We start from the raw sequence: 51,934 nt of genomic DNA on the forward strand, positions 1-51,934 counted from the left end.
AGAGCGCGGCGGCTTCCTGCGCGATGCTGTCGTCGACCAGCGTCCGGTTGTCGCCGTACAGCAGCAAAATGGGGCACTGCACCTGCTGCATGAGCCCTTGCCACACGGGGCGCGGCGACCGCGCCGCAAACACATCGAGATCCAGGCGCTGTTTCGACTCCGCCCACGGTTGCAGCTCGGCGGCGCTCCAGCGGGGTGAACGTCCGTGTTCAGCGGCCATCAGTTCGTCAAGGGATTGCGCCTGCATCCGGCGGACATTCTCCGCCCAATCCTGCATGCCGGTGCTGCGCGCCGCTTCCATTTCGGGCGTCGGCGGCGGCGCAAGCGGCGGGTCTTCCAGCAGCAAACAGCCGACCAGTTCGGGATGGGTCGCGGCGAGGATCAGCGCGGTGAAGCCACCCATCGAATGGCCCAACACCGCGGGTCGATTCAGGTTTAAGCCGGAGATCAACGCGGCTGGCATCTTCAGCCAGCGCTAAGTTGTCGAAGCCCATCCCAGCGATGCGACTCGATTGACCATGTCCCCGCGCGTCGGGCAGAATCACATCGTAGTCCTGTGCCAGCACTTCCGCGACCGGAAACCAGCACGAGCCGTCGTCGGTGAAACCGTGGAGCAGCACGAGCGGTAACTGATCTTCGCCGCTGCGATAGTAATGCTGCGTGAGGCCATTAGCCTGAATTGTATTCGAAGCAAACATGCTGGGTTCTCCTGTAGTGCGGAGAGCATAGCCCGAAGTCAGGCGCCTGTCACCACCGGCACAGGACAGCGCTTACTTCTGATTGATCAGCATCAGCCCGACGATGCACAGCACCACGCCGAGGATGTTGGTCGGTGTCATGTGCTCGCAGAAGGACGAGGCATGAGGGTGTTTAAAAAGCATCCCTTAAAGCCTTTCCTTTCGTCAGCGGACGCAATGAATTGCGTCCCTACGAAGACGGTTTCGGCTTGGCAGGCGCTGTTGGCTCCCCTCCCTGAATTCGGGGAGGGGACGGGGGTGGGGTCGGAATCTGACCTTTTTCAACACCCTCATATCTCGTCTTCTTTTGGCTTTCATAACTTGTCTTACCAAGGAAAACAAACGGGGCGATAACCATGTATCGCCCCGGTAGTGCCAGTGCAAAAGCTGCCCGTGTTACGGGCTGGTGGTCACTTCGACGGTCGTCTCCAGCGTGCTGCTCATGGTCGGCATCTGGGTCGCCATGGAGTCCATCGTCGCCGCCCGCGTCACCAGCGGGGTGAACGTGCCGCTCAGCGTGGGCATCGGCGTCGTGGTGATGAAGTCGAAATCACCATCAAACGTGTCGATGCGAATGTTGCCCGTGCAGCCCGTCCAACCGTAGATGAAGCCCTTGCCATCCGGCAGGAAACCCGTCAGGCGGAATTCGTTATCGCCCACGAGGAACAGCCGCACCGCACCGTTGGTCGCGGTCGCTTGACCGAGCAGGATCGCGGGCTGCATCGTCGACATCATGTCCGGCGTGTTGGTCGCCATCATTGACGGTTCAGCGGTGGTATCCATCATCATGTCCATGTCGCTGTACTGGCGCAGCGCGTCTTCTTCGGCGAAGATATACTGTTCGCCATTCGAGCCATACACGGCGATCCGGCCGCCATTGTCAAACGATCCGGCGGGGTCACCGTTCACGTCTTCGCAGAAAATGCCAAATTCACCGAGGATGATCGCGTTATTGATGCGACCATCGTTGAAGATCACTTCTGGCGTGCCGTCCATCGTCGCTTCCGCCGTCGCTTCGACGGTCGTCTGCGCAAGCCCATCACTCGGATTCTGCGCGCTCAGCGCGGCGCTGGAAAGCACGAAGACTGCCACCAGCAGCACTAACAGATAGCCGATACGTTCTGTTTTCATACGAATTACTCCTCACGTTTCATCTCAACTGTCATTGTAATGTGGAATGTTAGGTTGTGAATAGGAGATGGGGAGTAAATCTGGATGGCCAGCTCCGCTACCGTGAGTCGCGGGAATGGGGGCAACCCCGCTATAATCCCCGGCGCTGAAGGATAGGAAGATGAGCGAACAGGCAGTACTCGAAGGCATTATCTCGATTGAGGCGGCGCTCCGCGCCCACAGCCGCCCGATTCATCGCATTTTGATCCGGCGCGGCGAGCATGATCGTGATCTGGGTCAGTTGGCGCGGCTGGCGGAGCGCGAGCAGATCCCGGTGGAGCGTGTCAGCCCGGATGAGATCGACGCGCAGGCGCAGGGCAAAACGCACGGCGGGGTGATCGCGTTGGTCGGCGACCGGCGCTTTGTGCCGCTGGACGAGTTGATCGCCGGGAACGCCGCGCCGCTGATCGTCATGCTGGATGGCGTAGAAGACCCGTTCAATTTTGGGCAGGCGGTCCGGGCGTTTTACGCGGCGGGCGCAGATGGGCTGGTGGTGCGTCCGCGCAACTGGATGAGCGCGGCGGGCGTGGTCGCGCGCTCGTCGGCGGGCGCGTCGGAATGGATGCCGACGGCGGTCGCGGAGACGACGCAGTCAGCGGCGGATTTTCTGCGCGGGCGTGGGCTGAAGATCGCCGTGGCGGATAAAGAACGCGCCGTGCCGCTCTACAAGGCGGATTTGCGCGGTGGGTTATTTGTGGTAATCGGCGGGGAGAAGCGCGGGATCACACGCTCGTTTGCCGATGCTGCCGACATCCGCCTGAGCATTCCCTACGGGCGGCGCTTCGACCAGTCGCTGGGCACGACGGCGGCTTCCGCGGTGATTGCGTTTGAGTTGATGCGGCAGCGGTTGAACACGGATAAATAAAAACGGACAAGGTTGTCCTTGTCCGTTCATTGTCGGGGCGGCGAGATTTGAACTCACGACCTCAGCGGCCCGATCGCTGCGCGCTACCAAGCTGCGCTACGCCCCGTCGAATGGCACTTAGTCTACTGGACACACGGCAGAATGGCAAGAGTGAGTTGACAGAATGAAGCAAAATCCTGTGACATTGACCGACCGGATTCGCGGTATCACCGGCGGGATGACGAGTTCGGCGGGCATGGCCGTGCATCGCATGGGGATTCACCCCGATGTGATCACGATTGTTGGCTTGATCGTGGTCGCCATGGGCGCGTATTTCATCGCCGTGGGGCAAATGCAGATCGGCGGGGTGCTGCTGGTCATCAGCCTGCCGCTTGACGCGCTGGATGGCGCGGTGGCGCGGGCGATGCAGCGCAAGGATCGGCGCGGAGCCGTGCTCGACTCGACGCTGGATCGCTACGCCGACGGCCTGATTTTCGGCGGGTTGGTCTACTATTTCGCCGTGCAGGATCAGTATGGTTATTTGCTCCTAAGTTTGGCATCCCTTGTCGGCAGTTTTGTGGTAAGCTATGTCCGCGCACGGGCAGGAGAGGCTGACCTGTCGGTCAAAATCGGCTTGTTCTCGCGGTTTGAGCGAGTTGTGGCGCTGCTGTTGATGCTGCTCGTCCCGCCGCTGCTCGTCCCCATGTTGTGGGTGCTGGCGCTGGGGACGAATATCACTGGCGTGCAGCGTCTTTTGTACGTTTATAGACATCTTGACAAAAACTGAGGCTGATCATGGAGTTCCAATCCGAGTACATCGTCCTATTTGATAGGCTGCAAATTCGCTACTACGGCATCATCATCGTCGTGGCGATGCTGGTGGCAGCCACCATAGCCGCGCGCCTCGCCAAGCGCGATGGGCGCGATCCCGATCACGTGTGGGGGGCGCTCACCTGGGCGATCATCCCGGCGATCATCCTGTCGCGTCTGTGGTTCATCTTCACGCCGAGCCGGGAACTCCTCGCTCAGGGTATGGATACCGCGTGGTTCTTCCAGAACTTCTTCAACACGACGAACGGCGCCATCGCCATTTGGAGTGGCGGCCTGAGCATTTTCGGCGCGGTCTTGGGCGGTTTCCTGGGCGCGTATATCTACATGCGCCGCAATAAGCTCCCGGTGGCCGCATGGCTGGATATCGCGGGGGTCGTGCTGCCCCTCGGTCAGGCGATTGGCCGCATTGCCAATTACGTCAATCAGGAACTTTACGGCACGCTGACGACGCTCCCGTGGGGCATCACCATTGACGCCGACAAGCGCGTCGCGCCGTACAAGAGCCTCGTCGATTACCCGGTGGCGGATACGCGCTTCCACCCGCTGTTCCTGTACGAAATGCTGCTGAATATTGTGCTGTTCGTGGTGCTGCTGAACCTGTTCTCGCGCCGCCGCAAGCAGTTCCGCTATGGTGACTTCTTCCTCATCTATCTGATGGCTTACTCGATCATCCGCTTCTTCCTCGAATTCCTGCGCGCGGACATTGCCTATATCGCTGGCACGACGATCAACTCGTCGCAGGCGATGACGGTTGTCGTGTTCGTGATCGCGCTGGCGGCGTATGTGCTGCGCCGCAACCAGCCGACCGCCGCGCAGACTACAGAAGCGGTCAAGCAGCAGTAAAAGCATCTACCCGCTCCAATGCAGTTTATAGGGACGCGATTTATCGCGTCCGCTTGTCTCAAACCAGGCAAGTGGACGCCATGTATAGGGTGTCTAAAAAGCGCACAGTTATCCCGATGAGAGAGGTTTTTGTAGGGACAAGGCATGCCTTGTCCTCTGTATCCTTCTCTAGAAATTAGGACGAGGCATGCCTCGTCCCTACAGGTGATAACCTTATTAGACACCCTCCAAATCGCGTCCCTACGATTCTCCCAATTGCCCACCCATGACAAACGCATAGATTTGAGTTTTTGCCGCGCCTTTGTGCCACGCGCTCTGGTTGTGTGCGATAATCGGTCATGGTGTGGGCTAGCCGAAGATGACATCCATGATCGAATCGCAAAATCTGACCAAGTTCTACGATGATTTCCTCGCCGTCGACGCCGTCAACCTGAACGTCCCGGCGGGGTCGGTGCTGGCGCTGCTCGGGCCGAACGGCGCGGGCAAAACGACGACCGTCCGCATGCTGACATCGATCCTCGCGCCAACGTCCGGTTGGGCGAAGATCGCCGGGTTTGACGTGGTCGAGCAGCCGGAGCAGGTGCGTGCCCATGTCGGCGTGCTGACTGAACAGCACGGCTTGTACGAGCGCATGAAGGCGATTGAGTACCTCGACTTTTTCGGACAGGTGTATCACCTGACGCCGCAGGCGCGCCGCCAGCGGTCCTATGACCTGATGGAGCGCTTTGGGCTGACGTTTGCGCTCGGCAAAACGCTCGGCGAATACTCGAAGGGCATGAAGCAGAAGCTCGCGCTCGTGCGCGCCATGCTGCACGACCCGCCCGTGCTGTTGCTCGATGAGCCGACCTCGGCGATGGATCCGCAGAGCGCCAAACTGGTGCGCGACGCGATTGTCGAACTCCAGCGGGATGAGCGCACGTTCCTCATCACCACGCACAACCTGACCGAGGCGCAGGCGCTCGCCGACCAGATCGGGATCATCCGGCACGGGCGCATCATCGCGCAGGGCAACCTCGAAGAACTGGCGCGGCGCATCGCAGGCGACCCGCTGATGGAACTGCGCGTCGCGGGGCAGGTGAACGGCCTCGCCAAAGATATTGGCGATATGGTCAACGTTGAAGCTACAGGTGAGGGTTGGATCTCATTCCGCGTGCGCGACCCCAACGCGACGAACCCCGCGCTACTGCGCCGTGTATTGGATCTCGGTGTGCAGGTGGTGACGCTCGCGCCGATCTCGCAAAGTCTTGAACAAATCTATCTGCGGGTTGTAGAAGAGGATGAACAGCAGAATGGGCGTGAAAGCCATCAACGTTAACGACATTCAGCCGTATCCGCAGAGCGGGTGGCGCAAGACGCTGGCCAACGCCCTGATCATCACCCGGCGCGAAGTGCGCGACAGTCTGCGTGACTGGCGCATCATCGCGCCCATTGTCATCCTGACGTTTCTGTTCCCATTCCTCGCGCAGTTCGTGGCGGGGCGATTTGCGGGCTTCGTAGAAGGCTTCGGCGCGCAGATCATCGGCGCGCGCATGATTCCGTTCCTGCTGATGATCGTCGGCTTCTTCCCGATTTCGATCTCACTGGTGATCGCGCTGGAGACGTTCGTCGGCGAAAAAGAGCGTCGCAGCCTCGAACCGCTGCTCAGTACGCCGCTCACCAACACCGAGCTGTATATCGGCAAGACGCTCTCCGCCATGCTGCCGCCGCTGATCTCGAGCTACGGCGGGATGACCGTATATCTGGTCAGTCTGTTGTTCGGCGAACTGGAATGGCGACCGCCGGCCATGCTCATCGTGCAGATCATCCTCGTCACGACGGTGCAGGCGTTGGTGATGATCACCGGCGCGGTGGTCGTCAGCAGCCAGACGACGAGCACACGCGCGGCGAATCTGCTGGCGAGCTTCATCATCATCCCCATGACGCTGGTCATTCAGGGCGAAAGCGCCATCATGTTCCTCGCGCCCGACGCCGAATCGCCGAATGGGATTGGCGCGCTGTGGGCGATCATCGCCGGGATGCTGGTCGTCATTGTGCTGCTGCTGCGCGTGGGGAACGCCATTTTCAACCGGGAAGAGCTGCTCGGTCGCACCATTGATTCGCTCAACCTGCGGGCGACGCTGCGCAAGCTTGTGCGCTTCAGCCTCGCCGTTGACGAGGCCGGGACGCCCGCTCGCAATCCGGTGGAGTGGTATCGGAAGGGCGTCACCTTGAGCACGCGGCGCATTGGTTATGCGCTGCCGATCACGATTGGCGTGTTCGTGCTAGCATTTTTGGCAGGCGTAGCGCTCGGCTATCTACCCGAGTGGAATCTGAACCTGCCGCGCAACATGCCACTGAATCTCGTCGCCGGGTCGCTTAACAGCTATTCGGAATTCTTCTTCGGCGAGAATGCCGTGCTGGCGATCGTCTGGCAGAACGCGCGCATCCTGATCGCGGCGACCCTGCTTGGGATGTTCACGTTCGGCGCGGTCGCGCTGATCCTGACGCCGCTGGTCTATGTGGTGATCGGCTATATTCTGAGTCAGGTGATCCTCGCTGGGTATAATCCCTCGTTCATGCTGGCGGCCATTCTGCCGCACGGCATCATCGAAATCCCGGTGATCGTGCTGGCGACGGCGGCGGCGCTGCGGCTCGGCGCGGTCATCACGCGCCCCCCGCGCGGCTATACCGTCGGCCATGCGTGGACGGTGGCCTTCGGCGACACGATCAAGATCGCGCTCGGGCTGATTTTGCCCGGTCTCGTGCTCGCCGCGCTCATCGAAGCGACGATCACCCCGGCAGTGGTGCGCGCCGCGCTCGGGGGAAATCGGGGGCGGGGGGGGTAAAAACCCTCCACCCTAGCAGGGGGGGCGGGACTTGTAGGGGAGGCGCCTTAACAGGCCATGAAGCATTAAAAACCTACCCCTGACCGCCCCCTAGCCCCCTCTACCACGTAAGCGGGGCGAGGGGAAAATCTGTCTCCCCCCTGAATTCGGGGCGGGCCGGGGGTGGGGGCGGAAGCTGACCTTTTTCAACACCCTCTTGTTCCGCCCCGTATTCCCCCATCCTCCGCGACTTTGCGAACTTCAACCTGCCGAAATACCCATGTCTGCCTACTCTGTACTATACTTACAAGTAGACATCATTCGGACGTTGGGGCGAACATGGCGCGTATCATCATTTTGGGATCGGCGGCGGCGGTTTCGGACGCGGAGCACGACAATACCCATTTCATACTTGAAGGTGAATCGGCTCCGATTTTGGTAGATTGTGGTTCGAACCCCCTCGGCAAAATCCATAAACTGGGCATCGGCGATGAAACGCTCCAAGATATGATCCTCACCCACTTTCATCCGGATCATGTGTCCGGTGTACCCAACATGCTCATGCATATGTGGCTGCTCGGACGCAAAGCGCCGCTGCGCATCTACGGGCTGAATCACTGCGTGAACCGCGTCGAAGATATGATGATGTTCTTTGCGTGGGATACCTGGCCGAATTTCTTCCCGGTCACGTTTCACCGCATTCTCGAACGGAACAACGCGCCCGTCCTCGACAACGATGATTTCCGCATTTTCGCCTACCCGACCAAGCATTTCATCCCGACGATTGGCCTGCGCATCGAGAACAAGCGCAACGGCAAAGTGCTCGCCTATTCCTGCGACACCGAGCCGATTCCGCCGATGCTCGACCTCGCGCGGGACGCCGACGTGCTGATCCACGAGGCTGCAGGGAAAGGCTTCGGGCATTCGAGCGCGGCGCAGGCGGGCGAGATCGCCGCGGAAGCGCGTGCCAAGTCGCTGTACCTGATTCACTATCAGGTGTGGAACACCGACCCCACGCCGCTGGTCGCCGAAGCGCGCACCACGTACGACGGCCCGATTCATCTCTGCGAAGACTTCGACGAATACGAGTTCTAGAGCAGGCCGACTGGGTTGGGTAAGTCGTAAGGATTAATTGATTACTTAACTGATCAGAGTTAGAATTTAATTAAAGTGAGTTGAACCTTCGGCAGCGAGCGCGGCGTGAAGAGCGTTAATTTTTGCGCAAACAGTTGTATTACAGTCTTGAAGTTGGTTAAGTTATATTCACTCCTCGTGAGTTGCCCTATACAATAGTAGCAACCATGACCTCCCGAAAGCGCTAACGAGGATCTATGAGACGTTTGTACAGGGTCGTTTCAGACAGCATTCGACACCTGACAGAAGCACCACTGTCCAACACACACGGTACTGCTGAGTACACGCGTCAGGTTTTTGGCGCCATGATGCTCATCGGTGCGCCGGTTCTGGTCGTCTATCTGGCGCTGTGGTCCGTTCTCGCGCCGCAGCGCATGGATCGGCTGGGCTTCGGCCTCGTCTTTGCTCTGTGTTCGGGACTTTGCCTCGTGATAGCGCGGACGCGCTATTTTCACCTCGCTCAATATCTCTTTGTGGGCGTCACTTTCGCGCTGGCGACCGTCACGGTGGCCACGGCGGGCGGGACGCTCGCGCCCTACTACGGCATCTATCTGGTCGTCATCATTCTGGCCGCGTGGTTGAGCGGTTGGCGGCTGGCGGGCATCATCACGGTGCTGACAATTATTGTGGGCTTCGGTATGGCGCTGCTGCTGGAGAATGGCCTGCTCCCGCGCCCGTTTGGAACGCCGCTTACGGCGTGGCTGACCAATACTCTGCTGATCAGCATCATTACGTTGTTCAGCTATACGCTGGGGGTGCGCGTGAATACCGCGCTTAAGCGAGTCACGGACGAACTGGACGAGCGCAAGAAGCTGGAAACCGCGCTGCGCATGAGCGAGGAACGTTATCGCCTCATCACGAGCAGCATGTCCGACTACACCTTCCAGACGGCGGTTGCCGCCGATGGTTCGGTCACGCCGATCCTGATCGGCGGCGCGTTTGCTACGATCACGGGCTATTCGCCCGAAGAATACATCGCGCAAGGTGGCTGGCCGGCGATTGTGCATCCCGAAGATCGCGACCAGGACTCCGGGGATATGGAGCGCCTGCATCATAATCAACGCTCGGTGAGTGAACTCCGCATCGTCGCCAAGAATGGGGACATCCGCTGGGTACGCGTGTACGCCAACCCGGTGTGGGATGAGGAAGCACAGCGTCTGGCTGGCATCAATGGGGCGGTCCAGGATATTACTGAGCGGAAACTGGCCGAAGAAGCGCTGCGCGAGAGTGAACAGCGCTACCGTCGGATCAGCAGCATCATCTCGGATTATGCGTATGCGTATCGCGTCCATCCGGACGGGACTTACGAGCTGGACTGGCTGACCGAGGATTCGTATCGCCGCGTGACCGGCTATGACCGACAGATCGCCAATGTCCCGTATGCCAAATACCTCCCGGAGGATATGCAGCGCGCGCAGCAGGATGTTGAAGAGACGGTGCGCGGCAACGCCACGTCTGGAGAATACCGAATCATCACGCAGGGCGGGGAACAGCGCTGGGTCAGCATCCGCCGTCACGTCGAACGCGACGCCGCGGGCCGCGTGGTGCGTTTCTACGGCGCGTCACAGGACATCACGGATATCAAACATCTTGAAGCTGAACTCCAGCAGTACGCCGCGCATCTGGAACAGTTGGTTGAAGAGCGCACGGCGCAGCTGCGCAGCACCAAAGAGCAGATCGAGATCGTGCTAAACCACTCGACGGACGCCATCGCTCTGATCCAATCGAACGGTGACATCAAGACGATGAACCCGGCGTTTGTTTCGATGTTTGGCAACCAGGTCTCCGACTGCATTGAGCGTATTCTGTGGGTGCTGGCGGATGATTCGCATCGTGTTTTGGTGGGGCAGGCGTTGATCCGCGCGCTGCAAGAACAGGAACCGCTGCGCGTCGAAACGCAAATCCTCGCGCAGGATGGCCGCGAACGTGACTTTGATCTCGCCTTTATCCCCGTGCAGTTGGCCGATGAATCCGGCGCAAACGGCCTGCTCGTCAGCGCGCACGATATTACCAGCCTGAAGGAAATCGAGCGCTTCAAGGCGCGCTTCGTTCAGGATGCGCTGCACGACATGGCGACACCGATCATGGGACTGACGACGCGCCTGTATCTACTGCGCCGCGCGCCTGACCGGGTCGACGAGCACGTGCGCGCGCTGGAAAATCAGGTGCAGCACCTGCGCAACCTGCTGGCGGATCTGCGCATGCTGTCGCAGATGGATCGGGGTGAGCTGCAGCTCGAATTCACGACCGACGATCTGAACCGCGTGGTGCGTCGGGTGTTTGATACGTATGAACCCGTCGCCATCAGCAAGCAGCAAACGCTGACGCTCACCATGGACGATAACCTGCCGCTGCTGACAATCGATGGGCGACAGATCGAACGCGCGCTGGTCAACCTGATTTCGAACGCAGTCAACTACACGCCGGAAGGCAAAACGATCACCATTCGCACGCAATTGGAGGATGGTTTCGCGGTGTTCGCAGTGAGCGATCAGGGGATTGGCGTGCCACCGGACGAACTGCCGCGCATCTTTGAACGGTTCTACCGCACCGACCGCGCGCGCAAAACCCAGACGAGCGGCACCGGGTTGGGCTTGGCCATCGTCAAGGAAATCGTTGAGCTGCACCATGGTTCGGTGGGTGCGACGAGTGAAGTCGGGCAGGGCAGCACGTTCGTCGTGCGTCTGCCGTGTGGCAGCCCGCTATAGCAGTGTTAGCGACTGCCTTTTGTGCCCCGGTTCAAAGCGTTTGCTTCGATTGAGACTGATGAGCAACAGCACTGCGCTGATGCATAGGGTGGCGAGCAGCGGGTTGTAGCCTGAACCATAATTCGGTGTCATGAAGGCTGCTATATTCGATGTGGCGTGCAGTATCACTGCAGCGAAGACACTCCGATCCGTGACTACATATCCCCAGCCAATGAGCATGCGGAAGAGAACGGTGTATATGGACTGCCACAAAATCCACCAGGACGGGTTGCCAGTTTGAATAAAGGGGATGATGTGCCACAGCGCCCAGACGACCCCTAACCTCAGTCCAGCACCCCACAGTCCCCAGCGAGCTTGCAGAGGTTCGAAGGCATAGCCTTGCCAGCCGATTTCCTCAGCGAATGCCGCAATGAAGAAAACGATGCTCATCATGGCTAACGCGCCGAGGGGAAAGTCAGGATTCGGGGTGCCGTAGCCGAGCAGGACGGCCATTGCGTAAGCTAAGCCGAGCAGACCGGGCATGATTAGAAAACTGACCGCGAACCAGCGGCGCGGGCGAAAGCGGTGCACTGCCAAGGCGCGTTGGAGGAACTGCTTGCTCCCTGAAGTGCCGTTCGCTCGCCCTATGAGAATCAGCGCGGCGATGGTGGGGTTGACGGCCATCAACGCGCTGATTGGAAGCTTGATCGGGAGTTTGTCGACTGGCACGAGTGCGCCGGCCACCCAGAAGGGGAGCGAGAGCGCAAGAATCAGCCCAAAGAACACTGGGAGGGAGAACCGGGGTGGCGGATCGGTGATCATAGCGTCCCTGTTGATCGTTCCCGAAATAGCAAAGTGAGTGTAGCTGGTATACGCAGTCGCTGTCAGAAAGTTCTAGGGTGAGCAGGGCAACAAACAGCCCGTCTCTACGGAGACGGGCTGTTTGTTTGGTTGATGGCGAAAACTTAGCTCACTTGCGCCGTGGCGGTGAAGGCGCGCTGCACCTCGGTGACCGCGCCCGAGATCGTCAGGCTCCCGCGCAGTGGCAAATCGGCGGATGATGTGCCCACCATGACATCGACGGTGCCGGGGGCGACGATCAACTGGTGCGCTGCGTCGACGAAGGCCAACAGATTCACCGGGATAGTGAAGGTCACCGTGCGGGTTTGCCCCGGTTCCAGTGTCACACGCTGGAATGCCTTGAGTTCCTTCAAGGGGCGGGTGATGCCGCTCACGAGTTGATGCGTATACACCTGCACGACTTCGTCACCCGCGCGCAGACCGGTGTTGGTCACGTCGACCTGCACGCTGAATGCACCGTTCGCCGCTGCCGTCTCGCTGACGCGCAGGCTGCTGAGTTCGAACGTCGTGTAGCTCAAGCCGTAGCCGAACGGGTAGAGCGGGGAGGTCGGCATTTCGACGTAATCGCTCTTCCAGTTGGAGCGCCCGCCTGACGGACGGTGGCTGTAGAACACCGGGATTTGGCCGACTCCGCGCGGGAAGCTGATCGGCAGCTTGCCGCCGGGGTTGACGTTGCCGAACAGCACATCCTTGATCGCCGCCGCGCCTTCTTCCGACGGGAACCAGCATTCGAGGATCGCCGGGATCTTCTCCGCCATCCAGCCGAGCGTCACCGGACGACCGTTGACGAGCACGAGCACGATCGGCGTTCCCGTATCATAAACCGCCTTGACCAGATCCGCCTGCACGCCGGGGAGATCCAACGTGGCGCGGTCGCGGGCTTCGCCAGACGTGGAATCGTCCGAGAGGCCGCCCTTATCGCCGACCACGAGGATCGCGACATCCGCGCCCGTCGCCGCCGCGACCGCCGCCGCAAAGCCATCGGTCGAGGTGTCGCGCACGCCGCAGCCCTGCGCGTAGACGATTTCGCTGTCGATATCGTCCGCGACCTTGACGGCCGTCAGAATGCTCTCCGTCTTGATGAAGTCATCGCTGACGACGATGCCCTGCGCTTTGGGCTGGTTGAAGACGTTGTCGGTCATCGCTTCGATCAGCGATTCCATGTGCGCGGGGTAGGAATAATCCCCGAACAGGTTGCGGATGCTGTCGGCATTGGGGCCAATGACGGCGATCTTCTTGAGCGTCTTGGCGAGCGGCAGCAGGCTGCCCTCGTTGCGCAGCAGCACAATCGATTGTTCGGCCAGCGTGCGCGCCAACGCCCGCTCATCCGGCGTATCGAAGCGCACTGCCTCGGCGTCGACATACGGCTGCTCGAACAAGCCGAGCGCGAATTTCTGCTGCAGCAGGCGCAGCACTGACTGATCAACCAGTTCAACGGGCACGTGCCCGGCTTCAATCGCTTTGACGAGTTCGTCACTGTAGGCGTCGGTGAAGGGCAGTTCGACGTCGATGCCCGCGTCGAGCGCGAGATGCGCCGCTTCTACGCGCGTCGTCGCGATGCGATGGTAGGTTTGCAGTTGGGTGACGGCGAAGTAGTCCGAGACGACCGTGCCGTCAAAACCCCATTCGCCGCGCAGCACATCGTTGAGCAGCCACTTGTTCGCGCCGCACGGGATGCCGTCGATTTCGTGGTAACCGTTCATGATCGAGGCGATGCCCGCTTCACGGACGGCAGCTTCAAACGGGACGAGGTACGTGTCGCGCAGTTCGCGCAGGGTGAGGTGTGCGGGTGACCAGTTCATGCCGCCTTCGGTCATGCCATAGCCGACGAAGTGCTTACCGGTCGCGATCACACCGTCCGCCAGAGTCTGCCCCTGAATGCCACGCACGTAGGCCATGCCCATCTGCGAGACGAGATACGGGTCTTCGCCGAAGGTCTCTTCGACGCGGCCCCAGCGGGCATCGCGGGTGACGTCGAGCACGGGCGCGAGCGCGTGATGTCCGCCGACCGCGCGCATTTGCTTACGGATGACATCGCCCATCGCTTCGACCAGTTCAGGCTGCCAGGTGCTCGCCACGCCAATCGCCTGCGGGAAGACAGTCGCGCCTTTGGCCATATAGCCGGAACAGCATTCCTCATGCACGATGGCGGGAATGCGCAGCCGTGTATTGTCGAGCAGCCATTTTTGAATGGCGTTGGCGACTTCAGCGCTCTGCCGGGGGTTGACGTTGCTCGCGCCGCCGATGCGCGTGATGTGACCGATACCCAGTTTGAGTTTGGGCGCGCTTTTTTCCGGCGCGAACGTGATGTTGTCGAGCAGTTCGTAGACCCATGCGCTCCCCAACTGCGCGACTTTTTCAGCGAGCGTCATGCGCGCCAGCAAGTCAGCGCTGCGTTCCTCCGCCGAACGGGATGCATCTTGATATGGAAGGGACATGACCTTGTTATCCTTTGAGTTCGCCGCTGGCCAAGCCAGTGACGATCGAGCGCTGTACGAAAATGTAGACTAACACTGCATGCCAAGGGGCAGCGGCCACCCGGAATCGTCGGTGAAGACCAGCCGAGGCAGGAAAAACTCATTCCACGCTTTGATCGTCTGGAGCACAGTAATCGTGCTCAGCGCCGGACGCGCCAGCGGCAGCCGCACGTACCAGAAGAAGTCTAGTGTACCGCATCCGTGTAGATCTGCCGCATCTTCGCGTGTCGCCGGAGCAGGGTAGGCGGCTCAGTATACGCTGTTGACGACCAGCAAGTGGAATTTACAACCGTTCAAGTTTGCTCCTAACAAGTCCTATACTATTTGCAAGCGTTTGCAATCGGCAAATAAAAAATCGCGCGTTGGTTTGCTCCTTTCGATTGGTGGATCAGGCTCTAGGCGGAGCGCACGAATCACGGATGACGAGCTCAGTGCCGAGCGTCACCCGCCGGGCTTCTTTTTCCGGGTTGTCCAGCTTTTCGAGCAGCAGGCGGACGGCCACCTGTCCCATTTGAATGAGGGGCTGCCGAACAGTGGTCAGTTTGGGGTACACAATCGAGGCCTGCGGAATATCATCAAAGCCAACAATCGAAATATCGCCGGGGATATCGAGATTGAATTCGCGCGCGGCGTCCATCGCGCCGAACGCTGAGAGATCGTTCGCCGCGAAGATCGCGGTCGGGCGCTCGGGCAGTCGAAGCAGATTCCGCCCCGCCCGATACCCGCCTCCCGGCGTGTAATCGCCCTCTGCGACTAAGGCGGGATTGTAGGCGACGCGCTGCTGTTTGAGCGCCGCGCGGTACCCATCCAGACGTTCGCTGGCGCTGTTCAACTCGTTCAGCCCGGCGATAAACCCGATGCGGGTGTGCCCGAGGCTGAACAGATAGTTGGTGAGGTCGTAGGCTCCCTGCCAGTTCGTCACGTCGACGGTGGTGCTGGGGCGCTCGTTGTACACCTGATCGACGAGTACATAGGGGAAGTCCTGCGTGGGCAGGGCTTGCAGATAGTTTTCGATGATGAGCGGTACCAACAGAATTAGGCCATCGACCAGCCCATTGGCGATCAGCTTGACGTAGTAAGCTTCTTTGCCTTCGTAGCGGTGGGTAGTGTACAGCATCAGGTCATACTGCGAATGCGCCAGTTCTTGATCGATGCCTTTGACGATTTCGCTGATGTAGCCGTTGTCGATGCCGGGGACGAGCAAACCGATGATATTTGAGCGGCCACCCGCGAGGCTGCGCGCCTGCAAATTCACCACATAGCCGAGGCGTTCAGCCGCGGCGACGACTTTACGCCGTGTCTCTTCGTTGACGAATTCGAAACCGGAGAACACACGCGAAACCGTCGAGTAGGAGACGCCCGCCTCTCGGGCGACATCGACAATAGTGACGCTGCTATGGGCTTTTTTACGCGGATTCTTGGGCACACTCATGAGAAACAAAATCCAGAAGCAATGTACTTCAAGTCAAAAAGGCTAATAGTAGCTGCAAGCGATTGCAGGAACGCGCAGAAACTACGCTAACTTGAACCAGAAACCCGCAGTTTCTAGCGCAGGCCAGCGTGCAAGCGCTTTCAAGCAGAGACTAGCATGGATGAATCCCCTTGTCAAGCAAGTTATGACGATTGTCAGTGTGCGGTTAGGTGACGGGGAAGCTTCCGGTGCGGTGGCCCACGGCGAGGATCAAGCGGTCACCGGGGAGTTGACCGCAAGCGGCAGGGTGATGCGGAAGCGCGTCAGTCCGTTGGGGGTGCTTTGAGCGTCGATGTGCCCATGATGCAGCTCAATGATCCGTTTGACCATTGACAGGCCGAGCCCCAGACTCGGGTGCTGACTGCGCGCCTCATCTGCCTTGTAAAAGCGCTCAAAGATGTGCCGCAGCCGTTCCGCCGGAATCCCCGCGCCGGCGTTGGTGACCTCCAGCAAGCAGTGGCCGTCGCTCAAACATTCATAGCACACATGAATCGCTCCACCGACCGGGGAGAAGCGGATGGCATTCAGCAGCAGTTCGTTGATCGCTTCGCGTATCAGCTCAGCATCAAAGTGCACGCGGAGACGATCCGGCGTGATCGCGGCTACAATCTCAATGGCTTGCTGCGCCGCGTCGCGCTGGCGGTCGTCGACCGCGCGCAAAATGAGGTCATTCAGCGAACCGACTTGCAGTGTCAGCTCATTCAGGCTGTCCAGCCGCACCATGTGCTGCAGTTGTTCGAGCGCGTGGCTTAAGTGGAAGACCTGCTCCTCAATTTCTGCGAACTTCTCGTGGCGGCGCTGCTCATCGGCTGTCCGCTGGACGATGTAGAGGCTGGTGATGATGGTGGCGAGCGGCGTGCGCAGATCGTGTGACAGGTTGCGCATGACGTCAGTGAGGAGTTTGGCGCGCTGTTTTTCGACCTCAAGCTCGACTGTCTGCTGTTCAAGCAGCTTCCGCTGCCGCAGATCGATGACAACGAGATAAATCAGCCGCGTCTGTTCGATCAGAATAGTGTTGCCGAGGACATAGGTCGGGAGCATCAGCTCATTGTGATGCCGAAACGCAAATTCCTCTGCCAGACTCGTCTGCGTGGCGAGCCCGGCCAAAAACTGACGCAGCCGCAGTTGTTCGCTAGGCGCCACATAGTCTTCGATGCAGTGCGCGATGAGTTCGGTTGGGGCATAGCCGAGAAATTCGCAGAAGAAGTGATTGGTGTAGAGAATGATGCCGCTCGGCGCGATTGTGACCGCTCCCTGCTGCATCTCTTCAATCAGCAGGCGATAGGGTTGATCGGCGCCTTCGAGCGTGTAGACCTGCCGCCCATGCTCGGTGGAGACGACGAGCGCATCGACTTCACCGCGGCGAATCGCTTCCAGCGTCGCTTCCGTTTCTTTTAAACGAGCTTGCAGCGCGGCATTTTCGTCCAGCAGTTGTTGATAGGTGTTTGGGATAGACATCTGACTGGTGCTACCCTATATCATCTCGCTAGGTCGGGTTGGTCGTGAAGTGTTCCATATCTATGGCGCTGCCAATGGTTCGGATCATCGGCATGGGCTGGTGTTTGATGAGCGTGGGTGTCGCGATCACATCGGCACCTTCTGCCGCCTGCGGATACTGAAACACATCGACCACGCGCAGTTCGTAGTTTCCGGAAAAATGCTCCTCACACTGACGTTGAACCAGGGCTATCGTCCAGAGTGAGCGGACAGTGTGACCAGCAACGTATAGGGTAAACACGTGCTGCTGGCCAAGTGGGGGGCAATGCTGGAAGTCGGTCTCGCGGTTCATCGTCTTTTCACATCAAGTTGGCATTTGCAGCCCGATCAAGACTTTTTCAGTATTCGACAGATCGCCATAGACTTTGCGCACCGGACTGGGGAACAACCGCACCAGCGTTGGGATGACGATGATCTGGTCGCGTTCCGCCAACTGCGGGTTGTCGATCAAGTCGACGATCTGGATTTCATAAGTTTTGTCCGCCAGATACGCGTCACACAAGCGGCGAAGATTGGCCGACGCCATTACGGAACGGGGGGTTTGCCCCGCGACATACAGGCGAAATGTCCAAACATCTCTATTGGGGGCCGCACACTGTTCGGCGTCACTCATTGGGCTCTGCTTCCTCTTGCACATGCTCGGCAGGCAGATGGTCGCGCCCGCGCAGGCCGCGGCGCTGGGCTAGGGTATCCGCATAAAAATCGGACGTGGTCTTGCGATCTTCTTCCTGATCAGCCAGAAGACGCATCTCTGCCTCTTCGACATCCAGCCGCGCCTGTAAGGCGGCAATTCGCGCCTTGAGCGTGGTGCGGACGCCATCTAACTGGATGCGGCGCATTTCAGCTTTTTGCAGCTGACGCAGGGTCTCTTCGGAGTCATGCGCTTCCTGAGCGATGCGAGCAGCGCCAGTCAACACGCCGGATGTCCCCGTGTACGCATCGAGGATGTTGATCCCGTGTTCGGAGATCTCGAACTCGCAGATTTGGTTGGAGTGCGCCATGCCGCGCGACTTGAGAATGTAGAGAATCCGATTCCGTTCCCCGTTCGCTTCGAGATTGTTCACCAAAATCCACGTGTCGATCATGGACGAGATGTGCACCTGCGTTTGTTCATCCGGATCGCCCGCGCGGGTCAAACTCGTGAGCATGGCGGTGATGCCGTGCGTTTTCAGGAAATCAATCATGCGGGTCAGCAGCAGGCGGCTTTCCATCGAGCTGCCAATAACATCAAAGCTGGTCACCGGGTCGAGAATCACCACCTGCGGCGCGAATTCCTGAATGTGACGGTAGAGAACGGTGAGGTGCATTTCGAGGCTGTACATCGTCGGGCGCGTCGACTTGAAGCGCAGCAGCCCGGAGTCGACCCACTCCCGCAAGTTGATGCCGACCGAGCGCACATTGCGGATGATCTGCGCGGCTGGTTCCTCAAATGAGAAGAACAGGCAGCGTTCCCCACGCCGGCACGCCGCATCGACAAACTGCGCCGCCATGCTGGTCTTGCCGGATCCGCTCTCGCCTGAAATCAAAATTGTGCTGCTGCGGAAGAAACCGCGACCTGCCAACATGCTGTCTAGGCGTTCAATGCCACTGGAAACCGTCTCCTCCGACACAGGGTATTCCAGCCCGACCGAGGTGATCGGCAGGACACTCAGCCCCGTGGTGTCGACGAGAAACGGGTATTCGTCCGTTCCATGATGCGAACCGCGATACTTGATGATGCGCATCCAGCGGCGCGCAATCTTATTGTCGATACGCTGTTCCAGAAGGATCACGCAGTCCGAGATATAGGCTTCGATGCCGCGCCGCGTGAGGTGATTGTCGCCGCTTTCGCCCGTGATCACCACGGTGACGCCGCGCTCCTTGAGCCAGCGAAAGACGCGCCGCAGTTCGGAACGCAGCATATCGGTGTCGCCGAGCACGTCGAACAGCACTTCGACCGTATCCAGCACCACCCGCTTCGCCTGCACCTTCTGAATCGCATGATCCAGTCGAATCAGCAGGGCATCGAGGTCAAACTCTCCGGTTTGATCCATGCGATCCCAATCGGTGTGGATGTGGTCGATCAGCAGTTTGTTCTGGGCGCTCAGGTTTTCCAGATCAAACCCGAGTGAGGAGAAATTCTGCGTGAGTTCCTCGCGCGTTTCCTCAAAGGCGATGAACACGCCCGGTTCATCAAACTCGGTGATGCCGCGGATGAGGAATTCCATCGCAAACAGGGTTTTGCCGCAGCCAGTGCCGCCGCAGACCAGCGTGGTTCGCCCTTCGGGTAATCCGCCGCCCGTAACTTGGTCAAATCCAGTGATGCCGGTGGGAGCTTTCGTGAGTGTAGGGTACATGGGAGCTGCTGCCATTGTGATGGATTCGGTTTGAGCGAGCGCGAAGGTCGAAACGAGATATGCGTGCGGATGTAACCGATGATCAACCGCGTCGGGTTGATACGAATTACTATAACCCAAATCACATGGACGTTGCAACAACCCATGCCCGGTTATGTGTTCAGTGGGCAGGCCGCCAAACCCCTTTTTCCAGTGACGGTTGGTGCCCGTTTATATCTTGAAAGCCATATTCCGCGCCGAGATCCCGTGTGACGAGGATCTGGCCGCTTTTCGCCATGAGGTCCGCGTCGAGCGCAAGGCCGACGACCGCGCGCCCGACATACACGGGTGACTCCATATACGGCTGTAAGCGTTGATCTTTCCGCCGCGCCATGATCATTTCCGTCGCCACGATGCCCGGCCACAGCGAAACCACCGCCACTCCGGTTTCCTGCAGCTCATGCGCCATGTCTGCCGCCATGCGATCCACTGACGCTTTGCTGACCCCGTAAGCGACGTTCTCACTATAGCCGCCGCCTGCCGGAGCGGAAACATGCACAATCAGGCCGTGCCCCTGAGCCACCATCAGCCGCGCGCCATACACGCTCGCCACATAATGGGAACGCACCCCGACTGTGTGCATGGTATCCCAGAATTCCGGCGGTGATTTCCAGAAGGGGGTATGGAACCCGCTCGTCCGGCTCTGCTGTTTGCGCTGATACCCGCTCCAAGCGTTGTTCACCAGAATGTCGAGCCGTCCCTGCTCAGCGGCGATCCGTTCGATCACCTGCTGCACCTGCCGATCATCGGCGTGATCGCAGCGCAGCGCGATCCCTTGCCCGCCCGTCTCATGGACTAAGGCGGCGGTCTCGTGGATCGTGCCGGGCAGCGGTACCGTCGCCTCCGCCGCGCTCTCCGTACGCCCGGTCAGGTAGACCGTGGCACCCGCTGCGCCCAACGCCAGCGCAATCCCTTTGCCAATCCCGCGACTGGCGCCCGTCACCAAAGCCACCTTACCTGCAAGTGGTGTCATGTTCTCATCTCGTAGGCTGAGAATGTTGTTTTGATCACGTCCTCACGCTGCCTCATCCCGATGCAGATTAACCCTGCTGGGCAAGCCACGCCTGATATTCCGCTTCGATAGGCGCTGGCCACGTCGGCACGTCGATTTCGCCGGGCGTGTATTTGCCGATGCTCAGGCAGTATTTGCCAAAGCGATCCCGCGACTGAATATCTGCCGCCGTCTCCGCCACTTCCTGAGCCAGGTGCGGCGGGATGAAGATCACGCCGGAGGGCGTCCCCAACACGATATCGCCGGGAAGCACGGTCGCTTCACCCACGCGAATCGGCAGATTGATGCCAGCGAGCGTCACATCGGCAATTGCCGTCGGGTCGACGCCGCGACAGAAGAACGCCGACTCGGTCAGTTCGCGAATGCCCTGATAGTCGCGAATGCCGCAGTCGAGCACCGCGCCGCGCTTGGTGCGGGACTGGATCGCGGTCGACAGGTTATCGCCGACGAACGTCCCATTCTTGATTTTGCCGAACAGGTCGACCACGAGCACATCGCCTTCGACCAGCGTGTCAATCACCCACGAGTTTTGCCCGCCGATGCGCCCCTGCGCTGTGCCCGTCTCCTGCACAAGCGTATGAAAATCCGGGCGGTGCGGCAGCATCATCGCCGTGACAGCGCGCCCCACCAGAATCTTGTCGGGGTGGGTTTGCAGCCAGTTCCCCTCAAACTGCAGATGATAACCGTGACTGCGCAGCACGCCCCACGCTTGTTCAGTGGTAGCTGTGCCGATGCGTTCAACCAGATGATCGGGCACGCGTGGGCGTCCATCCGCGAACCGCTCAAACGGATTGAGGCGCGTCAGCTCGATCAGGATCTCTTTGGGCGTAATCAGGTGCATTGGTTATTCCATTCTCGAATTAATCGTCAAATCTCTACTCGGTGGTGCTTAAAACCGCTTCTCGGAAATTATGGTGTAGGGGCAGACCTGTGTGTCTGCCCGGCTTCGGGCGCTGACTTTAGTCGGCGTACACCGCTTGCTGCAATCCCTTCAAATAACCGATGGCGAACAACCGCCCGACGGCGGAATAGCCCGCCTGATCATTGCTGTCGCTCAACATGGTCGGCACATGATCGGGGCGGCACAGCCCGTCAAAGCCAATGGCGCGATAGGCTTTCATACATTCCAGCATATTCGTCTGCCCATCGTCGTGGAACGTCTCCATGAACTTTTCGGGCGTGCCGCGCACGTCGCGCATGTGGACGAAAAAGATCTTCTGCTGCGCGCCAAACCGCCGAATCACGCCGGGCAAGTCGGGCGTCATCAGCGCGAAATTTCCCTGACATAGGGTGATGCCATTCATGGGACTCGGATACAGATCGAGCAGACGCTGGAAATTCTCGACGCTCCGCATGATGCGCCCCAACCCACGAATCGGTGAAAGCGGCGGATCGTCCGGGTGCATGGCGAGTTTGACGTTGGCGGCTTCGGCGACGGGAATGATGCACTGCAGAAAGTACTCCAGCGTGTCCCACAGGTGTTCTTCGCTGACCTCACCATATTCGGTCAGCGGCGCAGCCTGCATGAGCGCATGGTCATAGCCGGTGACCAGGGCGCCACCCCGCGTGGGAATCGTCGTCGAGGTGCGCATCCAGTTCATGACCGGCATCCATTCATAGCACCACACCGGAATGCCGAGCTTACCCATGTTGGTGATCAGGTCGATCACCGTTTCGATCTCCTCATCGCGCCCCGGTAAGCCGAGTTTCGCCTTGGTGAGCGGTGGGCGGTTCTCGATCACTTCGAGCGCGAAACCGTCGTTCGCGTACGCCGTTTTCAGGCGCACCAACGACATATAGCTCCACGGCAGCTCATCTTTCGGCACGTCGAGCCCGCGGCTCCAGTCGAATGTGCCCACGACGTGATCAACGCCGCACTGTTTAGCCAGCGTCCATAAAACCGACTGCTGCGGTGGCAGTACTTCAGCGAGTTTCAGCATGTTGATCTCCAGATCGGGAATAATGGGGTGTAAAGCCGAGCAGGTCCTGCGCGCGCTGTAGGCTGACCAGCGCTTGCGCTCCGATCAGCGGTTGCCTCCGCGTTAGCACTTCCGGGAAGAATAAGCGCAGCAGGGTTTCTGATTCATAGCCGAGCGAATTCTGCGAGTCGTTGATGAACAGGGGGTGACTGCCCGTATACGCTGCCGTCAGCGCCAGTTCGATGGCGACTGCCGCATCGCGGACATCGAGCGATGCCCACAGGTTGAAGCGGTCGACCATGTAGGCGCGCCACAGCAGTTCCGCCCAGTCGAGCGTCTCGCCGACGGGCCAGCTCGTCGCGGGGTATTCAAGGGCGCGCGCGGCGCGGGCTTCCAGCGTCCGGGCGCGGACCTCCGCCAACTGGCGTTCGCGTTCCGCGTCGGGCAGGCTGATCAACTCGTCGAGGAATTGGCACATGAGCGTGCGGCGCTCGCTGTAAGCTGCATTCCGCTGCTCAGGCGCGTAAATGCCCGGCAAACGCAGGGCCACGCTCGTGATCTCCGCGCGCCGCCAGTAGTACGCGCCGAGTGTTTCGCTTTGCTCTTTGGAGAGCGAATAAGGGTCGGAGGTAGCCAGTGGATGGTCTTCGTCGATGGGGAAGTACTGCGGTTCAAAGTCGCGGATGTTCCACGCGCAGCCAATGGCATTGATGGAGCTCGCCTGCACGACGCGGTGAATCCCTTCCAGCGCCGCCGCTTCGAACACGTTGAACGTGCCCACCGTGTTGACGCGATACACATCGGGGCCGGGGGCATACAACGGGTTGCGCAGCGCTGCCAGATGCACGATGGCATCACAGCCGCGCACCTGAGCGCGCACCGCGGCGAAATCGGTGATATCACACTGGGCGTAAGAGGTGTGCGGTGTATCCGTTTCCGGCACCAGATCCGTGAGATGCACGGTGAAACCGCGTTCCAGCAGGTGGGCAGCGAGTGCCCGACCGATCAAGCCAGCCCCACCCGTGATCATGACGCGCATAGTCGGCTCTATCCTTTCACCCACCGGGCGATCAGCCTGTCGTGCGGATCGCGATTTGCCTGATATTTTGCTTGCGTGGATATCCCACGGTTCAGTCCTGCCAACGCTGGGCGTGTCCACGATGCGTTGCTTACCGCAGGGCAGACGCGCTGGGTTGATCGTTAAAGCCGGGTGCCGCTCAGCGCCATGTACAGCTTGTCCAACCTGTCGACGATGAGTATACAGATGATCGGGCAAGGACAAAATTCAGCTTAACGGTGTGGTGAATTCACTCACTGCCGATGAGACACATCAATGCCGCAAGATGAAATTGCTTCGGTACGAGTGTACGGAAACTTCAAACGGAGCTGCCGGGAATAGGTTTTGTCTGCTCTAGCATCTGCGCGGACTTGAAAATCACTATATGCTTGATGGGGCATTAGCCTTTCACTGTAGTGACAACCTAGAGGAGCCTTCCGAAATATGCGTTTTGCACGTATGCCTCATCTCAGCCTCACGATCACGCTGGTACTGTTATGGATATGCACGGGAACTCTAGCGGCACAAGACGTGCCCGAACTGGAAGCGGTTGCGACCATCAGCGATGCTGTGGGGACGCTCAGCATCAACTACCCTGAAGACTGGGTGACATTCAGCAGTGAAGAAGCTTTGTATGTTGCCAACGCGCCGGCCATGCTGGATGCCAGCTTGGAGCGGTCAGGCAGCGTAAAACGCGGCGCGACGGGAGTCATCCTGTTTGCTCCGGGGACGGCAGCGACGCTTGATCTGCCGGAAGCCAGTTCAGCGGCGGACGCGCTTGCCGCGTTCCTTGAGCGTCAAGGGCTGCGCTCGCCCAGCGGCGAGGTCTACGACGGTGATCCGGCAATCAGTTTTGGCCTGTTTCCCGTGCAAGCCAATGGCGAGCTTGATTTCGGAATTCCGTTCATTGAAGGTGCGAGCGTCGATGCATTTGCCTTCGAGCGGGAGGGAACATTCATTTTTGTGCTGCTCATCAGCACCGATGATGTGTTTGCGCTCAGCGAAGCCATGTGGGACACGCTCACCCTGACGAGCGGGGATGCTGTGCCGGAAAGTGAAGAAACCGTCGCGGAGGGTGATTTCGTCCTGCCGGTAGACGATAACGGTAGACAGTTTGCCTTCAGCGCGACGCTGCCGGAAGGTTGGGAAGCGCTCTGGGATGAAGAAACCGGGGTGCTGGTTCTGGCGAGCAGCGGCGCGGCCCTGGATGTGGCGACCGGGGCAAGCGACGACTACGAACGCGGCGACTCGGCGCTGATCGTCACGCTGCCGCCCGGTCTGCGCGCATTGGAGATTAACCCGTTCGATTCGGCTGATCTGGTGTTCACGGCGTATGCCGCCACCCTCGAAATCGAGGCGTATCCCGCATTCGTCGAAGGCTTTGAGGTGTTTACGGCACAAGCGTATATTGCCGGGGAAAGCCTGCCCGGTGGGCAAGCAAGCCTGTACGCTTTTGGCTTCCCTGCCGGGGTGGTCACGGTGATGGTGCAGGATGTGTTGGGTGCGTCCAACCCGGATGTGAATGATGTGCTGCATTCGCTTCAATACGATCTGCCGGAATAAGAGAACCCTGACATGCTCAAACGACTGACTTTGATCTTCGCGTGCGTTTTCCTGATAGGTGGGGCGCTGCACGCACAAACCGACGCGGCACACCCGCATTTATGGATCACTGCGCAAGACCTGCCGCGCCTACAAGCGTGGGCAGCGCAAAACAACCCGCTGTACACGGATGGCTTATGGGTGCTGGCAAACGAAGCAGCGGAGTGGATGGATGAAGGCATCATTCCGGCGCAGGATACCGGAAGCAATGCCTACGAAGAATATCCGACCGAATCGTATGCGCTGCTGTTCGCGTTCATGTCGCTGATCGAATCGAACGAGACGGCGCGCCAGGAATATGCACAGCGATCCCGCGACCTGCTGATGTACGTTATGGATCAGGCGGTGTTGGGTGTGGCCGACGATCAACCGTTTCGGCATACCGAATTTGCCACCAGCGACCGGTCGCGCTGGTACGGGGTGAGTTTCCCGCTCATCGTCGACTGGATTTACCCGACGCTCTCAGCGGAGGACAAAGCCACGATCCGCACTGTGTTTTTGCGCTGGTGCGCTGAAAACCTGAACGCTTATACCACCAACAACAATCATCCTGAGCCTATCGGCGTGGTCAACGATCCGGTGTTGGTGAGTGACCCGTCGCTGGTGCGGTGGGCAGGCAACAACTATTACGTCGCGCACATGCGCAACATGGGCCTAATGGCGCTGGCCTTCGATGCGGCAGATGATCCGGGTGGTGAACTCGGCGCATATCTCGAAAATGCGACTGGGGCATGGCTGTACGTGATCGATCATCTGTTCCGCACCGATGCGCGCGGCGGGTTTGGCACGGAAGGGTTTGAGTACAGCCCGCAGTCGCTCGGATATGCCGCGCAGTTCATGTTGGCGCTGCAAACTTCCGGGGCGAATGATCCGACGGTGTGGGGGCAGCAGGTCAGTTTCGAGGCGAACCCGTTCTGGAACGATGCGATTGCCGCGTTCGTCCATTCGATGAGTCCGGCGACCGCCGTCAGCGATGATGCGGGCGTGGTGTATCTGCCCGCGTGGTACGGCTCGGGTCAAAACTACTGGCTGCCCGACTATATCGAGTTATTCGGTTCATTGGGCGCGTATGACGTATTCACGGGCGCGAATCCTGAACGGCTTGACGCGCTGCGCTGGTTGCAGAGTTTCACGCCGCCCGGCGGTGAATTCGGCTTGGTCGAGCGGGTACAGGATGTCGATTCGGTTCACAAGGCGATTCTCTATTTTCTGCTGTTCGACCCGAACGCTGCCGCCCCCGCCGACCCGCGCCCGACCTATGGTACGTCGTGGTATGCGCCGGGGATGCGCCGTTTACTCGCCCGCACCGATTGGAGCGAAAACGCGGCCTGGTTTACGTACAACCTCAGTTGGGATGAAGTCGATCATCAGAGTGGCAACGGCAATGCGATTGAGTTCTATCGCGCGGGCGAATGGCTGACCAAAATCCGTGTGGGCTACGATTTCGATTACCATACGTCGGACAATTTCAACACGCTGACTGTGCAGAATACGCTGCCGGATCGCGACGACTTTCGCCTGATGATCGGGCAGCGCGGCTCCCAATGGCTGCTTTCGGCTGGTGATCCGCCGCCGCCCCTCATCAGTGTGACCGATGATTATGTCTACGCGTTCGGCGACTCAACGGCCTTGTACAACTCGGAATACGAGGGCGTGACGGCGGTCGAGCATGTCAGCCGTTCGGTGATCTGGCTCAAGCCGGATGTGATCGTGGTCTATGATCGCTCCGCTACTCGTGCAGAGAACCCGGTCAGCCGGTTCTGGCTCAATTTCCCGGCAGATGCCACCGTGAGCGGCTCCGTCACGAGCATGACGACCGAGCGTGGACAAACGCTCACCGTCGATACGCTGCTGCCCGCCGATCCGGTCATCGCGGTGTCGCCGTTGGTCGATGAGGTGAGCAGCGCGCCCGCCAACAACGAGATGATGCGCTATCGCCTGATGGTCGAAGCCGCCGCGCCAGAAGTCCGCTTCTTGCATGTATTGCAAGGTGCAGACGCAGGCGCTGTCCCGCTCACCAGCACGTTGATCGAGAGCAACGGCGGCACAGCGTTTCAGGGCGCGCTGGTAGGCACTGTGGCGGTGCTGTTCCCGGTTGATGCCCTGGCGGCCTTCGAGTCGCTGGATTTCAGCACGACGGCAGCGACCAGTTACATCACCGGACTCACACCCAACGCGGGCTATGCTGTGACGATCAACGGCGACGCGATTCAGATCGCGCCGGGGACACAGCTCACCGCCGACGCGGGCGGCGTGCTCGTCGTGCGCCGCTAGTTCAGCAGTTGAGGGGGTGAGGTGAAATTCACCCCCTCGACAAGGTTACTGCCGCTGCATTTCAAATCCGCCTGTACCGTCGGCAGTTTCCCACGACAGAGTGTCACCACTGCATTCGACTGTCCCATCGGGCGACCACAGATCGATCCCTCCCGTCTCGTAAAACTGGTCAGTGAAGTCTGTCTGAGTGCCGTCTCGATAGGTCGCGGTATAGCTGCCTCCCGCTTCAAACGTCCAGTTCCATGAACGCACCGCAAGCTGCGTCGAACTGCCCTCAAGCGGACGAAGGGCGTATGTTCCGTTGAAAGGGAAGTGCAGGTCAAGCGTGATGCCGTCAGCGCGCGCAATGATGTCATAGGCTCCACTCATGCTGCCGTCAGCGCCAAACGAGAAGAGGAACTCGCTCGTGTCTACCTCGACTCCATCAACGCGGGCAATCGACGCCGGGTAGTTGATCACCTGCCAAGTGCCGACGATGCAAGAGGCATCGCCTTCGGGTTCATCGGGTTCATCGGTGCAGGGGTTTGCGCTGGGCTGCTGCGTCCATGTGATGGTGAGCGGGGCGGTGGTGTTGCGCGCACCTTCTCCCCGGCTCAGGATGAGCATCACGCCGTCGTCGGGCGGGCAGAATTCGAGCGGCATATTCTCTTGCAAGCGCTGCGTTGCGCCACCTAAGCGCGCGCTGACCGCAAAGTGACCGGCGTCGATTCCACTGACCGTCAGCACGGCGATGTTGCCCGGTTTCAGATCGAAGCTGATCAGATTGCGATAATCGACCGAGAACGGCGGCATGGTGCTCTGAATCGATCCGCCTTTCCCCGCTGTCAGATCGACCGCCGTCAAATCGACAATCGGCGGTTCGGGAAGCTGGCGATCCAGCAGCACTTGCGCCCAGTTATGGAACAAGTCGACCGAGTCTAGGTTGAATACGAACGGGAAAACACCATCCTCGCGCAGCATATTCATCTGCGTGATGACATTGCGATCGCTGCCAAAGCCGCGCGCCGACGAGGCAAACTCCCAGAAAAAATATGCGTCATAGCGGGCGCGGCGTACATCCTGACGCGGGTCAAAAAAGCCGATGTGAATATCCTGCGGGTATAACTCCGGGTAGACGCGCGAGGCTGCCCATTCCGCTGTGCCTTGCAGCCACCAGAAATTGAACACCACATCAGAGAAGTCGCTGAACTGCGCCGCCCCGGTCTCCATCTGAAAGCAGTGGAAGAACTGCCGCGCGACCACCGCCTCGAAGTTCGGGATGGTGTCCCACCCGGCAGAAATACGGATATGACAGTTCATGGGGTCAGCGGCGAACAGCGCAGCAGGTTCACGGCGCGTCACATACGCTTCGCGGCTGTCCAGAATCCGACCGATTACGGTCGCGCCGCCGCTGCCGGTATAAACGATGACGACGCGCCGCGACCAAGTGATGCCGGTCAGCTGCTCATAGACCGGGATCGCCCGGTTCAACACGGCGATCACGCGGTTAAAGTCGGGTTGGTCGGGCGTGTAGTACACCCAGTTATCATCGCGCGTGCCAATCGTCACCCGCACCGCTGGTCGATTATCTTCGCGGTTGGGAACGTCTTGGGCGATGGCGCTGGTGCTGTTCATCAGCAGTAAGCAGAGTAACCATAATATCCAGTATAGGGATTGCTTTGAACGCAAGATAAGCTCCAAGAGGTTATATGTGAAGAAATGCTCAGTTTATTATATATGTTTCGACAGACTGCACTTGATCATGTTCGGGCGATGTGCGCTTGCAACGTGTAAACCTGCCGTGCGCCCGTGACAAATTTACTGTCCACTAGACGCGGGTCAGTCCAGCACTGGCTTTATCAGACGCTGCCAGCACCTAGTTGGCCAGACCGCCCCCATGTCGTAACGGTGCGCCCAATTTCGACACTGAAGGTCGCTGAAGCTTACTATCTGTTCAGTACAGGTCAGATGGGACGAGGGCAGATTGTCCTTTAGCGGCAACCGCGCTCCTTGTGCGTTTGGGGATAGTGGCAGGGGCAGAGCACAGATCTGCCCCTGCAGCAATGTAAACTTCTCGACTGCTAACGCTTCGTGATGCGCAGCGCCATGCGGATCTTCCCCGGCATATCGACTTCATAGGTCGGCTCGGGGCGACCGGGGGCAGGGTAGGCATAGCTGGGCGGCGCAGCGAGTTTGCGCACGACTGCCGGGGTGATGGTCATCTCCCACGTGTCGATCAATTCGAACTGATAGCTGTCATCCTGCGGGAGCCACAACATCAATGTGCGCGGCTGGTATTCCGCGGTATAGAGCAAGTGATAGTCGCCGCTGAAGCCGCCAGCATAGCGATTCCACAGCCATTGGCTCACCGGTCGGGGGAAGACGCCGCTATCCGCGTCGATCTCCGGCGACAAACCGCCCGGGGCGGCTTCGACGAGCTGGCGCAGAAACGCGATCCGCTTCCAGCTTTCGCCGTGCAGGACGCCGCCCTTCGACCACCACAACACATCGTCGGGATGCATGTAGGTTTCGCCGTGACCCGCATAGCCGCCGTTCAGCACCATCAACCAGAAGCGATGCACTTCTTCTTCAGCGCTGATGCCGCCCCACGGGTAGAAGATGTTGCCCTCATATTCCAGTTCATCGTCGACGATGGGTTTGCCATACTGTTTACGCCATTGCACGACCTGCCGTACCTGCGGGTGTTGGATGCACACGTGCGTGACGCCCGGTTTGTTGTGATCGTACATGTCTTCCGGGTGACCCTGATGGATCGCGCGCAGATGGTTATACGGGTCTTCCGCCATCAGAATCTGAAAGAAGCGATCCCAACGTTCCATCGGCTTGTATTCGAGCATGAAGTCGTACTCGTTCGCCAGCGACCACCACACATTGCGATATGCCGCCAACCGGGCAATGAGATAGCTCAGATAGCGGAAGTCGGTGTCGGCGTCCATGCGCGCGTAGCCCCAGCGATCGTAGGGGTGGAAAATGATGATATCCGCCTCGATTCCGAGCATGAGCAAGTCGCCGACGCGCTGCTCAAAGTGCTGGAAGAAGGCCGGGTTGAAGCGGGTGAAATCGTGATTGCCGTCGGCGTCCCGTTCATAGGCGTACAGCGGCGGTTCATTCTTGTTCCACGGGTAATCTTTGGGGAACACACACATGCGCATTTTGTTGAACGATGCCTCTTTGAGAGTCGCGAGTGTTTGTTCCTCCATGGCGTCGCCCTGATGCGTCCACGCATAGCAGGTCGTGCCGAACGGATAATACGGTGTCCCGTCAGCGTGGGCGAAATGGAAGGTGTTGTGGACGTAGACGGGACCATGATTCCCGGCGGACGGCGCGGTGCACTCGAACGACCCGGTCAAGCCGTTCAGGGCGCTGGCGTTGCTGTGGGTGGTGTAGTTCCAGGTGCCGAGCGCGGTCGGCATGAGGCGGATGCAGTACGTACCGCTGCCGTCATAAAAGCCATTGACCTTCAGGGTCTGGTCGCCGTTGGTGAAGTGGGCGGAGAAGGTGACATCCAGGAAGGGATTGCCTTCAGCCGGTCCGGTAAAACGGGTTTCGAAAAGTCCCCATTGTTCAATATTGAGAGTGGTCATGTGCAAACCTTATCTGATTGCGTAATGTGAGTCGTTCTTGCAGATGTGACTGGCGTAGGGGCCGCATGAGCGCTGCGCCTAGAGCAAGAATTCCGCTGTGAAGCGGTCGGTGATGATGACATTGACCCAACCGCCCAGCAGCGCAGCGCGAATCGCTTCGCGTTTCCGTTTGCCGCCAGCGATGCCGACAATCCGCCGCACGCGGCGAAGCTGGTCACGCTGAATTGACATAATGCGTTTGTCGAGCGCCGTGGTGATCGACTGCCCATCGCTTCCGAAAAAGCGGAGACAAACATCGCCAACTGCGCCGTTCTGCCGCAAAGTTTCGAGCTCTTCCGCTGAAAACACGTTGCCACTGCGTGACAGCAATACGGACGGTTCCAGAGAACCAATGCCGACGAGCGCCAGCGTAATTTGGTCGAAGTGAGCTGCAGCTTGTCCAATGTACGGATCCTGCAGCAGGCTGTCCCGCGTTTCCTTGGAAGGTACAACCCCCGGCGCGGGCAAATAGATCGCTGTCCCGCGTACCAGATTCGTAAAACGTTCGGTGAGGCGAGCCGCATAGATCGAGGCCGATGGATTGCCTAACCCGCCGAGGATCTGGACAACAGGCGTCCCAGGCTGCCGGTTGAGCGGATGCATCGCGTCGACCATGGCCAGGAGGGTGGCGCTCCACGAGGATAGCCCGATCACTTCGTCGCGCCCCAGGGAGGCTTCGACATAATAGGCAGCAGCCATACCGAGTCGCTGCTGAATTTGTTCATCATCGTCGTCAGGATCACAGTCCACGACGATGGCGGACTTCAACTTATACCGCTTGGTGAGCGCATCTTCGAGCTCGGTAAACACATCGGGCGGCGTCGCCAGGGAGATGCGGACGATCCCGGTTTCATGGGCGCGGCGCAGCAGGCGGGAGACCGTCGCTTGCGACAGATCGAGTTGGTCGGCAATTTCCGACTGTTTCATTCCACTCATGTAGTACAAAAAAGCGACTCGCGCCAACAAGCGTGTTTCTTCAAGCGGCATCATCGTAAGCATCCGATAACATGACAGACTAGAGAGTTGATCCAGCCTGTAATCATAGCTTAACTCCCCCGGATTGTGCGGTTCCCTCCCTTCTGCGACTCGACAGACTTCCTGTTTGCTCATGCGAAGTGACAGTAGATCTCCCGCCCATCGTCCTTGCGCATGGCTTGCGGCCGTTCGCGTGTACACACCTCCTGCGCCAGTGGGCAGCGGTTGCGGAATTTGCACCCACCAAAGCGATACTCTTTTGTCTCGATGTCCGACATGGTGAACGTACCGCGCGTCCACTTATGGTTCGTATGCGGGATCGAGTCGAGCAGCAGTTGGGTGTAGGGATGCTTGGGCGACGTTAAAATCTCGCGGGCACTACCAAATTCGACAATCGCGCCGCGATACATCACGGCGAGGTAATCACTGATGTAGTACGCGGTCGCCAGATCGTGCGTGATATACAGGAAGCTGGTGTTGTACTGTTCTTTGAGCGAGAGAAACAGATTGACGATGTTCATGCGCAGCGAGGCGTCGATCATGCTGACCGGCTCATCCGCCACAATAATCTTGGGGCGCGGGATCAGCGCACGGGCAATCGAAACGCGCTGGAGTTCGCCACCAGAGAACTGATTAGGGTATTTGCCGCGCACGTCTTCGTACTTCAAACCTACCGACGTGAGCGCTTGCGCCATGGCTTCAGTGGTTGCGTCCCCTTGCAGGTTCTGCACGCGCACCGCAGTAGTGCGCAGATAGGCATCCACTGTACGGTATGCGCTGAACGCCTCGAAGGGGTTCTGGAAGATCGGCTGCACCGCCGCGAGGAATTCGGACTTCGACTGCTTCGCGCCCGCTCCGGCGACCACGCGATCATACACGACCGCACTCCCCGAAGTTGGTTCGACGAGGCGCAGGATCACTTTCGCCAGCGTCGTTTTGCCGCTGCCCGATTCACCCACCAGACTGATAATTACCGGGCGGTCACTTTTGATGTCAAGGTTGACATCATCCAGAGCGTTGATGCGCGTGCGTGTAACGATACCGCCGAGCGTGTAGACCTTGTTCAAACCTTCCGTCTTGAGGACGGTGGTCATGGTGTTTGCGTTTGACATGCTCAACTCCCGGCGTAATGACACGCGGCAAACTGCCCCGGATTAACTTCTTTCAACGGCGGTTCTTCAGCGCGACAGAGCGCCGTCGCCAGCGGACAGCGCGCGGCAAAGCGACAGCCTTGCAGGTTGTCCCACAGACTCGGCGGTCGCCCGCTCACGCCAGCACGCTGCTTCACACTGCCCACCGTCGGCAGCGATTCGATCAGCATGCGCGTGTAGGGGTGTTGGGGACGCTCAAAAATATCGTTGGTATCGCCGTATTCCACCACTTTTGCCGCGTACATGATCATCATCTTGTGCGTGATCTGGTAGTGCACCCCTATGTCATGCGACACAAAGAAGATGGTATTCTGCATCTTCTTCTGGAGCTCCATCAGCAGCAGCAAAATGCCTTTCTGCACCACGACGTCGAGCGCGGTTGTCGGCTCATCGGCGAGGATGATCTCTGGCTGGAAGAAGGTTGCCATCGCCACCATGACGCGCTGACGCATACCGCCCGAAAGCTGATGCGGATACGCATCGAGTGCTTCCGGCGGCAGTCCAAGCTGCTGGATGTACGTCCGCACTTCGGCGAGGATGTCCGCCTTCGACTGCTTGGTGGACTGAAAATCGACAAACTGCTTACGGATGCGCACGACGGGATTCAGCGAGTTCATGGAGCTCTGTGGAATGTAGGAGATGCGCTTGAACCAGTAGTCGCGGATGTCCGCCGTCGTAATCTCCTTACCGTCGTCCCGACAGATGCCGTAGTCGATGCTGCCTTCTTGGAGTGTGAGCGGATAGCGGAGATCGCCATACAGCACCTTCATGAGCGTTGTTTTGCCGCACCCGGACTCGCCCGCTATGCCGAGGATAATTCCGTTGGGAATCTCCACGTTGATGCCTTCGACCGCTTTCACCTGACCACGGACGGTGGTATAGATGGCGACCAGATTCTTGAGCTTAATCATGCGGCGTGCCCCCGTCTGGTCGCGAACATCTGGTTATACCCGGTGGAGGTCAAGAACAAGCCGAGGAACAGCAGCACCGTAGCGACTACGGGTGCTACGACCCATTGATACTGTCCGGTGAACATGGCGTTGTAGTTGAGCGCCCAAAAGATAATCGACCCGAGAGTTGGGATTTCGACTTTGGACAAGCCGATCACCGCCAGCGCCGCTTCGGTGTTGATGGCGAACAGAATGGTGTTGATGAAGCCCACGACCATATAGGCGTAGACGTAGGGGAAGACTTCGCGCAGGATGATCCCCATAGTGCTCGTGCCGGAGAAGCGCGCCATATTGATGAATTCGCGTTCCCGGATCGAAAGCGCCATCGAGCGAGTCGTGCGTGCGCCCCACGCCCAACCGAACGTGATCAGAATGACGGCGACGATGGCGAACGAGGTTTGACCGCGCACCAGCGCGCCGAGGATGATCAAAATGGGAAAGACGGGAATGGTGATGAACGCATCGACAAACAGCATGACAATGCGGTCAAACCACCCGCCGATGTAACCGGCGCTCAGGCCGACCAGCGTCGAGATGATCGTAATGCCGATGCTGACGCTGACGCCGAGCAGCAGCGAATTGCGGATGGAGAAGATCAGAAACCACAGGATGTCCTGACCGAGCGCGTTCGTCCCCAACAGATGATCCGCGGACATGGGCAAGTTGCGAAAATAGGTGCTTTGCGTCGACGGATCAACATCGGTGAAGAAGGGCAGAATGAAACTGCCGAGCGTGAACACCAACAAAATCGCGATACCGATTTTGAGACGGAGATTCAGTTTCATGGCGCTCACCTGTACCGGATACGCGGATCGAACAACGGGTAAGCCAGATCGATGACCAGCGCGGCGGTTGCGACGGCGATGATCGTGACCGAGATTGTCCCGTAGAGCAGGTTGTAGTCGGCGTTGGCGACCGCTGAGCGCATCAGCGCCCCCAAACCGGGATAGGAAAACAGCATTTCTGTGAGCAGCGCGCCATTGAAAATCATTCCGACGGAGAGAGCGAGCGCGGTGATCTGCGGCAGCAGCGCGTTGCGGAACACATAGCTCGTCATGATGGTGCGCGGACGGGTGCCTTTCAGGCGCGCAAAGTTGACGTAGGGTTCTTCTTTTGTCGCGAAGGACAGTGCCTTCATGCCGAGGATGTTCCAGCCGAACCCAGCGAAGATGAGCGTGAGCGCGGGCAGCGTCGAATTGCGGAGGATATCACCGATTTTTTCGAGGGTGAGCGGCCCGGGGCGGAAGGTGGTCGTGATGGGGAAGATCGGCCAGATGTAGGCGAACAGCAGGATCATCACCAGCGCGAGGATATAGTAAGGGATAGGGTACAGGACGACGCCAAACACTTCCAGCGCGGTGGCGAGGCGGGTATTGTGAAAAAAGCCGGCAATGAGGCCGATGGAGTTCCCGATCAGCCACGAGATCACCGTCGTCGTCATGAGCAGACCGAGCGTATACGGTAGAGCCAAACCGATAAACTCCGAGACGGGGCGGGGATAGGCCGAGAGCGAGGGGCCAAAATCGAATTCGATAAGCAGTCTGCGCACGAAATTGAGATACTGCGTGCCGAGATCGCCTTCCAACCCGTACAGTTGGCGCAGCGAACTGCGCACCTGTTCGACGGCTTCCGGAGTCATTGTTTGCCCAGCTTGGTTTTGCAGCCGCGCGATGTAATTTTCAATCGGGTCGCTGGGCATCAAGCGCGGTAGAACAAACACAATCGTGATCCCAATGAACAGCACAATCAGATAGACGCCGACGCGCTGCAGGATGTATTGAAGTAAACCCATATTAGTCTCCACGCTGCTGGCGGGGAGCCGCCGAAACGACTGGCGACTCCCCACACAACAAACGGTTGCTAATTACCGGTCGGTTGAACGTTCAGCACGATTTCTTTAGCCGAGCTCCACCACGAGTAGGGTACGGCGTAGTAGTTGTCCAGCTTCGGGAAACCCGTCCAGTAGTATTCGTTCGTCGGGATGGTAGTCGGAATGTCCATGATGTTGATGTAGGCCATATCCGTGACGAACTGCTGGATGATCTGGCGACCGATTTCGTAGAATTCTTCTGTGTTGGTTTCCAGCGACATACTGTCGAGCACCAGTTGATCGACCGTTTCATTGTTCCAGCGGTACATATTGCCGGTGATGGTGTCGCTGGAATCCGGTTCGAGCAGGAACTGGGTCCGGACGCCGTTCCAGGCATTCAGGTAGTTGGGCGTGAAGATGCAGTTCGTCCAGTTGAGCATGGTTGTGAGCAGGCTGTTGGTGTTCTGAACCGAACCGAACTCGGCATTGTCCACCTGACGCACGTTGACGGGAATCCCGAACTGCTGCCAGCTGTCGGCAATCGAGAAGCCGACGCGTTGCATAACCTTGTTCCAGTCACCGGGGATGACGAATTCGAGATTCCACGGCGTGCCATCGGGTTGCAGCCATTGGCCGCCGCTGTCGCGGCTGAAGCCTGCGGAGATCAGCAGCGATTCGGCTTCGGCGACATCATAGTTCCACCAACCAGCACCGATATCCCGACGAAGTGCTTCAGCATCCTGCGGCAGTTGATCAGCGGGGACGCCCATCTGGGTGAGCTGTTCGGCGAGCTGGAGCGACCAGTCTTCGTTGAACGGCTGATACCCATCGGCCAGCGCGAAGTCACGCAGCCACGGCAGGAGCGGCTCAAAGTAGATCGGGCGGAGAATCTGGCTGTATACCATGGGCAGCGGCGAAACGCGGAGTTGACCGCTCACCGAGTTGATGCCCACGTTTTGCAGGTTCAACGAGAGCGCCAGCGCCCAGCGGACGTTAACATTATCCAGCGGCGCTTGTTGCAGGTTCATCAACACACCGTAGCTGCACGCATCGTCCATGTTGTGATAGGGCAGCGTGGGGGAGAAGGTGGTGATGGCAGCATTGCGCGCCTGCGCCGCAGTGATGCTGTCGGGGCTCATGAAGGTGTCGACATCATACTGGTTCTGCACGAAGGCGAGCACGCGGGTTTCTTCCGGGCCAAAGTCCTTGTAGAGGATGTAACGCGGACGCGGTTCACCCATCCAACCCCACGCCGAGCGTTCCCAGTCTTCGCGGCGTTCCCAGAGCGCCCAGAAACCATTCGGATCGAATTCTTTGAGGATATAGGGGCCGAGCACTACCGGATAGGAGTTGCGGAATTCCGCGACGTTCGCCTGCTGTTCGAAGATGTGTTTCGGCACAATATTGAAGGCCGAGCCCCATGTGTATACGCCCATGACCGTGCTCAGGTCGTATGACGGATTGAGGGTCGTGAGTTCAAACGTGTAGTTATCGATCTTGGTGTAGCTGGCGATGTAATTGGTGATGCGCGCCACGCCCCAGTAGGTGAGGCTGTCGGTGTGCTGGAAGTACTGATCGAGCGTATAGATCACGTCATCTGCCGTGAATTCCACACCGTCGCTCCAGTAGATGCCTTCCTTGAGCGTGACACGGAACTGGGTGTGTTCGTCGTTCAAGACTTCCGGCATGGCAGCGGCCAGTTCGGGGTAGGATTCGCCCGTGCCAGTGTCCGTTTCCCACAGATAGCCTTGTCCGAATTCGCGGAAACCGCGCCAAATATCGTAGTTCATCAGCGGGTTGTGCTGATCCGGGTTCGAGGACTGGCGGTCAAAGGTCTGGAAAATCAGCGTTTCGTTGCGCGGAGTGCCGACATCGGTCATCTCCTGCGCCATGACGACACCGCCCAATGCCAAGGTAATAAACACGACTGAAAGAACCAAGAAGAGAGTACGCTTCATGTTGCATTGCTCCTACTTCAATAGATTTATTGCCGCTTGAATTTCTGTGAGAGCTAACCGATATGTGTCTGCCGTGTCAACACTGCCTTTCACTAATGAAAAGTACAGTTCTAAGCATCGTCACCCGTCAAGTAAACGATTACTTATCGTAGGGGGCGTAGATCCTCTACGCCAGCACACCTGCCCTCTGTGGGACAGAGATGGGAAGCACCGTGAGGCTGGGGATGCATAGGCAATTCGATGTGCAAACCAATCGGAAATCCACTGTTGCCCTGAGCGGTGCAATTGTGACGCGGTGAAACCGACTTTGAGCTGGTGATGGGAATTGAAAAGAGTCCAATTTTGAGTCGTCACAAGCATCTTTTAGACCTTAACCTGCACAGCTCACAACATCATGTCGACGCTGCTTGAATATTTATTCATGGTAAAATTTTATTCACCCGTTTTTCAAACATATACCGTCTCTAAAAGTTTGTCAAGTAGGTTCAGCTATTTAAAACAATAGCGCTTACTCTGGATCCACCTAGGCTGAGAGAATGTAATGTGATGAGGCTAATGAGGAATGTAGGGATTACTGGGTCGCCAGTTTCTGCTAGTTGGCCTTGATCGTAGCGTTGGATACCACGTAATTCCATTCACAAATGCCTAACTGGAGGATTCCAGCCTAGATTGTACGATTCCGGTTTTCGATATGAGACGTTCAGCTATGCTAAGGTGCATATAGAGATGTAGCTGGGAGTATGCCGTTGGAATTTGCAGTACCTACTGACGCAATGTTCGAAGAAGATCCGATGTGGGGACGGCTGCATCCTTCGCTACGAGCTACATTCGTAAGCCTGCCGGGTGGAGACTCGATGCTCACACCAGAGCAGCTTGATGCAGTTTTCGGCGGGGATCGGCGGGCACTTCGCGACATGGCCAAGTTAGTTTTCCAAACGTCTACAACAGAACCGAATTAGTCTGAGCAGTTGCCGACTGAGGGCGGCTATGATGTACTGTAGTTAACCGCGCGCGAGGAAGTGCAGCACATCTTTGATGAGGAAATCGGGAAACTCAGCGATCAATTGAAGGTGATGCGCGAAGCGCGGAGCAGTTTGCACGGAGAGGCGCTTGCCACACAGCATAAGACGACTGTGCAGCAAGCAACCCTCGAAGAGTTAGCAAGCTTGACGCTGGAGCGGTTCTGGAAATAGGAGAGCCGCGTCATCAATCAAACCCTGCACCGGTTGATGGGTAAACGCCGCCTTGTCCTCCTCGGCGGCGAAATCCAGGGTGCAGTCGAAGTAAAACGGCGGCAAGTCCGTCCGCTACGCTTAAGCGACCTTACCAGCCGCGCTGCGCGATCTTCTGACTGTCAGCGAGACCGCTGACATTGATGCCGACCATGGCTTCGCCGAGACCACGGCTGACGTTCGCCAGCACATCGGGTTGTCGAAGTGGGTGACTGCTTCGACAATCGCTGGCAATGCGGCGCAGCGCCTCGCCGAGGTTGCGGCAGCCGCATACGAACGGCACTTTGAAGCCGTGCTTGTTGATGTGGTTTTCTTCGTCAGCCGGGGTGAGGACTTCGCTCTCGTCGATGTAGTCAATGCCAATCGATTGGAGGATTTGCGCTTCGACGAAATGGCCGATGCGCACCTTCGCCATGACCGGGATGGTGACGGCTTTCATGATGCCTTCGATCGTGCCAGGGTCGCTCATGCGCGACACACCGCCGTGCGCGCGAATATCCGCCGGAATGCGTTCCAGCGCCATAACCGCCGCCGCGCCCGCATCTTCCGCGATCTTCGCCTGCTCAGGGTGACCACGTCCATGATCACGCCGCCCTTGAGCATTTGCGCCAGACCGCGCTTGAGGGCTTCCGTGCCCGTTTCGCCACTGCCATTCTGATGACCGTTGGTTTGCATAACTCTACCTCTGTCCATTTGTTCCAGCGTATGGGATATAGTGCTAGGTAGCCGCTGCCAATCCCTGTAAATAGTGCCACTTAAGACCATTAGAGCCATGCTGGCTGCGGATGCCCCGACTTTTCGCTGATTGATGTTAAATCAAACGTCAGGTTAAATACATGTGTTTGGGAATCATCAAAGGATGACGTCATGGCTCAACTGCCGATATTGATTGTACTGGCGGGTGGTGCGTCGTCGCGCATGTGGCCCCTGCGCGAAAATCACTTTACGCTTTGGCACCGAACCGCTGCTCGTGAGTCCGGCTCCGGCGTTATGAGTCGCTGGGTTTGCAGGAAGCGGTCATCGTCGCGAATCCCGGTAACCTCGAAGACATCAAACCCTGACCGCGGCGATTCCGGTCGATGAATATTCGGGTGGTGGTTCAGGGGACGCCAAGGGCATGGGCGATGCGCTGCTGCAGGCGGCGCCGGCCCCCTGCTTTAACCAACCGGAAACGCCGATCTATGTCGTGCAGGTGCATGATGTCGTGGATGATCAACCGCACGCCGACATGCTCAAGGCGTACGCCGCCGATCCTACGGGCACGTATATTGCTGGCTATGAGCGCGAAGACTATTTCCCCGGCGGTTATCTGATCGTCAGCCCGAGCGGATGCATCACTGGGATCGTCGAGAAGCCGGGCGCGGAGAATCGACCGAGCAATCTGGTCAACATCGTGGCGCACATCCACCGGATAGCGCGCGCCTGTTCAACGCGATTCAAGAGGAGTACGCCAAGCCCATTGCCAGCGATGATCACTATGAACGGGCGATGGATCGGCTGATGACGCAGCACGTCTTTAAGGTTGTGCCGTACCGCGGCCCGTGGAACGCGCTCAAGTTCCCGTGGCACACCCTTGATGTGATGAATTACTACCTGTCGAAGATTTCTGGCAAGATCGTCGCGGAAAGCGCGTTCGTGGCTCCGTCGGCCACGCTGATCGGCGACGTGTTTATTGGTGAACGCGCGAAGGTGTTCCCCGGCGCGGCGATTGTGGGCCCGGCCTACATCGGCGCGGATACGATTGTCGGCAACAATGCGTTGGTGCGTCAGTCGATGGTGCTCAACCACTGCAATGTCGGCTACACAACGGAGGTCGCGCGCAGCTATGTGGCGGATCATTGCGATATGCACGCCTGCCGCGTGCTCGACAGCGCATGTTCGCGCCGAGGTGAACTTCTCGGCGGGCTGCACGACTGCCAATCTGCGCATTGACCGCAAGAATGTCAAGAGCACGGTCAGGGGACGCGCTTGACAGCGGGCGCGACAAGTTCGGCGCGATTGTGGGACAAGGCGCTTTCCTCGGCGTCGACGTGATGACGATGCCCGGCGTCAAGATCGGCGAGGCGGTTGAAGTGGGGCCGGGGACGTACGTCCATGAAGATGTTCCGGATCGCCGCCGCTGTACGTAAAACAAGAGATCATCATAGTAGAAAGGTGAAAGGTAAAAGTTAAAAGTAGGAGGGCGAGTGTGGGACTTAACTTTCAACTTTTAACTTTCAACTCCGTCTATGGCCACTGTTAATCCGAAGCTGTTCAAAAGTACGATATTCGCGGCACTGCAATGGGCAAGGATGCGCCGCTCACGCCGGAAGTCGCCCGCTTGATTGGGCAGGCGTTTGGGACGTATCTGCGCAATGTTGAGGAGCGGCGCACAGTCGTTGTTGGGCGGGATAACCGCCATTCGTCGACCGCGCTGATGGATGCGGCCATGCACGGCTTGAGTCAGGCGGGCTGCCACGTTGTGGACATCGCGCTGACTTCCACGCCGCTCGTCTATTGGAACGCCGTGAAGCGCAACAACGCGGGCGGCATGATGGTCACGGGCAGTCACCTTCCGCCGGATCAGATGGCTTCAAGCTGAGCGTGGGCGCGCGGAACCTGTATGGAGATGGCATTCAGGAGATTCTGCGCCTCATCCAGACGGGCGAGTTGACGACGGGAGTGGGCGAGATTGACTGTATCGAATCGGTAGAGGACTACTACAGCGACATTGTGCCGAAGCTGCGCATCAAAACGCATCCACTCAAGATTGTGGTAGATGCGGGCAACGGAACTGGCGGCATCTTCGCGCCGAAGCTGTTCCGGACGCTTGGGCACACCGTGATCGAGCTGTTCTGCGAGCCGGACGGGAGCTACCCGAATCACCAGCCCGACCCGCAGGTGCCGGAGAATTTGCGCGCGCTGGGCGACAAAGTGCGCGAAGTTGGCGCGGACCTCGGCATCGCGTTTGACGGGGACGCCGACCGCATGGGCGCAGTCGATGAGCAGGGGAATGGCATCGCGGCGGATCGTTTGCTGGCGCTGCTGGCGCGGGGACATGCTGACCCGGCATCCCGGCTCAACGGTGGTCGGTGATATCTTGAGCAGTCAGGTGCTGTTTGATGCGGTCGCGCAAGCGGGCGGCACGCCGATAGCGTGGGCGAGTGGACACTCGCTGGTCAAGGCCAAGATGGTCGAGACGGGCGCGCTGCTCGGCGGTGAGATGAGCGGGACATCTTCCTCGGCGAAGACTACTACGGCTTTGACGATGCGTATGTCGCGGCGGGACGCCTGCTGCAATGACTGGCCACCGCGAAGCAATCGCTGGCCGCGCTCAACGCCAGCCTGCCGACGCTCTACAGCACGCCGGAATATCGCCCGCACTGCCCGGATGAAGCGAAAGCCCGCGTGATCGATGGTGTGCGCGCCGCCTTGGAAGGCAAGGGCGAAATCGTCGCCGTGGATGGCATCCGCGTTCAGTTCGAACACGGATGGGGGACTGCTGCGCGCCAGCAACACCGAACCCGTGCTGAGCCTGCGCTTTGAGGCGACCAGTGAAGCCGGACGCGCTGGCCTACCGCGATCTGTTCGTCGGCCGCGCTTAAGAACTATCCGGAAGTCGAAGCTATCATCTAAATGTGGCGCTCGCCATTCACGGGCAGCGGGCGCAGCAATCCAGCGTGCGCCCCGCTGCCCACCCCTGATCAACTCCCATGCCAAGGTGACTCACCAGCAGCTTGAAGTACAGGATCGGTAGAAACCATTCCAGACCTGTTGGCGCGTTGAACAGCAGTGCTACCCCAGCGCGCCGATATAGCTTAGATAACTCACCGGGCGCTGGAGCTCAGTGGGCGCGGCCAAGATCGCCAGCGCGGACAGCAGTGCAGGCATACGCCCCGATCACCGTGAGCCAGTTGGCGCTGGGAAAGGCGAGCGCGAATACGACAAGCTGTGCGAGATGCACGGCGACGAATAGGAAATGGTCGCGGCGCGTCTGACCGGGGCGGTGATACCCAGCGGCGCGCCGCGCCCGCAATTCGCGACCACGCCGCCGAACAGATCGAGTGCGAGGACGACGAGGATCATCCACTGCCAGATCGTCCAATCCACCTTGCGTAGATAGGCGTGCGCTGCGACGCCAATCGTCCCGCGACGGCTGCGCCGAGGATGAGCGCCTGTTCCGCCCTCGATGCGCCCGGCCCGATCAACGTATCCCAATGGCGCAGCAGACCGGATCGAGGTGGTGGTAAGTCCATCACCGCTTCCCCCTGACACCGCATAAGATAAAGTAGTAGTGTTCTACACAATGACCTGAGGATAACTGTATGGAACTCGAAAAAACCGATCGTCGCGCCGTTCAAAATTCTGGTGATTGTGGCGCATCCGGACGACATTGAATTTGGTTCAGCGGGCAGCGTGGCCGTGTGGACGGGGGGCGGGCGCGGAGGTGACCTACTGCATCGTCACCGATGGCGCGGCGGGCAGCAACGACAAAGACGTGGTTTACAATCAACTGGTGGAGCGCCGTCAAGCGGAGCAGCCTGGAAGCGGCGGAACTCGTCGGCGTCAAAGAGGCGGTTTTCCTCGGCTATGCCGATGGCGCGCTCACGCCTTCGCTGGAACTGCGCCGCGATCCGACCCGCCTGATCCGCCGTTTGCGCCCGGATCGCGTGCCGATCATGGATCCGACACAGGTGTTGATCTCCGGCGAGGGCTTCGACTATATCAATCACCCGGATCACCGGGCGACGGGTGAAGCGTCGTTGTACGCTATCTTTCCCTCGGCGGAAACGCGCCCGATCTTCCCCGAACTGCTCGACGAGGGCTTAGAACCGCATCACGTTAACGAGGTGTACCTGATGATGAGCGATAAGCCGAACATCGCCATCGACGTGACCGCCGTGTGGGACAAGAAGATCCAGTCGCTGCTGGCGCACCGGTCGCAGGTGGGCGAGGATGTGGCTGATATGATCCGGCAGGTGGGACGAGGCGACCGGAAAAGAGGTCGGCGTGCCGCTGGCCGAGAATTACCGCGTGATGCGTTTCATCAACGCCACGCCTGAGAAGGACACCCCGGCGGAGTAACTGCGAAGGACGCGAGATTATCGCGTCCGACGTTTCTGACCTATACGTCCCCTCCCCTGAATTCAGGGGGGGGAGCCAACGTCCGCCACGGAAGCGGGAGAGGACGCGAGATCCGCCGATCAGGCTTTTGGCGGGAGACTTCTTAAACCTCTTGACTCACCCGCCAGCGGGAGGGGCAAGCCCTCCCCTACAGTGCTTGGCCTCGTAGGCGAACGATCACCCTTAACCCACGTACAAGCGGGGAGAGGTGTTTACATCAGCCGATACACCTGCGTTTCGCCGTCGATACCGCGGAGCAGCACCGGAGTCCGTCTTCGAAGTGAGTTTAGCTTCAACGATGAGCTCTTCGCGCCGGGGTAGCTGTACACCGGGTCCGTGATGACGAGTTCGCTTGCTTCGGCGACCGCTTGTACGCGCGCCGCTAAATTCACTGTTTGCCCGGAAATAATCGAGGCGTTCGCTGTTCTCGACGGCGATGCACGGCCCCATGTGAATCCCAACCTTGATGATCAGGCACTCGTGATCGTCGCCGATCTTCCTGATCTGCTGGTTGATCACGAAGGCGGCTTGCAGCGCGGTGAGCGGTTCAGAGAAGGTCGCCATGACCGCGTCACCCATCGTCTTTGACGACTGCACCGCCGCACTCGGCGATGATGTCGCGCAGCAGGGTGAAATGCTTGCGCACGATCTCATAAGGCGGATATCGCCCACCCGCTGATACAGGGCGGTCGAGCCTTTGAGGTCAGTGAACAGGAAGGTCACGCTCTTGAAGGCGAGGCCGAGATCGGACGGGATACTCTCCGCGCGGAACAATCCGCGGAACACCTGTGAGGTCGCGACCTGCTTGCCCGTCAGAAACTCCATCGGTTGGCTGAAATGCGCGGTCAACTGCGCGGATCTCTTCGTCGTTGAGGTTAGGGATGCCGTGGCGTGGGTCGTAGATCACGCCGTACACGCTCTCTTTGCCAATGCGGTTGCGGAAGGTGATTTTGACCTTGCCCGGTTTGACATACGCGCCTTCTGGGCACGATGCGCCCATCAAACAGATCAAACGTGATGTCGCTCGCCGCGTTGGGATCCGTGCCGAGGTTAGCGAAGGCGTGAATATCCGGCGTCGTCACGAAATAGTTCGCGCCGTCCACCAGATCGACTTCGACGGTGCGCCGCGCATCCACGCCGATTTTGTCCGAGGTGACCATCAGCTTCACAGCGATCTGGCGGATTTCTGGCGCGTGGTACATGCTGTGCGTATAGAACCACAGCAGCCAATCGCGCTGAAAGTCGAGCAGTTCCATGTCGTGAAAGCGGATGCTGCGCGTCGACGGCGACCGTGAACGCGACTTTCGATATTATCGTCTACGGACACATCAAAGCCGATCATGCAGTGGTTGCAATATTCCTGATTCTGATGGCACGCAGCCCGCCCGGCGATGTGACGAAGGCATGGCACGAGGGGCAAGAGCACCCCAGTTGAATTCCAGAATGCCGAAGTGCGTCGCGTACAGGAAGAGATCGGTCGCTTCGCGCACGGACGTACCCGTGCGCCGCGCGTAGTAGTAGGACTGACGCGGAAGAGATCCTCATCCGGCGCGGTGGTGAGGTAGCTGGCGAAGTCATTCATCACCTGCGCGCTGAATTTGCCGAGGTCTTTGACCGGCGAGGCGCGCGGCGAGGGTGGTGGTTTGAAGCTGCGTAGTCATGACTTTACCTGCCTAAAATATAGTTTGTCGACAGTTTTCTAGACGATTCCAACCACTTAATTGTTACTCCTGATGCGTTATCGGGCAACTTAATCGCCATCACGCTGGAGCGCGTCGATGGTCTGTTGTTCGAGCTCCCATACGTCCATCGCGCGGCGGCTCGTTGAGCAGGTTGCGCAGGCGCGGGTAATCGGCGTTGAACTCCTCTGACCACTCCTGCGCGAATTTGCTGCCGCGAATCTCTTCCAGCGTGATCTCCATCAGGCGTTCCAGCTTCAAATCATTGAAGCGTTCGTAAAGGCCGAGGATACCGGGTATTGCGCCGTCAGCGACTGCGAATCGAGCGCTTTGAGCAGCCCCTGACCTGCTGCCGCCCGCAGATATCTCGGACGTTTCGCCCGAGAGATACAGCGCCGGTGAACACGGCTTCGGGCGGGTAGCCGAGTTTCATGAGCAGTTCCGCCGCGGTGATCACGACCTGCAGTACGGGCAGCACGGCCCGCTGCAAGAACAGGTCGAGTTCGGTCTCGTTCCAAAGCGCGTTTCAATCGCGCTGACTTTGAAAGCGCTGCCCGCCGCTTTCGCCACCGCGAGGATCGTCGGCCACGCGCTGCGGCTGGCATCCTGCGCGACGGCGACGAACGAGGCGTAGCCTTCGCCGACAGGTAGCGGTCGCGGACGGCGGCACCATGTGTGCGCGGCGACCAGCCCCACGTCGACGAACGGTGGCGCTTCGATAAACCGAAGGTGAGGTTGTAGGCGCTGCTGAAGATCAGCGCTTGGTCACGGCGCAAATGCGGCGATACGCCTTCAAGGTAGATTTTGGGCATGGCCTGGTCGCGCAGCAGGGGCATAATGATGTCCGCGGCGACCACCAGTTCGGCGATAGCCACGGGCGTGAAACCGTCCGCGAGTGCCTGTTCGCGATAAGCCCGCGCGGGGCTCACGGAGATCACGCCGACGCCGCTGTCCCGTAGATTGAGCGCCATCGGACTGCCCATGCTGCCGTGTAGCCAATAACGCCGACGCGCTTGCCTCTTTAAATAATCTACGTTACCATCTTTCGTCATGATAAACATATCGTCATGGTTGATCTTTTCGCTAGAGCGGATGCATGTCCAAACGATACCTTTGTCCCGCTGATCGCAACACTGCTTTTGCCGCCCCTGCTGCTGACGGGCTGAGGCGGCGTGAGTCCGTTTGGGCCGCCAACGGCGACGCCGCCGCCGTTCAACCTGTTCACCCCGCATGATGTGTTCAACGCCTTCACGGCGGCGGGACTAGAAACGGCGATTGCGCCGGACGACGAACAGATCGTCGCCGAGCGGGATGACCCCGCAGACTATGACGAGCGTCGTTTTCCTATTATCGCCAGCATTGCCCCGCTTGGCGGGCAGGATCACATTTGCTGAGACAGCGGAGCAGCTCGCCGCATGGCAGGCGTACATGGAGAGCCTGCGCAACAATCACTCGTCGACGCGGCGCGGGTGATTTATGTACTTTCGCAATAACGTAATGGTAGCCAACAGTTCGCTGACGAACGCGCAGGCCGAAGCGCTCCGCGAAGCGTTAGAGGATATGACGTTCTGAAACCTCACCCTCTGGTGCCAGCCGTCCCCCTCCAGAGAGGGAAAAACAGGTGGCGAGGGGGTGGGTACAGATTAACATCCACACGGGGAAAGATCGTAGCCGTTGCGCTGAAAGCCGTAGCGCGTTCGTAGAGGTGTTGCGAGCGCGTAGGTTGCTCAACTGCGTGCTGACCGTCACGGTGGTGATGGCCCGCCGCGCGAAGCCGCAGCAGATCATTGACCAGCGCCGATCCGACGCCTGTTCCCGCACATCGGCAGCACGGCCAGCCGCGCCAGACGTCCCCCCGTCGAAGTACATCGTGCTCGCCTGATAGCCGAAGATCCGTTCGTTGCTCACGGCGACCGTGCAGTAGGCGGCGGCGCGTACAGCCTCGCGCACATCCACATCCGAAAGCGCCACGGCGGCGCAAAGGGGCTGGCTTGATCGACGCGGGCGATGATCGGGACATCGCCGTCGCGCGTCGGGTGAATGGTGAGGTTCCGCCGGCATCTCCCGGGCGGGCGGCAAATCTGCCCGGCGCAGGGTGACGACTTCCTCGGCGGGCGCGAACCCGCGCGGTTGCACGAACGGGAGTTAGCCATTGCGGATGAGGAGCACCGCGACCCGGAGCGTTACTCCCGAGCAATCGACACCACCGAGTCCCACAGCGCGTTAAACGTGCGGGCAGCATCGGCGTTATCGGCCAGCGCGGCGATGCGAATCCACGTGGTGTTGTCGAGCGGCGCGGGCAGTCGCCAGGATGCCCATCAGCCGCCCGGTGCCGCCACGCCAGTCGCGTGACACCCCTGCTGGGCTTCCAGCCACTTATCGGTCTCCTGCCAGTCGAGGCGCGTGTGGACGTTGTGGTGGAAGTTGCGGAACAACAGGTCAGAGACGATGTGGCGGTCGCGGCGGCTGTAGGTGAAACGGTGACGGGTTCCAGTGATCGAAGTGGCCATAGGTCAGTAGGTTCTGGGCATCCGGTCGACATACGGGCGTCCCGTGAGGACATAGACAGCCGAACGGCGGCGGTCGAGAATGCGCGTGCGCACGCGGGCGTCCATTTCCCTCAATAGATCGTATGCGGGTGATGATCGTCTTCATGCGGCGCAGATAGCGGTAATCCAATACCTGAAACACCTTTTCACGCGCCCACGCCGACATTGACCCGAAGTTTAGATCGTCAAGCACGAGCACGGATACGTTGCGTAGAATCGAGAGGCGGCGCTCCAGCTTCAACTGCACGCGGCCGTCCACACCGGAGCGGAGATAGTCGAGCAGTTCGGTGTTTGTGACCATGATCACGCCGACGCCCGCCTTATCCTGCTTCTCATTGGCGATGCCCGCCGCGAGATGCGTTTTGCCCGTCCCAGATGGGCCAATCAGCACCAGCCACATCGATTTGAGTCCGACAACTACGCGCGATTTTGCACCCGCGTTCCAGATTCGGAGCGCGTCCTTCGACGGTGGTGCGAGTGCGCGTATCGAAGTTTTCCAGCGTCATCTCGCGTACAGGCCGAGATCCGGCACTTCATCGACCGACGTGTTTTTGTTGGTGCGGAAATCCGGCGCTTTGATTCGCACGTGCTGCACCAGCTTGTTATCGGCGAGACGGATGGCGAGGCGCGGATCAACCGTTTCAATATCGGCATTGGTGGTGACGACGGTCGGCAGGCGGTACACATAGCGATGGTTGAGCAGTTGGAACAGCTTTTCGCCCGCCCATTCGCTCGGGCTTTCCACGCCGAGATCGTCGAGAATCAGCACGCCCGCTTCACGCAGGCGATCAAACGTTTCGTCATAGCCGGATCCAGCGTTTGGGGCGCCGCGCCGCGCAGATAGTCGAGCAGGTCGGGCACAGTGACGAAGATCACGCGCCCTCGTGGTCGAGCAGCGAATTGCCGATCGCGGCGGCGAGATGCGTTTTGCCCGTGCCGTATGTACCTTCAAACAGAATCCATCCGGTCGGCTGACCGGCGTACGCCTGCGATAGTGCAGCGCTTCGCGCAGGAGTCGCGCTGCTTGGGACTCAGGTTCGAAACGTTTTCCGTGTCAAAGCTCTCAAACGTTTTGTCTTTTGTAGGCTTCGAGAGCTTGCCAAGCTTGCGCAGCTCTCTTGCGCTCGGCGTTGGTGCGGTAGTTGGGGCAGCGGAACAACTGCCCGAACTGCGGATGCCCTACCGGGAGATCGGCGCACATAGCCGAGTCCGTCGCACAGCGACTCGCGTCCACAGGGGCACAAGCCCATCATCGTCACCACTCAGGAAGTCGCGCTATTCCCGGAGATGTATCGTTTTCCATCCCGTTCATCAGGTCTTTGATCGACCGCATTGCCTTTACCTTCGCTGCCAGCGATCTAAGATCCCCGCACGAACCGCCAGTTACGCGCATTCTGGCGACGGCGATCCGCATGGCTTCGATAATCCAATTGAGCGGAAAATCTTCTCCGCATCCTTGAAAGCATGTCCGCGATCATCGGCGTTAACTGCTCCCGAAGTGATCTTCGTATAGGCGATAGATGTTGGGTCGTTCCGGCAAAATCTCGATTCAAACCTTCGTGACCGGGCCGCCATAAGCCGAGGCGGACTTGCTCCATTGCGGTCCGACCCAGCCGTATTGATAAAATACAGGCGCTCTGGCGATCCGCCCAGTTCCACTTCGGTACTGAGCAGCGTTCTGCGCGCACACGCCCGCGCCAATCCGTCATCTGCATTGCTTGGCCGCCGATGCCGGCCATAAAGGCCGCGTTCATTAGTGAAGTCGCCGCAGCAGGTAGCGAAATGTGCCTTCACGCTGCTGAACGTTTTCATGGCGTACAACGTGACCTTGGTTTCGACGACATGGTCGATGAGCGGCAGCAGTTCGCTGATGAACTGCGTGTAGACCGCGAAGGTCGGTTGTTGTCGGGGAGGAAGCCGTTGAATCCTCGTCAGGCTCTGTGATCGATCTCTTTGTCTTGGCGTCGGAGAACTTGGTCAGCGACCGCTCGAAGTGCAGGTCGATACTCCCGGTCGGGCCGTTGCGGTGCTTGCCCACGATGATCTCCGCTTTGTTCGGGAACTCGGTCGCCTCGTTGTAGACCACACATCGCGTTACAGGAACATCACGATATCAGCGTCCTGCTCCAAGCTATGAGCGATGATGTCGTTGGCGAAAGTTGTGATCTGTCGGCACGGTGAGGTCGAACACTCCCGCTTTCGCCATCCGGTTCAATGGAGACAATTGCATCCCAGTAAACATCGCTTTGCGCCAATGCGGCAATCGGTTCGGATTGTACGACTTATGGCGAGACGTGCCGCCTGTTCCCGGCTGATGTTCTGTTTGGTACAAGCCGGTCCCACAGTGGGCGTTGCCGAGTTCTGACTGCATTTGCCGAGCCGTGAGCCTGGAGATGCGGCCATCGCCGGGACAGCATAGGTGCGCCAGACCTGTCGCGGGATGATATCGCGGTTCGTGCCAGCAATATGCGTACAAACCACGCTGACCGCATACAGCGACTCAGCGCGTCAAATAATCAACAGCGCCAATCGATTGAACGAAGCGGTGGAAGTCGTCTTCGGTCCTGATGGGGCAACATGGAACCGGATCGCGTCCTTTGCCTGTTTGCGGAACGCGCGTCAATCGAGCATTGATACCGATGAGCGCGGCAGCAGCGATTCAACCGCGCTGGCGAGTTCTCCCAGGCTGCTCGACGCGTAGTAGATGTTCCTCGGATAATGGCCTTTAGTCGTTTTCAAGACCAATATGTCCATCGGTCGCCCACAGGTGACGAGGATCAGCGCGCGCGTCAGCGGGCTGCTGGAAACCCTGCTGGGTACGCTTTGGGCGAGAACGCAGGCCGAACACAGCAAGCTTCGTCAACCAGATTTCCATCGGACTTTGCACGCCGTGCGTCAAATGTTAGCTCGATGTGAGGAACACCCGATACCAGTTGCGGCCTCGGTTCGCGGTAGATGCGTGGACGCACCCGGATCACCGAACACTTCCGTCGCTAGGTTTGCGACAATCTGCGCAATATCGTCCTCCCGCGTGCAATGGATCGCGGGTCTGGGGTGCGTGCAGCCATCCCCGATCAAATGCCCGAGCAAGGCCAGTTCAGCATTGCTCATCGTCTGCTCTGCGGACTCGACAAAATGCGGGGCAGGGCAAGGCAATCCTCGGGTTGTGAGCCTCGTCCAACCGCTTCCACCCGTTGATCGTCGGGAACTTGGGATTGCCCGTCGCGCGGATGGCGCCCAAGCTGCGTTGTCAGCTTGTAGACGGATTTTGATCCCCGTACACCATGCGCGGTTAACTTCGGCAGGTTC

General features: G+C 59.1%; 53 protein-coding genes, 1 tRNA gene and 6 pseudogenes. 22 read left to right on the forward strand and 38 right to left on the reverse strand.

What is annotated here, in order from left to right:
* The 3 genes and pseudogenes from IPK17_RS30625 to IPK17_RS30630 all read right to left on the reverse strand — a co-directional run.
* A partial coding sequence (locus tag IPK17_RS30625) for an alpha/beta fold hydrolase (protein ID WP_343421534.1) occupies positions 1-463 on the reverse strand: 463 nt, incomplete at its 3' end.
* A 28-nt stretch (positions 464-491) separates the two neighbouring features.
* Positions 492-698 (reverse strand): annotated as a pseudogene (locus IPK17_RS40750) (alpha/beta fold hydrolase); the annotation flags it as partial.
* 435 nt (positions 699-1,133) lie between these two features.
* Positions 1,134-1,868 carry a hypothetical protein gene (locus tag IPK17_RS30630; RefSeq protein WP_343421535.1) on the reverse strand — a complete coding sequence of 245 codons (735 nt, stop codon included), beginning with the start codon at positions 1,866-1,868 and terminating at the stop codon, positions 1,134-1,136.
* A 160-nt stretch (positions 1,869-2,028) separates the two neighbouring features.
* Between IPK17_RS30630 and IPK17_RS30635 the strand changes: the two genes are divergently transcribed.
* Complete coding sequence (locus IPK17_RS30635; protein WP_343421536.1) at positions 2,029-2,772, forward strand: TrmH family RNA methyltransferase; 744 nt, start codon at positions 2,029-2,031, stop codon at positions 2,770-2,772.
* 32 nt (positions 2,773-2,804) lie between these two features.
* Here IPK17_RS30635 and IPK17_RS30640 read toward each other — a convergent pair.
* Positions 2,805-2,878 (reverse strand) — tRNA-Pro (locus IPK17_RS30640).
* A 57-nt stretch (positions 2,879-2,935) separates the two neighbouring features.
* Between IPK17_RS30640 and IPK17_RS30645 the strand changes: the two genes are divergently transcribed.
* The 6 genes from IPK17_RS30645 (at position 2,936) to IPK17_RS30670 (ending at position 11,071) form a co-directional block, all read left to right on the forward strand.
* The gene (locus IPK17_RS30645) at positions 2,936-3,538 is read left to right on the forward strand and encodes a CDP-alcohol phosphatidyltransferase family protein (protein WP_343421537.1); all 603 of its coding nucleotides are present in this window, start codon (positions 2,936-2,938) and stop codon (positions 3,536-3,538) included.
* Between the two features lie 8 nt (positions 3,539-3,546).
* The gene (gene lgt / locus IPK17_RS30650) at positions 3,547-4,425 is read left to right on the forward strand and encodes a prolipoprotein diacylglyceryl transferase (protein WP_343421538.1); all 879 of its coding nucleotides are present in this window, start codon (positions 3,547-3,549) and stop codon (positions 4,423-4,425) included.
* A gap of 367 nt (positions 4,426-4,792) precedes the next feature.
* A complete protein-coding gene (locus tag IPK17_RS30655; protein WP_343421539.1) occupies positions 4,793-5,740 on the forward strand; it encodes an ABC transporter ATP-binding protein in 948 nt (315 codons plus the stop codon).
* Positions 5,715-7,250 carry a stage II sporulation protein M gene (locus IPK17_RS30660; RefSeq protein ID WP_343421540.1) on the forward strand — a complete coding sequence of 512 codons (1,536 nt, stop codon included), beginning with the start codon at positions 5,715-5,717 and terminating at the stop codon, positions 7,248-7,250. The genes IPK17_RS30655 and IPK17_RS30660 overlap by 26 nt, the downstream gene beginning before the upstream one ends.
* A gap of 318 nt (positions 7,251-7,568) precedes the next feature.
* Entirely contained in the window at positions 7,569-8,324 is a 756-nt protein-coding gene (locus IPK17_RS30665) for an MBL fold metallo-hydrolase (protein ID WP_343421541.1), read from the forward strand.
* Between the two features lie 344 nt (positions 8,325-8,668).
* A complete protein-coding gene (locus tag IPK17_RS30670; RefSeq protein ID WP_343421542.1) occupies positions 8,669-11,071 on the forward strand; it encodes a PAS domain S-box protein in 2,403 nt (800 codons plus the stop codon).
* Here the strand turns inward: IPK17_RS30670 and IPK17_RS30675 are convergent.
* The 12 genes and pseudogenes from IPK17_RS30675 to IPK17_RS30730 all read right to left on the reverse strand — a co-directional run bounded on the left by IPK17_RS30675 (position 11,066) and on the right by IPK17_RS30730 (position 23,701).
* Entirely contained in the window at positions 11,066-11,872 is an 807-nt protein-coding gene (locus IPK17_RS30675; protein WP_343421543.1) for a CPBP family intramembrane glutamic endopeptidase, read from the reverse strand. The two genes, IPK17_RS30670 and IPK17_RS30675, sit on opposite strands and share 6 nt — an antisense overlap.
* A gap of 143 nt (positions 11,873-12,015) precedes the next feature.
* Complete coding sequence (locus IPK17_RS30680) at positions 12,016-14,349, reverse strand: glycoside hydrolase family 3 N-terminal domain-containing protein (protein ID WP_343421544.1); 2,334 nt, start codon at positions 14,347-14,349, stop codon at positions 12,016-12,018.
* Between the two features lie 69 nt (positions 14,350-14,418).
* Positions 14,419-14,595 (reverse strand): annotated as a pseudogene (locus tag IPK17_RS30685) (ABC transporter permease subunit); the annotation flags it as partial.
* Between the two features lie 181 nt (positions 14,596-14,776).
* Positions 14,777-15,820 (reverse strand): LacI family DNA-binding transcriptional regulator, encoded by a 1,044-nt coding sequence (locus tag IPK17_RS30690; RefSeq protein ID WP_343421545.1) that lies wholly within the window; start codon positions 15,818-15,820, stop codon positions 14,777-14,779.
* 249 nt (positions 15,821-16,069) lie between these two features.
* Complete coding sequence (locus IPK17_RS30695; protein ID WP_343421546.1) at positions 16,070-17,317, reverse strand: PAS domain-containing sensor histidine kinase; 1,248 nt, start codon at positions 17,315-17,317, stop codon at positions 16,070-16,072.
* A 28-nt stretch (positions 17,318-17,345) separates the two neighbouring features.
* Positions 17,346-17,648: a circadian clock KaiB family protein gene (locus tag IPK17_RS30700; protein ID WP_343421547.1), complete on the reverse strand. Its 303-nt coding sequence runs from the start codon at positions 17,646-17,648 to the stop codon at positions 17,346-17,348.
* Positions 17,649-17,660: 12 nt separating this feature from the next.
* The gene (locus tag IPK17_RS30705; protein ID WP_343421548.1) at positions 17,661-17,969 is read right to left on the reverse strand and encodes a circadian clock KaiB family protein; all 309 of its coding nucleotides are present in this window, start codon (positions 17,967-17,969) and stop codon (positions 17,661-17,663) included.
* Positions 17,962-19,692 carry a circadian clock protein KaiC gene (gene kaiC, locus IPK17_RS30710; protein WP_343421549.1) on the reverse strand — a complete coding sequence of 577 codons (1,731 nt, stop codon included), beginning with the start codon at positions 19,690-19,692 and terminating at the stop codon, positions 17,962-17,964. Before kaiC ends, IPK17_RS30705 begins: the two co-directional genes overlap by 8 nt.
* A gap of 160 nt (positions 19,693-19,852) precedes the next feature.
* Positions 19,853-20,704: an SDR family NAD(P)-dependent oxidoreductase gene (locus IPK17_RS30715; protein WP_343421550.1), complete on the reverse strand. Its 852-nt coding sequence runs from the start codon at positions 20,702-20,704 to the stop codon at positions 19,853-19,855.
* Positions 20,705-20,771: 67 nt separating this feature from the next.
* The gene (locus IPK17_RS30720) at positions 20,772-21,584 is read right to left on the reverse strand and encodes an RraA family protein (protein WP_343421551.1); all 813 of its coding nucleotides are present in this window, start codon (positions 21,582-21,584) and stop codon (positions 20,772-20,774) included.
* A 118-nt stretch (positions 21,585-21,702) separates the two neighbouring features.
* Complete coding sequence (locus IPK17_RS30725; protein WP_343421552.1) at positions 21,703-22,683, reverse strand: mannonate dehydratase; 981 nt, start codon at positions 22,681-22,683, stop codon at positions 21,703-21,705.
* The gene (locus tag IPK17_RS30730; protein ID WP_343421553.1) at positions 22,667-23,701 is read right to left on the reverse strand and encodes an NAD-dependent epimerase/dehydratase family protein; all 1,035 of its coding nucleotides are present in this window, start codon (positions 23,699-23,701) and stop codon (positions 22,667-22,669) included. Before IPK17_RS30730 ends, IPK17_RS30725 begins: the two co-directional genes overlap by 17 nt.
* Before the next feature lie 462 nt (positions 23,702-24,163).
* Here IPK17_RS30730 and IPK17_RS30735 point away from each other — a divergent pair, with 462 nt between their 5' ends.
* Together IPK17_RS30735 and IPK17_RS30740 are read left to right on the forward strand one after the other, a co-directional pair.
* On the forward strand, positions 24,164-25,282 hold the full coding sequence (locus tag IPK17_RS30735; RefSeq protein WP_343421554.1) for a hypothetical protein: 1,119 nt from the start codon (positions 24,164-24,166) through the stop codon (positions 25,280-25,282).
* Positions 25,283-25,294: 12 nt separating this feature from the next.
* Positions 25,295-27,595: a hypothetical protein gene (locus IPK17_RS30740; protein ID WP_343421555.1), complete on the forward strand. Its 2,301-nt coding sequence runs from the start codon at positions 25,295-25,297 to the stop codon at positions 27,593-27,595.
* 45 nt (positions 27,596-27,640) lie between these two features.
* Here the strand turns inward: IPK17_RS30740 and IPK17_RS30745 are convergent, their stop codons facing one another.
* The 8 genes from IPK17_RS30745 to IPK17_RS30780 form a co-directional block, all read right to left on the reverse strand.
* Positions 27,641-29,263, reverse strand: a complete 1,623-nt coding sequence (locus IPK17_RS30745; RefSeq protein ID WP_343421556.1) for a hypothetical protein — start codon at positions 29,261-29,263, stop codon at positions 27,641-27,643.
* A gap of 392 nt (positions 29,264-29,655) precedes the next feature.
* Positions 29,656-31,179: a DUF5060 domain-containing protein gene (locus tag IPK17_RS30750; protein ID WP_343421557.1), complete on the reverse strand. Its 1,524-nt coding sequence runs from the start codon at positions 31,177-31,179 to the stop codon at positions 29,656-29,658.
* Positions 31,180-31,257: 78 nt separating this feature from the next.
* Entirely contained in the window at positions 31,258-32,217 is a 960-nt protein-coding gene (locus IPK17_RS30755) for a sugar-binding transcriptional regulator (RefSeq protein ID WP_343421558.1), read from the reverse strand.
* A 107-nt stretch (positions 32,218-32,324) separates the two neighbouring features.
* On the reverse strand, positions 32,325-33,305 hold the full coding sequence (locus IPK17_RS30760; protein WP_343421559.1) for an ABC transporter ATP-binding protein: 981 nt from the start codon (positions 33,303-33,305) through the stop codon (positions 32,325-32,327).
* Positions 33,306-33,307: 2 nt separating this feature from the next.
* Positions 33,308-34,255, reverse strand: a complete 948-nt coding sequence (locus tag IPK17_RS30765) for an ABC transporter ATP-binding protein (RefSeq protein WP_343421560.1) — start codon at positions 34,253-34,255, stop codon at positions 33,308-33,310.
* Complete coding sequence (locus IPK17_RS30770) at positions 34,252-35,079, reverse strand: ABC transporter permease (RefSeq protein WP_343421561.1); 828 nt, start codon at positions 35,077-35,079, stop codon at positions 34,252-34,254. Before IPK17_RS30770 ends, IPK17_RS30765 begins: the two co-directional genes overlap by 4 nt.
* Positions 35,080-35,084: 5 nt before the next feature.
* Entirely contained in the window at positions 35,085-36,086 is a 1,002-nt protein-coding gene (locus tag IPK17_RS30775) for an ABC transporter permease (protein ID WP_343421562.1), read from the reverse strand.
* Positions 36,087-36,154: 68 nt separating this feature from the next.
* Positions 36,155-38,062: an ABC transporter substrate-binding protein gene (locus IPK17_RS30780; protein WP_343421563.1), complete on the reverse strand. Its 1,908-nt coding sequence runs from the start codon at positions 38,060-38,062 to the stop codon at positions 36,155-36,157.
* A 1,019-nt stretch (positions 38,063-39,081) separates the two neighbouring features.
* Between IPK17_RS30780 and IPK17_RS30785 the strand changes: the two genes are divergently transcribed.
* The gene (locus tag IPK17_RS30785) at positions 39,082-39,255 is read left to right on the forward strand and encodes a hypothetical protein (protein WP_343421564.1); all 174 of its coding nucleotides are present in this window, start codon (positions 39,082-39,084) and stop codon (positions 39,253-39,255) included.
* Between the two features lie 130 nt (positions 39,256-39,385).
* Here the strand turns inward: IPK17_RS30785 and IPK17_RS41165 are convergent.
* Together IPK17_RS41165 and IPK17_RS30790 are read right to left on the reverse strand one after the other, a co-directional pair.
* Positions 39,386-39,490 (reverse strand): annotated as a pseudogene (locus IPK17_RS41165) (pyridoxal 5'-phosphate synthase lyase subunit PdxS); the annotation flags it as partial.
* 33 nt (positions 39,491-39,523) lie between these two features.
* A pseudogene (locus tag IPK17_RS30790) lies at positions 39,524-39,969 on the reverse strand (beta/alpha barrel domain-containing protein); the annotation flags it as partial.
* A gap of 442 nt (positions 39,970-40,411) precedes the next feature.
* On the opposite strand from IPK17_RS30790, the gene IPK17_RS30795 reads away from it, so the two are divergent.
* From IPK17_RS30795 to IPK17_RS40760, 7 genes and pseudogenes are all read left to right on the forward strand, one after another.
* Entirely contained in the window at positions 40,412-40,795 is a 384-nt protein-coding gene (locus IPK17_RS30795) for a hypothetical protein (RefSeq protein WP_343421565.1), read from the forward strand.
* Entirely contained in the window at positions 40,795-41,226 is a 432-nt protein-coding gene (locus tag IPK17_RS30800; RefSeq protein WP_343421566.1) for a hypothetical protein, read from the forward strand. Before IPK17_RS30795 ends, IPK17_RS30800 begins: the two co-directional genes overlap by 1 nt.
* An 8-nt stretch (positions 41,227-41,234) precedes the next feature.
* A complete protein-coding gene (locus IPK17_RS30805; RefSeq protein ID WP_343421567.1) occupies positions 41,235-41,423 on the forward strand; it encodes an LbetaH domain-containing protein in 189 nt (62 codons plus the stop codon).
* A gap of 134 nt (positions 41,424-41,557) precedes the next feature.
* Positions 41,558-41,875, forward strand: a pseudogene (locus tag IPK17_RS30810) (phosphomannomutase); the annotation flags it as partial.
* Positions 41,876-41,877: 2 nt separating this feature from the next.
* On the forward strand, positions 41,878-42,369 hold the full coding sequence (locus tag IPK17_RS30815; RefSeq protein ID WP_343421568.1) for a phosphohexomutase domain-containing protein: 492 nt from the start codon (positions 41,878-41,880) through the stop codon (positions 42,367-42,369).
* Positions 42,332-42,685 (forward strand): hypothetical protein, encoded by a 354-nt coding sequence (locus IPK17_RS40755; protein WP_350341663.1) that lies wholly within the window; start codon positions 42,332-42,334, stop codon positions 42,683-42,685. The genes IPK17_RS30815 and IPK17_RS40755 overlap by 38 nt, the downstream gene beginning before the upstream one ends.
* A 51-nt stretch (positions 42,686-42,736) precedes the next feature.
* Complete coding sequence (locus IPK17_RS40760; RefSeq protein WP_350341664.1) at positions 42,737-43,030, forward strand: hypothetical protein; 294 nt, start codon at positions 42,737-42,739, stop codon at positions 43,028-43,030.
* Positions 43,031-43,117: 87 nt separating this feature from the next.
* Here the strand turns inward: IPK17_RS40760 and IPK17_RS30825 are convergent, their stop codons facing one another.
* Positions 43,118-43,378: a hypothetical protein gene (locus tag IPK17_RS30825; RefSeq protein WP_343421570.1), complete on the reverse strand. Its 261-nt coding sequence runs from the start codon at positions 43,376-43,378 to the stop codon at positions 43,118-43,120.
* On the reverse strand, positions 43,356-43,529 hold the full coding sequence (locus IPK17_RS30830; protein WP_343421571.1) for a hypothetical protein: 174 nt from the start codon (positions 43,527-43,529) through the stop codon (positions 43,356-43,358). The genes IPK17_RS30825 and IPK17_RS30830 overlap by 23 nt, the downstream gene beginning before the upstream one ends.
* Before the next feature lie 213 nt (positions 43,530-43,742).
* On the opposite strand from IPK17_RS30830, the gene IPK17_RS30835 reads away from it, so the two are divergent.
* Positions 43,743-44,336: a PIG-L deacetylase family protein gene (locus IPK17_RS30835; protein WP_343421572.1), complete on the forward strand. Its 594-nt coding sequence runs from the start codon at positions 43,743-43,745 to the stop codon at positions 44,334-44,336.
* Positions 44,337-44,580: 244 nt separating this feature from the next.
* Here IPK17_RS30835 and IPK17_RS30840 read toward each other — a convergent pair whose 3' ends face one another.
* The 4 genes from IPK17_RS30840 to IPK17_RS41170 form a co-directional block, all read right to left on the reverse strand.
* Positions 44,581-45,246 (reverse strand): adenylate/guanylate cyclase domain-containing protein, encoded by a 666-nt coding sequence (locus tag IPK17_RS30840; protein WP_343421573.1) that lies wholly within the window; start codon positions 45,244-45,246, stop codon positions 44,581-44,583.
* 26 nt (positions 45,247-45,272) lie between these two features.
* Positions 45,273-45,653: a hypothetical protein gene (locus tag IPK17_RS30845; protein WP_343421574.1), complete on the reverse strand. Its 381-nt coding sequence runs from the start codon at positions 45,651-45,653 to the stop codon at positions 45,273-45,275.
* A gap of 504 nt (positions 45,654-46,157) precedes the next feature.
* Positions 46,158-46,337, reverse strand: a complete 180-nt coding sequence (locus IPK17_RS30850; RefSeq protein WP_343421575.1) for a hypothetical protein — start codon at positions 46,335-46,337, stop codon at positions 46,158-46,160.
* Positions 46,334-47,128 (reverse strand): NAD(P)-binding domain-containing protein, encoded by a 795-nt coding sequence (locus tag IPK17_RS41170; RefSeq protein ID WP_343421576.1) that lies wholly within the window; start codon positions 47,126-47,128, stop codon positions 46,334-46,336. Before IPK17_RS41170 ends, IPK17_RS30850 begins: the two co-directional genes overlap by 4 nt.
* Positions 47,129-47,248: 120 nt before the next feature.
* Between IPK17_RS41170 and IPK17_RS30860 the strand changes: the two genes are divergently transcribed.
* Positions 47,249-47,470 (forward strand): hypothetical protein, encoded by a 222-nt coding sequence (locus IPK17_RS30860; protein ID WP_343421577.1) that lies wholly within the window; start codon positions 47,249-47,251, stop codon positions 47,468-47,470.
* A 157-nt stretch (positions 47,471-47,627) separates the two neighbouring features.
* On the opposite strand, the gene IPK17_RS30865 is transcribed toward IPK17_RS30860, so the two are convergent.
* Entirely contained in the window at positions 47,628-48,047 is a 420-nt protein-coding gene (locus IPK17_RS30865) for a hypothetical protein (protein WP_343421578.1), read from the reverse strand.
* A gap of 69 nt (positions 48,048-48,116) precedes the next feature.
* On the opposite strand from IPK17_RS30865, the gene IPK17_RS30870 reads away from it, so the two are divergent.
* The gene (locus IPK17_RS30870; RefSeq protein ID WP_343421579.1) at positions 48,117-48,428 is read left to right on the forward strand and encodes a hypothetical protein; all 312 of its coding nucleotides are present in this window, start codon (positions 48,117-48,119) and stop codon (positions 48,426-48,428) included.
* A gap of 87 nt (positions 48,429-48,515) precedes the next feature.
* Here IPK17_RS30870 and IPK17_RS30875 read toward each other — a convergent pair whose 3' ends face one another.
* The 3 genes from IPK17_RS30875 to IPK17_RS30885 all read right to left on the reverse strand — a co-directional run bounded on the left by IPK17_RS30875 (position 48,516) and on the right by IPK17_RS30885 (position 49,826).
* The gene (locus IPK17_RS30875; protein WP_343421580.1) at positions 48,516-49,025 is read right to left on the reverse strand and encodes an ATP-binding protein; all 510 of its coding nucleotides are present in this window, start codon (positions 49,023-49,025) and stop codon (positions 48,516-48,518) included.
* A gap of 102 nt (positions 49,026-49,127) precedes the next feature.
* Complete coding sequence (locus IPK17_RS30880; protein ID WP_343421581.1) at positions 49,128-49,394, reverse strand: P-loop NTPase family protein; 267 nt, start codon at positions 49,392-49,394, stop codon at positions 49,128-49,130.
* A gap of 294 nt (positions 49,395-49,688) precedes the next feature.
* Positions 49,689-49,826 (reverse strand): hypothetical protein, encoded by a 138-nt coding sequence (locus IPK17_RS30885; RefSeq protein WP_343421582.1) that lies wholly within the window; start codon positions 49,824-49,826, stop codon positions 49,689-49,691.
* A 555-nt stretch (positions 49,827-50,381) separates the two neighbouring features.
* Here IPK17_RS30885 and IPK17_RS30890 point away from each other — a divergent pair.
* Positions 50,382-50,510 carry a hypothetical protein gene (locus tag IPK17_RS30890; RefSeq protein ID WP_343421585.1) on the forward strand — a complete coding sequence of 43 codons (129 nt, stop codon included), beginning with the start codon at positions 50,382-50,384 and terminating at the stop codon, positions 50,508-50,510.
* 90 nt (positions 50,511-50,600) lie between these two features.
* Here the strand turns inward: IPK17_RS30890 and IPK17_RS41175 are convergent.
* Positions 50,601-50,711 (reverse strand): annotated as a pseudogene (locus IPK17_RS41175) (DnaB-like helicase C-terminal domain-containing protein); the annotation flags it as partial.
* Between the two features lie 369 nt (positions 50,712-51,080).
* Between IPK17_RS41175 and IPK17_RS30900 the strand changes: the two are divergent.
* Positions 51,081-51,326, forward strand: coding sequence for a hypothetical protein (locus IPK17_RS30900; RefSeq protein WP_343421583.1), 246 nt, complete (start codon positions 51,081-51,083; stop codon positions 51,324-51,326).
* Positions 51,327-51,350: 24 nt separating this feature from the next.
* Here IPK17_RS30900 and IPK17_RS30905 read toward each other — a convergent pair whose 3' ends face one another.
* Positions 51,351-51,488 carry a hypothetical protein gene (locus IPK17_RS30905; RefSeq protein WP_343421584.1) on the reverse strand — a complete coding sequence of 46 codons (138 nt, stop codon included), beginning with the start codon at positions 51,486-51,488 and terminating at the stop codon, positions 51,351-51,353.
* Between the last annotated feature and the right edge of the window lie 446 nt (positions 51,489-51,934).

The organism is Candidatus Flexifilum breve (assembly GCF_016713355.1).

Coding starts and splice junctions, on each gene's coding strand:
- IPK17_RS30630 (WP_343421535.1), bottom strand. CDS start 1,868: ATGAAAACAGAACGTATCGGCTATCTGTTAGTGCTGCTGGTGGCAGTC.
- IPK17_RS30635 (WP_343421536.1), top strand. CDS start 2,029: ATGAGCGAACAGGCAGTACTCGAAGGCATTATCTCGATTGAGGCGGCG.
- IPK17_RS30645 (WP_343421537.1), top strand. CDS start 2,936: ATGAAGCAAAATCCTGTGACATTGACCGACCGGATTCGCGGTATCACC.
- lgt (WP_343421538.1), top strand. CDS start 3,547: ATGGAGTTCCAATCCGAGTACATCGTCCTATTTGATAGGCTGCAAATT.
- IPK17_RS30655 (WP_343421539.1), top strand. CDS start 4,793: ATGATCGAATCGCAAAATCTGACCAAGTTCTACGATGATTTCCTCGCC.
- IPK17_RS30660 (WP_343421540.1), top strand. CDS start 5,715: ATGGGCGTGAAAGCCATCAACGTTAACGACATTCAGCCGTATCCGCAG.
- IPK17_RS30665 (WP_343421541.1), top strand. CDS start 7,569: ATGGCGCGTATCATCATTTTGGGATCGGCGGCGGCGGTTTCGGACGCG.
- IPK17_RS30670 (WP_343421542.1), top strand. CDS start 8,669: ATGATGCTCATCGGTGCGCCGGTTCTGGTCGTCTATCTGGCGCTGTGG.
- IPK17_RS30675 (WP_343421543.1), bottom strand. CDS start 11,872: ATGATCACCGATCCGCCACCCCGGTTCTCCCTCCCAGTGTTCTTTGGG.
- IPK17_RS30680 (WP_343421544.1), bottom strand. CDS start 14,349: ATGTCCCTTCCATATCAAGATGCATCCCGTTCGGCGGAGGAACGCAGC.
- IPK17_RS30690 (WP_343421545.1), bottom strand. CDS start 15,820: ATGAGTGTGCCCAAGAATCCGCGTAAAAAAGCCCATAGCAGCGTCACT.
- IPK17_RS30695 (WP_343421546.1), bottom strand. CDS start 17,317: ATGTCTATCCCAAACACCTATCAACAACTGCTGGACGAAAATGCCGCG.
- IPK17_RS30700 (WP_343421547.1), bottom strand. CDS start 17,648: ATGAACCGCGAGACCGACTTCCAGCATTGCCCCCCACTTGGCCAGCAG.
- IPK17_RS30705 (WP_343421548.1), bottom strand. CDS start 17,969: ATGAGTGACGCCGAACAGTGTGCGGCCCCCAATAGAGATGTTTGGACA.
- kaiC (WP_343421549.1), bottom strand. CDS start 19,692: ATGTACCCTACACTCACGAAAGCTCCCACCGGCATCACTGGATTTGAC.
- IPK17_RS30715 (WP_343421550.1), bottom strand. CDS start 20,704: ATGACACCACTTGCAGGTAAGGTGGCTTTGGTGACGGGCGCCAGTCGC.
- IPK17_RS30720 (WP_343421551.1), bottom strand. CDS start 21,584: ATGCACCTGATTACGCCCAAAGAGATCCTGATCGAGCTGACGCGCCTC.
- IPK17_RS30725 (WP_343421552.1), bottom strand. CDS start 22,683: ATGCTGAAACTCGCTGAAGTACTGCCACCGCAGCAGTCGGTTTTATGG.
- IPK17_RS30730 (WP_343421553.1), bottom strand. CDS start 23,701: ATGCGCGTCATGATCACGGGTGGGGCTGGCTTGATCGGTCGGGCACTC.
- IPK17_RS30735 (WP_343421554.1), top strand. CDS start 24,164: ATGCGTTTTGCACGTATGCCTCATCTCAGCCTCACGATCACGCTGGTA.
- IPK17_RS30740 (WP_343421555.1), top strand. CDS start 25,295: ATGCTCAAACGACTGACTTTGATCTTCGCGTGCGTTTTCCTGATAGGT.
- IPK17_RS30750 (WP_343421557.1), bottom strand. CDS start 31,179: ATGACCACTCTCAATATTGAACAATGGGGACTTTTCGAAACCCGTTTT.
- IPK17_RS30755 (WP_343421558.1), bottom strand. CDS start 32,217: ATGCTTACGATGATGCCGCTTGAAGAAACACGCTTGTTGGCGCGAGTC.
- IPK17_RS30760 (WP_343421559.1), bottom strand. CDS start 33,305: ATGTCAAACGCAAACACCATGACCACCGTCCTCAAGACGGAAGGTTTG.
- IPK17_RS30765 (WP_343421560.1), bottom strand. CDS start 34,255: ATGATTAAGCTCAAGAATCTGGTCGCCATCTATACCACCGTCCGTGGT.
- IPK17_RS30770 (WP_343421561.1), bottom strand. CDS start 35,079: ATGAAACTGAATCTCCGTCTCAAAATCGGTATCGCGATTTTGTTGGTG.
- IPK17_RS30775 (WP_343421562.1), bottom strand. CDS start 36,086: ATGGGTTTACTTCAATACATCCTGCAGCGCGTCGGCGTCTATCTGATT.
- IPK17_RS30780 (WP_343421563.1), bottom strand. CDS start 38,062: ATGAAGCGTACTCTCTTCTTGGTTCTTTCAGTCGTGTTTATTACCTTG.
- IPK17_RS30795 (WP_343421565.1), top strand. CDS start 40,412: ATGGGCGATGCGCTGCTGCAGGCGGCGCCGGCCCCCTGCTTTAACCAA.
- IPK17_RS30800 (WP_343421566.1), top strand. CDS start 40,795: ATGACGCAGCACGTCTTTAAGGTTGTGCCGTACCGCGGCCCGTGGAAC.
- IPK17_RS30805 (WP_343421567.1), top strand. CDS start 41,235: ATGTCAAGAGCACGGTCAGGGGACGCGCTTGACAGCGGGCGCGACAAG.
- IPK17_RS40755 (WP_350341663.1), top strand. CDS start 42,332: ATGCTGACCCGGCATCCCGGCTCAACGGTGGTCGGTGATATCTTGAGC.
- IPK17_RS40760 (WP_350341664.1), top strand. CDS start 42,737: ATGGCATCCGCGTTCAGTTCGAACACGGATGGGGGACTGCTGCGCGCC.
- IPK17_RS30830 (WP_343421571.1), bottom strand. CDS start 43,529: ATGGACTTACCACCACCTCGATCCGGTCTGCTGCGCCATTGGGATACG.
- IPK17_RS30835 (WP_343421572.1), top strand. CDS start 43,743: ATGGCGCGGCGGGCAGCAACGACAAAGACGTGGTTTACAATCAACTGG.
- IPK17_RS30845 (WP_343421574.1), bottom strand. CDS start 45,653: ATGGAACTGCTCGACTTTCAGCGCGATTGGCTGCTGTGGTTCTATACG.
- IPK17_RS41170 (WP_343421576.1), bottom strand. CDS start 47,128: ATGACGAAAGATGGTAACGTAGATTATTTAAAGAGGCAAGCGCGTCGG.
- IPK17_RS30870 (WP_343421579.1), top strand. CDS start 48,117: ATGGTGAGGTTCCGCCGGCATCTCCCGGGCGGGCGGCAAATCTGCCCG.
- IPK17_RS30875 (WP_343421580.1), bottom strand. CDS start 49,025: ATGTGGCTGGTGCTGATTGGCCCATCTGGGACGGGCAAAACGCATCTC.
- IPK17_RS30885 (WP_343421582.1), bottom strand. CDS start 49,826: ATGTGCGCCGATCTCCCGGTAGGGCATCCGCAGTTCGGGCAGTTGTTC.